This window comes from Polaribacter sp. Z014, from assembly GCF_023555435.1.
In the GTDB taxonomy this organism is placed as follows: Bacteria; Bacteroidota; Bacteroidia; order Flavobacteriales; family Flavobacteriaceae; genus Polaribacter.
In genome coordinates this window covers 1-57,671 of the sequence record NZ_JALCZP010000002.1, presented here as the reverse complement: position 1 = coordinate 57,671, position 57,671 = coordinate 1, and the positions used below count along the sequence as shown (strand labels likewise).

Genomic DNA, 57,671 nt, shown 5'->3' with positions numbered 1-57,671 from the left:
AAATAAGGATGCACAACTTTTGTCTCTTTTTGATTAAAGATAGACAACAAATTTACTCCATCTAATTCGTCTTTTTTAGAAGCTTTAATTCCTGCCGCAGCCAAACTTGTTGGCAAAATATCTAACGAAGAAATCATTTCGTTACGAACTTGTCCTGCTTTAATCTTTTTTGGCCAACGCATTAAATACTGAACGTGGTAACCACCTTCCCATTGTTCACGTTTAAATCCATTCCAAGGCGCATTATTTCCTTTATACCAATAAGACAAACCACCGTTATCACTTAAAAAGTAAACTAACGTATTCTCTTCTAAGTTCTTTTCTTTTAAATAATCTAATAATTTACCAATACTGTCATCCAGTGCTGCCAACATTCCCAGCATATTATTATCCCCTTTTTTACCGGTATCAAACTTATCACTATATTCTTTTGGAACTTGATTAGGCCCATGAACAGCATTGTATGCCAAGTACATAAAGAAAGGATTCTCCTTTGTATCTTCTATAAAATTGATGGCTTCATTGGTAAATTGAAACGTTAAATAGTCGTGTTTTTTAACTTTTTTCTTCCCGTCAAATAAAATTGGAGAATTAAAATAATCCGTTTGAGCACTATTAAAACCATAGTATTTATCAAATCCGCGATCTATTGGGTGCTGCCCTGGCAACTTCACACCAATATGCCATTTTCCAATGGCCGCCGTAGTATATCCTGCTTTTTTAAAATAAGTTCCCATTACCTTTTCCGAAGCTGGCACTCCAGGTCCTCTTTGGCTATCAAAATTCGCATAAGAACCAAAACGTTGCTGGTAACGCCCGGTAAGCAATCCTGAGCGCGAAGGTCCACAGACCGATGCAGTAACGTAAGCATTGGTAAACTGCGCACCTTCTTTAGCTATTCTATCAATATTTGGTGTTTTTATGCGATCTGGATCTTGTCCGTAAGTTCCCGTGGTAGCATAGCCCAAATCATCAGCTACAATTACTATAATATTAGGTTTTTTATTTTGTGCTAAAGCAGAATGCCCAATTAGTATAAGGCAACCCGCAATTAAATTGAAAATTATTTTTGATTTCTTCATTATCTGTTTTTATTTAAAAATCACTAAAATTTAAAAAAATTCTCCTCAACTATTTAATCGTTTTTAACTCCTCATAATACTTATTATCCCAAGCAATTGGTGGAGTCATATCTTTAAACCAAACATTAAACTCTTTCGTTAATTTACGAACTAAATTTTCGTTTTTATCAGCAAGATCTTTCGACTCCGTTGGATCATTTTTCAAATTAAATAATAAAGGTTTCCCTTTTTTCTCCATCATTTGAACCAATTTCCAATCTCCACTTCTAACTGCCCAAGCAGGCGGGGAATTATCTGGTTTATACGGTAATTTTAACTTTTTCCCTTTATTTCCTTGAATTACATCTAAATGAGAACCTGCCCAAAAAAGAGTTGAATTCACTTCATTCTTTGTATCACTCTTAAAAATAGGTAAAATATTTACGCCGTCTAAATTAGCGTTTTTTGGTTCTTTAATTCCAGCCGCAGCCAAACTTGTAGTTAACACATCTAAAGATGAAACCAATTCTTCTCTAGTTTGTCCTGCTTTAATTTTTGCAGGCCAACGTATCATAAATTGTACGTGAGTTCCTCCTTCCCATTGTTCTCGTTTAAATCCTCTCCAAGGATCATTACTTCCTTTCCACCAAGATGGTAAACCGCCATTATCACTTAAAAAATAAACCAATGTATTTTCTTCTAAATCTTGTGATTTTAAATAATTTAAGACACGGCCAACACTATCATCTAAAGCACTTACCATTGCTGCTTGTTTACTCATACCATTAGGATATTTGCTAAACTTTTTAATATAATCTTCTGGCGCTTGGTTTGGACCGTGAACGGCATTATATGCCAAATACATAAAGAATGGTTTTTCTTTATCCTTCTTCTTAGCATTGTCTATAAAATCGATTGCTTCGTCTGTAAATTGAAACGTTAAATATTTATGTTTTTTAACTTTTGTTTTTCCATCGAACAAAATTGGCGAATTAAAATAATCTGTCTGAGCACTGTTAAACCCGTAATATTTGTCGAAACCTCTATCTAAAGGATGCTGTCCTGGTAATTTAACACCAATATGCCATTTACCAATTGCAGCCGTCGTATAACCTGCGTCTTTAAAATAACGTCCCATGGTTACTTCACTTGCCGGAACTCCAGGTCCGCGTTGGGTATCAAAATTGGCATAAATCCCAAAACGTTGTTGGTAACGCCCTGTTAACAAGGCAGAACGCGATGGTCCACAAACATTTGCCGTTACATAAGCATCTGTAAATTTGGCTCCTTCCTTTGCTATTCTATCGATGTTAGGCGTTTTAACTTGATTAATTTTCCCGTACACATTGGTAGTTGAATAACCAAGATCATCGGCAACGATAACAAGAATATTTGGTCTTTTATCTTGTGAAAAACCAATATTAATAAATCCTAAAACAGCAATAAAAACAACTTGTAACTTCTTAAACTTCATCATTATTTTATTTCTTATTAACAATAACTGTAATGTTTTACTTCAGTTTAATTAATGCTCTATTCACCTTTATATTTCTAGTGGTAACATTTTTAACGTTATCCAAAATAACGGGAGCTCTCATATCCTTTTTATTTGTTCTTATAGAAATATTCTCAAGATTCAAACCATTCATATGACGCGCATAAATTCCGAAAACAGGCAAGGATCCAACGGTAAAGAATTCTGGCCATCTCTTCATGTTTTCCAACGTATATTCTTTTACTTTTTCCTGTTTTGCATCCTCCTTAGAGACTCCACCCGAAACAATAAAATCTACATTGGTAATGGAGATATCTTCTATTTCATGCCCAGGAATTCCTGTTAAGAAAAATGCGGAATGTCTATCTCCTTTTGAATTATCTACAATAATATTATCAAATTTCATATTGTGCATTCTTTTTAGCGGCTCGTATGTACCTATTGGTGTATCTACACTAGCCGTTTGTTGGCAAAAAGTCATAAAAATTGGTCTAGGCACATTTTCCATCACTAAATTAGAAAAGGTCATATTACTCATTTCGCCACCTTCCATTTGTTGAATTTTTAAACCCGAATCTTGAATATCTTTAAAAGTACAATTAGACACGGTTACATATTCTATATTTCCTCTAGACAAAAGTCCAATTCGCATTCCTCCCCATTTGGTTGTAAAATTACAATTGGTTACCGTAATATTTCTACATGGTTTATTAGGAAGTGATGCTTGTAAACAAATACTATCGTCACTATTATCAAAACTGGAATTACTTACACGTACATCTTGACAACCATCAAAATCTAATCCGTCTCCATTAAAATTTGCTCTACTGATTATCGTTATGCCATCAATAGTAATGTTATTGCAATACAACCAAACAGAAGTCCACGAAGCTGGGTTTATCAAATGAATATCTCGCATAGAAATATCAGAACAATCTTTAAAACGAAGTAACATTGGACGTTGATACAATTTTCCTTTTACTTTTTTCTTCGGAAAATATTCTAAATGCCCATTTCCATCTATTGTTCCATGCCCTTCAATCGCAAAAGAAGTAGCATTTTCAGCATATATTAAACAAAGATCTTTAGTTGTTTCTCTTGCGTACATAACTTTATGCACGCCTTCTTTGGCATAATCTTCCTGATACTTACTTCCCTGTAAAACAGTACCATTATCAATATGTAAAGTCACGTTGCTTTTCATAAATATAGTTCCGATGACATAGATTCCTCCACCATCTACCATTACGGTTCCTCCACCATTTTTTGTACAGTCATCAATGGCTTTTTGCACCGCTACTGTATTTATGGTTTTTCCGTCATTAACAGCACCATATTTAGAGATATTAAATTCTCTTGCTTGCAATATGATTGTAAAAAAAAGACAAACTATAATTCCTAAATTTCTTTTCAATTTTTGCATCCTTTCTATTTCTTTTTTGCTATTATTCTGTCCACTTTTGTTCCTAAAGGGACTTTCGTAACTCCTAATATCTTTCTAGCATTCAAAATTTCATCACCTGTTTTCTTTTGCCACTCAGAAAGAATATTTTTAGAGTTTTCAACTATCTTTTGATAATTCGTATCCTCTGCTAAGTTTTTTATTTGATCAACATCTCTTTCTAAATCATACAATTCAATAGCTGTTCTTTTTTCTGAAGCATAATAGATCTCTTGTAAAGAAGATAATTTATTTTCCTTTTGAAGTTGAACCATACTTTTAAAAGAAAGTGTTCTTTTCGCATACCCATTTCCATTGAATGGTATTTCTGGAAAATAATGATAAATAAACTGATATTCCTTTGAAATCACTGAACGAGAAGCATCAAAAGTTCCGTCCATACCATCTTTGGTAGCAAACAAATAGTTTCGTTTTTGTAAATCGCTTCCTAATAAATTTAAACCTTCCATCGTTTTTGGAACGTTTGTTTTTGCCGCTGTTAAACACGTTGGAGCAATATCTATAATACTAGCCAATTCAGAATTTAATGTTTTAGATTTTATTTTTCCAGGCCAACGAATAATCATAGGAATCTTAATTCCTGTAGTCCACAATTGTTGTTTGTGTCTAGACAACGTTGCACCATGATCGGAAGCCAAAATAACCAACGTATTTTTATCTAAACCTTCGTTTTTTAAAGCTTTTAAAAATTTACCAACTTCAAAATCTACATGAGAAACTGCATCCATGCTAGCTGTTAAAACGGATCGCACTTCTTTGGTATCTGCGTAATGCGGCGGAATTTTAACTTGGGTAGAATCGATTGAAACTCCGTTTTCCTTTGCCCATTTTCTACCAGGAATAAATCCATGTTTTTTGCCGGTTTCTATATTAGCATAGGCGAAAAAAGGTTGGTTTTTACTTTTTTTATCCCAAACACCTCCTTTAAAATAAGTTGCTATGTTTTTGGGGTTGATGATCTTTAAATGTTCAAAAACTTCTTTCCCACTTTCTTGATTATTTTCAGGTTTCCCTCTATCAAAATTTAAATCCGTTTTTGCTGTAGCACCATAAATCTTATTATACATTAGATCTCCATCACTTTTAAAATTTACCGTAAAATAACCAGCATCTTTCATCAATTCAGTCAAAATATAATAGTCTTTTGGTAATTTATCAATATAGGAGCTTCTATGATGTGGTGCTCCAATAGTAGAAGCATAACACCCTGTAAATAACGTTGTATGACTAGGGCTACAGACTGTTGCTGCGGCATAAGAACGCGTAAACAACATCCCTTCCGAGGCCAATTTATCAATGTTTGGTGTTCTAACTAAATCATTTCCATAACAGCCAAAATTTGGATCTAAATCATCTAGAAAAAGAATTAAAATATTAGGAGGCTGAACTTTCTTTTTGTTTTCTTTTTTCTTTAGATGGATTGTTTCGTTAATAGATTCGGATACTTCGATATTGTATTCTTTTGCACTCATGCTAAGAGTACAAAAGAAAAAACTCAACACCATTATTTTAAATTTTAACATTTTATTTTAAACTATTTTGTTTTTGGAAACACCGTCATTCTTAAATAAGTAGTACCTAAAGGAACGAGAGTTATTACCTTTTCTTGTTTGTCTAAAGTCAATTCTTTAGGAAAACTCGGTGCGTGATGCGTTCCTTCAATGCTCCAATTCATTACTTTTTTGGCAGGTATTTCTATTTTTACCGGGGTATTTTCAAGATCCCAAGGATACTTAGTTTCATCTGCATTTATTTGTATGAATTTAGCATCACTAATATCTTTTACGTTTAAGGCATAGTTCCAATCTGATGTTGGATACATTAATTTATTAGGGAAATTAATCAGTTTTGGATTTCCAATAAAAGGAAATTTTATGCTTTTATTTTCTACATTCAATGAATACACTAAAGGACCTCTTTCAACTGCTACGCCTTCGTTTTCTGTACCCCAAGTTGTTAATTTCATTTCCATAGGAAGATGTAATTCAATTTGGTCGCCATTTGAAAAATTACGTTGTATTTTTGCCATGCCTTGTTCTATAACAAATTTTTTCAATGTTTTTCCATTCACTTTAATTTCAGGTTTTGTACACCAAGCAGGAATACGCATACCGAAAGAAAAATTGGTTTTTTGATTCATATTAAACGTAAAGCGGATGTTTTCATCAAATGGGTAGTTGGTTTTTTGTTGAATTTTAATTTCTTCGTGATTCTTTTTGAAAGTGAAATCTGAAGCTCCATATAGTGCCGCAGTTACACCAGAATTATCCGCATTTTCTAACCACATTCTACCAACATAAACAGGCATCAATCGATGGATGTTTCCTGTACAACATTCAGTATCATGACCTGTACGGTAACACATACGACCTAAGGCCATGCCTCCCCAATCTTTATCCATATTAAACTGGCTGGTTTCTTCGGCAGCAACGGGTTGGTTTGGGGCTGAATAATATTGATGTGCTTTAAAATTTTTGTCTAAAGCTCCTAATCCTGCATTAAAAATAGCGCGTTCAATAAGATCTCCCCAATGCCCATCATTGGTTGCCATGAGTAAATAACCAAGACTCCAAGAAAGGTCTATGATATCGCAGGTTTCATGAGCCATATTTATTGATTTCCCCGACAAATGTTCAACAGAGCTTTGTACTCCATCCACTAAAAAATGATGCTTTTCTAATTTGTTAATAGCATTGATAGTTGCATCGAGGTATTTTTGTTCTCCAGTATATAGGTATAAAATAGCGGGAAGTTTTGCTTGTTCAACAAATCCAACACCATGACCTTCAGGTTTTTTGTTAGAAAGCATTCTGTCTAACATTTTTGATGAGAGTTCGTTATCAATTTCATTTATTTTGTATTCACCTCCCAAGCTCGTGTTTTTAATATTATGTATACTATTTTTTGCTAATTCAAGTAATTTTTCATTACCTGTTTTATTATACAACCATAAAATTGGCTCTATGCTCATTAATCCACGACCTTCATTAAATAAACGAGGGCTATCAAGAAAATGTTTTGACATTTTAGAAATTATATCTTTGTTGTGAGTGACATCATAATCAGCCATCATTCCTCGGAAATACACTACTCTTGCCCAATCATCTGCTTTAGGCTGCCCTAAAATTCCTGTTTCATCAACGTTATTAAGCGTATAGCTAATGTTTTTTTGAGCGTAATCAATTAATTTTTTATCACCAATTAAATACCCACAACGTAATGAGCCATCTAAATAATAAGCCGTTTGTTCGTATGGCCAAAGGTCTTTTCCAACATGTCCAACAGGAATGTGAATGTCTTCCATCCACATATTTGTATTATAAGGATATCCAGAAACAGAGGGGCTTCCAGACAATCCATCAGCTTGTCTTTGCAAGAACTCTTTAATCCAGCCCTGTGGTTTAATAGAAGTTAGAGCGACTTCTTTAGTTTTTCCATAGTAATTTTGTGCATGTATGCTTTGAGAAATAAAACATAGCAACAATAGTTTTACTGCGTATTTTAGAATCATTTTTGTCATGTTTTAGCTTATCGTTATTTTAAATTAGGAAGATATCCTTTGTTCATCTTTGCTATTAACGGCAATAATTTTCGGATTTTGAACTGCTATATTTACGGTTTCGTTAGGATCTTTATCATGATCAAACAACATTAATTCTTGTTTCTTACCATCATTAAAAACAGCCAATCTATAACGGTCTGTTCTCATACTAATTTGATCTCTCCAATAACTAAGCACAGCCTCTCTTGTAGACTTTTTAGGGTTCTTAAGTATGCTTGCAAAACTTTTACCATCTAAGTTTTCAGGTTTTGTAATGTTTGCTAAATCACAAATTGTGGGATAAATATCAACAGAAGCAATTAAACTTTTTGTTTCCTTTCCTGCCTTTTTCATTTTAGGAGTTTTTACAATCATAGTGCTTTTCAAAGCATTTTCAAACATACTGTGCTTGCCCCAAATAGTCTGATCTCCTAGATGCCAACCATGATCTCCCCAAACAACAACAACAATGGTATTTTTATCTAATTTTAATTTCTTTAATCGATCTAAAACTTTACCAACTTGTGCATCCACATAAGAAACAGAAGCAAAGTTTCCATGAATAACCTTTCTTGCATAATCATCAGAAATACGAACTCCTGCTCCACCTTGTTCTGGCGAATAATAATTTCCAAAAAACTCACTGCTATCATGTAAAAATTCTTTAGCAACTCCTTTTGGAACTTCTGGATTTGGAGATAACGGAATGTCTTCTCTTTTATATAAATCCCAATATTTTTTTGGTGCCGAAAATGGTAAATGAGGTCTTAAAAAACCAACAGCCATAAAAAATGGTTTTTCTGAAACTGCTCTTTTTTCTAATTCTTTAATAGCTAATTGCGCTAACCTTCCATCCGGATACGCCTCATCTTCTACTTCTAACATCTCAAAAGGAGGCGTTGTTTTTTTATTTCTTTTTTGTCCGTTGGCATACATTTGATACCCATATTTATTATTTACAAAGGCGTCCCAACTATTTGGTAGTTCTAATTTATTTTTTCTTTTGCCACTGATACTGTGACTTATTTTCCCCATACCAACCGTGTAATAACCGTTTCTTTTTAAATGATGAATAAAAGTTTCTGGATATTCGTTCTCTGGTTTTCCTGCTAATATTTTCCCTAAATGATGATGATCAATTTCTGCTTTCGATTTTAAATTCTTACCAGTTAACATTACAGCTCTCGAGGGTCCACAAGTAGGAACTTGCGCAAAATGATTTGTAAACAATCGCCCTTCAGAAGCTAAAGCATCTAAATTTGGCGTAATCATATGATTTAAACCATAAGCGTTTAATTGCGGACGTAAATCATCAATCACAATAAATAAAATATTGGGTTGTTTTTGCTGAGCGCTCATTGCAGTTACACTCACTAAAAATATCGCCACTATTATTTTTATAATTTTCATATTTTATTGTTTTTAATTTACTTCCAACGAAGTTGTTCTTAACCTAATACGTTCTTGTATTTCATATAATTTTAAATAATCTGGTCCTAGTTTTTTACAATACTTTTCGATTGCTTTACTCTTTTTATCCCAAACATCATACAAGTTTTTCAATTCAGGAATTAACATTCCCTTTTCTCTACCAATGCCAACCACAGCAAAATAAGACATTGGCAATTTATCCATTCCCATAAATGTTTTTAATTTCACTTTATTAGATGCTAGTTTTTCAACAATAGATACACCTACTTGTTTTCTCTTTGACATTAGTTTTTTGTAGTCGTTATCCTTTTCTAATTTATCAATGATTACTTTTTGTTCCTTAGTATAATATTGCTGATAATATTCGTGAGATTTCAATCCAGTATAGCGATCCGTTTCATCAATCCATTTTCTATAAACAATATCCAAGGAGTCCACTAAATTTGGATACTGATTTGCTAAGTTTTCGGTTTCTGTTCCGTCTTTCTTCAAATCATATAACTCCCACGGATAATCGTATAAATGAAGAATAGCTCCATCGCCACCGTCAGAAACTATTTTCAAATCTCCTGCGATTAACATTCTACTTCCTTGAAAATAACCTTTAAAATTATCTCTTTTTACTTCTTTTCCTTCTTTAATTGCAGGAACTAAACTCCTACCCGAAAGCGGCTTAACTTTCCAAGATGTTTTTAAGTTTCCTTCTTGCGGAACAGTCCAAATATCTCCTTCAGGATATGTAGCATTAGCCAATTCTAAAAAAGTGGGCATCAAGTCTGTTATATTTCCTTTTTGATTAGATATACTTCCTTTTGCTAAATTTCCGTTTGGCCAATTCACAATAAACGGAGTTACTTGCCCTCCATTAAAAGTAGAACGTTTGTAACTTTTAAAAGGCGTATTGGAAGCATTAGCCCACTCAATACCTAATTTTGCTTGAGAATCTTTTTCTCCTGGTTTATTCTTTTGATTTTTACCATCCCACATATGTCCTTCTGCATTACCTCCATTGTCAGATAAGAAGATAACAATTGTATTCTCTTTTTTTCCAATCGCATCCAATTTATCCAATAACTTCCCAATATTTTGATCCATTCTATCTACCATAGCAGCATAGGTTGCCATGGTTAAATCTGCAATATCCTTATTTTCATATGCTTCCCAAGCAGAAACTTTTTCGTCTCGCTCAGATAGTTTCCAATGTTTAGGTATAATTCCTAATTCCCTTTGACGCTTAAATCTATCTGCTCTAATTTTGTCCCATCCTTTCAAATATTTACCACGGTATTTAGCAATATCTTCTGGCCAAGCTTGTAAAGGAAAATGTGGTGCATTGTAAGCTACATATAAAAAAAACGGATCCTTACTGTTTTTTTGCTCTTCTAAGTAATCTATCCCTCTATTGGTGAATTCATCTGTGGTATAAAAATTCTCTTTAGGAACAAACGAATCTAACCTTTTATCATCTTCCCAAAATGATCTATTCTTTTTAGGTTTGAAATAATTAAATGCTCCAGCGGTAATACCAAAATAGTTATCAAAACCTCTTTTAGCTGGATTTTCTAACCCGTGCCATTTTCCTGTCATTAATGTTTTATAACCTGCTTTTCTCAGCATTTCTGAGATGGTTACGCCATTTACCATTTGATCAGGTGGGCCAACGCAACCTGTTTCAATAGGATACAAACCTGTTAATAAAGAAGCTCTAGATGGCGCACATTTAGAACCGTTTATAAAATGCCTAAACCGTATTCCTTCATTTGCCAATTTATCTAAATTTGGTGTTTCTATTTCACCTCCATAACATCCTAAATCTGAATAACCCAAATCATCTGCAAATAGTACTACAATATTTGGTCTTGAATCTTGTGCTACTGCCTTTTGTAATTGCAATGAAAAAAGCAATCCACAGCAAATAATAATTTTTAAATTATTTTTCATCATCTTAATTAATGCTTTTTCTTCTTTTAATTACCTCTAGATTTTGGTTGCATTGGTTCCTTTCCGATACCTGGTAACTCTTCAGAATTGATACCAATTTCAATAATTTTATACTATAATTCTGCCTTCAATTTTACCATTGTTTTTTTGTACTAGGATTTCTCTGCAACATTGTGCAATTGCAATGGATCTTTCTTTCAATCAAACAATTCATCCGCATGGTCTTTTACTTTTACTTTTACGTATGTGTATCTATCGGTTCTAATCCCATAATGAAATGGAGCGGACCAATAATTATAAAACTGAGCTGTCCTCCAATCTTTAGGTGTTTTTTTACCCTCTAACATAGGAATCAGACTCTTCCTTTGTATCAATTTTCATATTTCAACTCCAACTAAACAAATAGGATATAAATGTTATGTAAATTTAGTAGAACCCTATAATTAACAGATTAACATATAGTCTTGTTTGTACGCTATATGTTCTTTATAGTAATTATAAGGCGTTAAAGGACACTCTTTCTAACAATATCCATAGAAATAGATAGAAAAGGTAAACTGTATATTTTCAGAATAAATTATTCTAATTTAAACACTGTTACGTGTTCATTCATTGCAAACACAAGCATCATCAAAGAAAAACTATATGTAGAATATCCCTTTTTCCCAACCTGCCAATTCTGAAGAAAGGTTTGTTTTAACAAATCATTACAACACAGATAAATCACTCTTTTATAAACTTACCAACCCTTACTTTCTGACTAGAAAAATCAAATATTTTATACACATATAATCCACTTGTTAATGTAGAAATATCAAACTGTCTAAGTTCTGTATCTTTACGATTGAACACACGATTTCCTCCAAATGAATAAATCTCCAAACTTATTTTTCCATCAACACCAGCTATTGTAAAAGTATCTTTAACCGGATTTGGATACACATTTATCGCTTCTGCTATATGAACTTTCTTAATACTTAAAGGTGTCTGTGTTTCATTCGGGTCAATAGCAACTGACCAACCACTACCGCGTGTTGATATATAGTATTTCCCTGGAGTGTAATTGTCAATCGCAATATCATTAACCCTATCTGACTGTCCACTTCCTTTATTAACTTTTATCCAACTTGAGCCTCCGTTTTTAGATAAGTAAATACCAGAGTTTAATGTGCTTATAGTATTGTTTGCTAAAGTAGATAGTAAAATCACATCCGGATTCCAATGCGCCGTTTCAATACGGTTGACCCAAGGAAAATCAAAAACCATTGTCCAAGTCAACATATTATCATTGCTAACCCACAAACCTCCTTCAGTTGCATTTCTATGACCAGAAGTAATATAAACTTTCCCATCGTTAGAAAAATGAATATCATTGATACCATATGTTCCGGCAATAGCTGAAGCAGAAGTAACCTCAACCCAATTTACTCCTCCATCTATAGATTTATACAACCCTCCATTTGTTTTTTGAACTGTTGCATATAAAATTTGTGTATCGTTTGGATCAAAAGCAATCATCGTGACATCTAAAGATGCTGGTAAACCGTTATTGGTTTCTGCCCAAGTCAACCCTCCATCTGTAGATTTATGAACACCAAAACCCGTAACTGTATTTCCTGTAAATTCTAAATCTTTAGTTAATCTAGGCACATTAAAATACATATTATCAGGATTCTCCTTATCTATCATTAAATTCAGTTGATGAACAGCCTGATCTCCATTACTTGCCTTTTCCCAAGGTTCAATAGCTACTGCATATGATTCCCAAGAAACTCCATTGTCTATAGATTTAAACAACTCTCCTCTTCCGTGTTGTCTAGAAAACATGGAATAATGAATATTCGTATCTGTTGGATGAATCGCATAACAACTCACAGATTGCTCCTTGCCAGGCACTACGTAAATAGGTTTTGCTGCTTGTGCTCCTTCTCGAATAGCATCTCCCCCCTCTTGAGTAATCCATAAACCATTTTCTCCTGCAGAACAAAAAACTTTATTAGGAACTCCCAAATGCTGATAAAGACCATGACCAGGTACATTACTGTTTCCAGCTCCAACAAATACACCTGTATCTGTTCCTACTTCTTGATCATCAATATCTACCCAAGTATCTCCTCCGTCATAAGACATTAAAGATATTTTAGCTAATTGTGTATGTAAAACAGAACCATCCGCATTGAATCGAACAAAATTACAACCCTTAGGATCATAAGTTGCTCGTTCTATCCAATCCGTTAAATATTGTAACGTAACATTAACACCTAATGGAGTACCTCTATTTTGCCAATATGATATGTGATCTCCTGTACTCCAATTAGAACCAATTCTAAAGGTGACATACCAAGTATTTCCTCCGTCTTTACTTCTAAATAAAGAACCTGGTTTCATGTTAATTTCCGAAGCATTAGAATATTCATTTGCTAAATAAATATTATTGACATCATTAGGATCCACTTCTATTTGATTAAATCGATTTAAGATATTTGAAGGAATAACAGGATAAGTTACATTGGCTTGCTCTTCTGTAATCCCAAAAAAGTGTGCTATATTTCTGTAATATTGTTTACTAACCTGAAAATCGCTACATAAAACATTCATGTCGACAGATAAATTTCCGTTAATATTTGTCCATGTTTCTCCATTATCGACACTTTTAAAAACACCACCAGATAAATTTTTAACAGAGTTACCATCGGCTTGCCATTCTACATTTACCAAAAGAAATAGTGTAACAGCATCGGTATCTTTATCGTGATGCATTACAAATGAACGCATCACATCATGATCTAATCCATTTGATTTTTGTACCCAAGTTTCACCGCTATCTATACTTTTGTAAAATCCATAATTAGTGCTTACATAAATAATATTAGTAGAAATAGGATCTACAATAATGGACTCAACCTCAGCATTTGCATGCAATCCGTTATTTTTTAATACCCATGTTTCTCCTTTATCTATACTTTTCCAAATTTTTGCCTGACTGTTTGCATCAATATAAGTACCGTGTGGCTCCGCCTGAGAAAAACTCAACTGACCCATATTACGCATTTGACCTGCTCCAACATACCAAATATTATCATCCTTAGGGTCTACTTTTACACAAGCCAAATAAGCTTCATCAAACACAGATTGACTTGCCAATTGCCTTTGCCAAGTTTTTCCTTTATCAAATGTTTGGAAAATTCCTTTATTGCGCTCTCCTGTGCAAAAACCATAATCTGGTGACTGATGTGAAAAATCAACCGACATTGTATCTTCTGGTCCTCTTAGTCCTGATTTATAACCTGCTTCATCTTCATTTAAAATAGTTTGGTACGTCAAGCCTTTATCTGTACTTCGATACGAGTTTCCCATATTGGGGCCAATAAATAAGGTATTCGGATCTGTAGGATGCCAATGAGCCGACTTATTATTTCCACTCATCCCCGGCCCAAATTGTTGCCAAACAATACTTTCATCTGAAGCAACATTTTTTGTTTTTAAATCTTCATAAAACCCAGAGGAATCGACTACTTTTTCTATTAAAAAATCATCAAAATAGACTTCTCCCAATCCACTAGTGGAAGGACGAATAGAAAACAAAACAAAGCCGTCTGAAGCATTTTCCTCTACAATTAATTCTATACTATGTTTTTTCCAAACAGTACTTGACAATGAAATAGTAGACTGAGACAATCGACTTCCATCATTTTTTAAAGCTTTAAAAATTACAGAGGTTATTTCTCCTGGAGTCACCGACTTATAATAAAACGAGATTTGATATTTCTCACCGTTCTCCCAATTAATCGTCTTTGTTGTATTTAAATTTCCTTTTTGAGAAAGATTATCAAAAACCATCTGAAATCCATAATCCTCATTATTCTTAGCCACAGAATTACGCTCAAAAGTCGGTAAATCGCCAGAATTTAGTGCATCCCATTCATTGGCTACTTCAACTTCAAAACCACTACTAAAAAGCACTTCATTTTGAGCATTACCCAAAAACGAAACCACACAAAGCAGTATACTATTTATAAAAAACTTAACCATTATAATTAATTTAAATATTTATATACAAATAATCACAACACTAAAAATCACTTTTAGTATATATCTTTAATTCGCTTGGACACTCCAATACATTACTCACTTTTTTCTTGTACTTCTTACGAACTCTGAAATCAATTTTTTGATTACATTTTTCAATATTCTCAGAGAAATAAGCTGTGTAAACTCCTTTGTCTGTAATCCAAGAAGATGATTTTTCATTAAAAGAGGCTAAATCCTCAGCATCAAAACTCATTGTTACTATTTCTTTTGCGCCAGGCTCTAATATCTTTGTTTTTCCAAATGCTTTCAATTCCTTATTCGGTTTTTCTATATCACCAGCTGCTGCTTTTATATAAAGTTGAACAATTTCTTTACCTGCTACTTTTCCTGTATTCGTAATTTCTATTTTGGCTTCCCAAGAATCTCCTACTTTTTTAATACTTGGATTTCCATATTCAAATGTTGTGTACGACAACCCAAAACCAAAAGGATATGACACCATTTTATTTGCAGTATTAAAATATCGATATCCTACCCAAATGTCTTCTTCATAATTTGTGTACTGATAATTTTTAATTTTCTTATTATTTCTTTCTACCTTCTTCTTTGAAGTAGTAACTGGTTCAGAAGTACCACCAGCTTCTATAATAACTGGAGCCACATAGTACTCGGGATCGATAATCGGAAAATTTTTGGATGAAAGATGATCTGAATAATCATTTGCCAAGGTCATTGGCAATTTACCCGAAGGATTAGATTTCCCAGATAAAACATCAGTAATAGCATAACCCACTTCCTGTCCCGGAGTAAAAGCCATTATTATACCATCTGCTAAATGTTTCCAATTTGCTGTTTCTACGGCTCCTGTAACATTCAATACAACAATTACTTTTTTCCCTTTTGGACGGCATACTTTTGACGTAAAACTAATCAGCCTAAGTTCTTCTTCATTTAATTTATAAAGAGCCAAACCTCTATCTGTAGCTTCTATTGACGTTCTAGATATTGTAATGACTACCGCGTCACTTTTCTTTAATTCTTTTTTTAGTTTACTATCTGAAATCTGTAATTCTCTTGGCGGCTCTATTTTTCCACTACCATTTTTTGTCGCTCCTCCACTACGCTTCGGTCTTCTTTCATTTTCTACAACAAAATGTTCTTTATATAAGTTATCTAATGTTTTATTCAAAACATAACCTTCACTTTCCAAAGCCTCATCTAACTCAACAACATGTTTTGCAAATACAAAACCAGAACCATTTCCACCTCCAACTAATTCGTAACTAGAAGCTCCTAACAATGCTATTTTATGAATCTTCTTAGAAAAAGGCAAAGCCTTATTTTCGTTTTTTAAAAGCACCATACATTCTCCCGAAATATCACGTATAAATTGAGCATGCTTTGTAATATCTAAATCCCCTGAAGATTTTATTTTTTTATATGCTGGTGTTTTCATTTTAAACTCTAACAATTTTCTAACGTTATAGTCTAAATCTTCCATAGACAACTCACCACTATTCACAACTTCAATAAGTTCAGCTCTTTGATCTTTATACCCTGGCATCAATAAATTACATCCTGCTTGCATTTGTAAAACAGTATTCCTTTTTTTAGTCCAATCGCTTACAACCAAACCTTCATAACCCCAATCTTTTCTCAACACATCAATTAACAACGCTTTACTTTCTTGAGTTAATTCGCCATTTAAAGCATTATAAGAAGCCATAACGGTCATTGGATTCGATTCGTCAATCGCAATTTTAAATCCTTTTAGATAAATTTCTCTTAGAGCTCTTTGACTCATTCTAGAGTCATTTTTTGTTCTAAAAGTCTCTTGATTATTTGCTGCAAAATGCTTGATAGAAGCTCCAATACCAACCGTTTCAATACCTCTTACTGATGCTCCTGCCAATTTTCCACTCAATAAAGGATCTTCAGAGTAGTATTCAAAATTCCTTCCACATAATGGATTTCTATGAATATTTAAACCTGGTGCCAATAATACATCACGATCATTTAAAACAAAAGCTTCTTTCCCCATAGCAGCACCAACTTGCTCTGCCAACTCTAGATTCCAAGAACATGCTATATTGGTTCCAGATGGAAACCAAGAAGTATAAAACTCTCTTACTCCCTTGCGGTTTGGCTTTGACTTTACACCTGCCGGTCCATCACAAACTTTAGTCTTAGGAATTCCAAAACGAGGAATTCCTCTATTTCCAACAACAAGATCTGCTTTTTCCTCTACAGTCATTTCTTTTATAACTTGCTCAATCGTTGTTTTCGTTAACTGAATTGATTGCGAGCTTAAAACCTGTGATACAAGCGCTAATACAATAAATATTCTAGCTATTCTCATGTAAATTATTTTTGAATTCTTGATAAAACCCCTATCATTCCTAAAAACAATAAGGGCTTTGCAAACACTATTTCTTTTTTGCTACTTCTTTTGGATCTACAGCTTTATAATATCCCGCTCCATACGTAGAACAGTAATAAACACCTCTTTTAGTATAATCTATCTCCAAATCATTCAATCTATCTGATTGAATATTTCCCATATTTATTTTTGTCCACGTAACCCCTTTATTTAAAGACCTATAAACTCCTGGATTTAAAATACCACTTGCTTTACGTGAAGGAATAGAAACTAACAAAACACTCGAATCATACTCTGCTACTCTTATGTTATTTGTAAAACGGTATGGAAAAACTTGTTTCCATTTGTTTGCTTTATCTGACGACCAAACTCCACCTTCATTCGTTTTACCTTTCCATGTTCCTCCAGAAACATACATCGTTTTATCGGGAGAAAAGTAAAAATCATTTACACTATACATTCCTTTAGGAGAATCAGCCTTTTCCCAAGTATCACTTCCATCTTTCAACATAAAAAGACCTCCTTTGTTTTGTTTTGTTCCATTTACCGCAACATAAACAACTCCTTTATTATTTGGATCTAATTCTAATTTTTGAACATTTCCTTTCAGAGGCAGTCCCTTATTTATAATTTCAAAGTTATTTCCACCATCTAAAGATCTATACACTCCAAATTCTTTAAATGTTCCAGCTGAATTCTTACCATCATCATTTATTCTGTCTTTAGCAATCACCAAATAAAAACGATTTGGATAATCCGGATCAATTCTTAAGTGATTCATTTTAATGCTTATATGAACTGAATTCCCTAATTCTTTTGGATCAAACAAAGTTGCTTTAGGAACCCAATTTTTTCCATGATCAATAGACGTCATCATTTTCCCTGCAAAAGCTTCTCTATAATGAAGGGTATATAAAATATTTGTATCCTTTGGATCGACAGCCATTGAACTTGTAGAACATTCTACCGCGCTTTCCTCATTAGGTATCTTCATTTTATAAACAGCCAAAGCTCCGGGACGAACATTACCTCCATCATTCGTTGTTCTTAAAACTGAATTCTCTCCTGAACATAAATAGAAAGAATCTTTTATGCGTTTATCTTGTACTATTTCTTCTCCTGGAAGATTGCTATTACCAGCACCTACCCAGTTATCTCCATCTTTAGTTGTTCTTTGTTCGTCATTTTCTTGCCATGTATCTCCGTTATCATTTGATACACAAACAACTTTTGCTACTTGATACATAATTGTACTTCCATCGGCATTGAATTCTACACAGGCTCCTGCTTTTCTATCATAAGCATCTCTTTTTTCCCATTCTTTTTGTGCAATCCAACTTACATTATGAGAAGTAGGATTATTTCTAGTTTCCCATTTTTTCTTGTCTGATCCTTCCCAGTTTTTACCGTTACGCAAAGTTACATTCCAGTTTTCGCCACCGTTATCAGACCTCCAAAGCATTCCTCCATAAAAAGTAAACTGTGATTTGTAATTATTAACTACTAAAATATGATTGACATTTTTTGGGTTTACACGAATCATACTTACAGAGTGTAACATCTCTTCTGGCAACTCAGGATATTTTTTTCTAGCTTCTTTTTCTGATATTCCAAACCAAGGTGCTAATGCATATTTGTAATATGATTTTTTAATAAGACTACTGCTTAACATATCCTTTTTTAGAGGCATGTTGTTATTCATTCTTTCCCAACTATTTCCTTCGTCTGTACTTTTAAATATCCCTCCGTTGTATTTAATGCTCTTTCCATTTGGAATAAACTTCACCAAATCAATAGCAAACAAAGTAACTTTTTTAGTTTTTACATCGTAATGCATATCCATAGATCTGATAATATTATTATCTAAACCAGAATCGGTAATTAGTTTCCATTTTTTTCCTCCGTTTTCACTTTTATAAAAGCCATAAGTTGTTCCAGCAAATACAACTTTAGAATTACCTGGGTGTACAAATATTTTGGTAATTTGATTTGCTGAGTTTATTCCCTTCGGAGAAATATCACACCAAGTAGTTCCTTTATCTGTACTCTTCCAAATTCTCGCATCATGCTTGTACTTCTTCATGGAAGCAACCCTCTTTTTTAACGATTTAGAACTTATTTTAGAAGAGCTATATCCGTGAGGAGCTTCATGTGAGAAAAAGTAATTATTACAACTTCTTACATCTCCCGTTCCTGCATACCAAATAGTATCATCGTTAGGGTCTACTTCAAAAGTATTGATATGATTATCTTTAAATTGCTTAGCCACTTTATCATTTCGTACCCAATCCTTACCTCTATTGTAAGTAAAATAAATAAAATTTGCGTCTTCCATTCCACAAATTCCAAAATCAGGGTCTTGGTGAGAGAACTCAGGAGAATATATTTCTACGGGACCTCTACCTCGTGAACTATATCCTGGCCCATCAGCATCCATAATTCCCATATACGTATTTCCTTTATCATAAGAAGCATATGAATTTCCCATATTAGGCCCTTGGAAAACTACATTTGGATCTGTTGGATGCCAGTAAATAAAATAGTTATTCCCTGATCCTCCTGGGCCAAACTGTTCCCAAACAACAGATTTATCTGAATGAATTTTTTTAGTATCCATATTAGAAAAATCAACTTTATTCTGTGAAATTAAAGTCCCCATCGAAAGACTACATAATAGTAATAGTAAATATTTTGTTCTCATAATTGTTTCTTTCTGCCTCATTATCTTAAATATTCTGTATTCTTTTCAAAAACCCAATTATTAATTCCCTTCAATAATAGGAATTCCTAGCACATCAGGAGAAGGAATATCAATCGGTCTCGCTCCAGGATTAAGAGCTGGTGGCATTTCATTTCTAAAACCTATATACGCATTATATAATTCTTTAAGTTTTAAAGGTTCTTTCTTTACCAAATTTGTTGTTTCTCCAATATCATTTTTCAAATTGAATAGATATGGCTTGTTATCTTCTAACATGAGTTTCCAATCTCCTATTCGCACTGCGCCCATTCTATTGGCATACCAGAACAAGGCTTTATGCGGGTCTTCCTGATAATCACCTCTTAACCAAGGAAGTAAATTTACTCCATCTAAACGCGTTTCACTCGGTACTTTTACATCAGCTGCTGCACATAAGGTTGGGTAAATATCTAAAGTACTTACTGATTTTTCAAATACTTCATTTTGTGGCAATTGTGATGGCCAACTAATAATATAAGGAACTCTAATTCCGGCTTCTCTAAAAATGCCTTTATAGCCAGACAATCCTGCTCGTTGCCCCATTAAATGGTATGGCGAATCTTTTGGCCACCAATCTTTAAGAGAAAGGTGCACTACATTCGCTGGTCCATTATCACTTAAAAAAACCACAATTGTGTTTTCTCTTAAATTTTCTTTCTCTAAATAATCTAATATTTTACCAACATTTTCATCAATAGAAATTGACATTGCGGCATACAACTTCATCATTTCAGATTTAATATGCTTCACCTTTGGTAAATGAGATTTTTTTGCATGAAAAGGAGAATGCACCGCATTAAAAGCTAAATAGAAAAAGAATGGTTTTTCTTTATTTTCATCCATAAACTCTATACACTGTCTACCGACACGATCTGTTAAATACTCATCACCTTCTCTTTCTGGACCCCACATTCTAGGAATCCATCCTTTTTTAGGTTTTGATTTTTTTCCATCCAAATCATCTACACCAGCATATTTACCTGTAGCATCTGGAAAATAATGTGCGCCAGTTGTAGTAATTGAATAATTATGGTCAAACTTAGTATTTGGATACCCCTGCATATGATATTTACCGGCCATTGCAGTAACATAACCTGCTGCAGAAAAGGCTTCGTTAATTTGCTTTTGAGAATCTGGAACTACTTGTGGACTTGATCCATCACCTAGCTTACGACTATCATGATTCCATTGAAACCCCAACCTTTGTTGATACATGCCCAATATTAAACCATGCCGACTTGGCCCACATACTGGCGCTGTTACATAACCATCGGTCATTCTAACTCCTGTTTTTACCAAACGATCTATATTTGGCGTATCCCATAATTTATTACCGTAACTGGCTAAATCGCCGTAGCCCATATCATCTACATTGATGATAATTACATTTGGCTTTTGTACAAATCCTTTTTTCCTTTTTTGAGCAAAATTTATTTGAATCCCTAATAAGAAAACAAATACTAACGAACTTACTTGTATATTTTTTTTCATGATAATAAATAATTAGAACTAATAAAAATGACATCTGATTGTTCTTCTTTTTCAAACTGAAGTACAATTTAATCATTTTACTAAAACGATTATTTTATATTCAGAAAAAATGTTTCGGAAACGATACCAATGCATCAATTTCTTTCGGAAACGTTTCCGCCGTAGTTATTTTTTTTTCAAAAGAACAACTACGGCGGAAGCAGCAAAAACTTAATAAGAAATCTGTTACCTGACTATTTTGACAAGTACATTACATAAAAACACAATCTTTAATCTGTATAATAATCCCAAAAATCAACGGGATACTCATTACGCTCTTTGTAATCATTTAACTCAATTGATTTTTCTCGCATTTCTTTTCTCATGTTATCCAAAGTTTCTTTATACTCAGGTAAAAAAGCCAAGTTTGTAGTTTCCCAAGGATCTTTTTTAAAATTAAAAAGCAGCGTAGTTCTAGATCCTGATATAAATTCTACCTTAGAATGTTTATCTATATCTGGTGCTCTTACAAATTCAATTAATTTATACTCGCCTTTTCTATATGCTCTTTGATGTTGTCTATATGCATGATACGTATAATCTCTTACTTGTTCCTTTTTTCCATCGATAACAGGCTTCAAACTTTTACCGGTTACAGATTCAGGAATTTTTACATTCGCAACATCACAAATAGTTGGGTAAATATCATGGATATAACTAAATGCATCTATTCTTCTTCCTTTTCCCTTTATTTTTCCTGATATAATAAAAGGAACATGAATTCCATCTTCATCATACACATTTTGTTTCCCCATTAATCCATGGTTACCAACTGCCAATCCGCTATCTCCAGACAATACAATAATTGTATTTTCATATTGACCAGATTTTTTTAAAGATGTAATTACGCGCCCTATTTGAGCATCTAAATGCGTAATAATTGCATAATAATCTGACAATTCTTTACGAGCAATTGCAGGTGTTCTTGGCCACGCAGCTAACGATTCATCTCTGGTAGTCATGTGTCCGTTATCAAACGGATGTTGTTCCATATAAGATGGAGTCAATTTCATCTTTTCCTCAGGATACATGTCCTTATATTTTTTAGGTGCCTGACGAGGATCATGTGGCGCATGAAAAGCCAAATACATAAAAAATGGTTTTTCTTTTTTATTTTTTTCTATGTAATCAATCGCATTGTTTGCATAAATTTCAGAAGTATGTGGTCCATCTTTTTCAGTATTAATAGGGCCTTTAATTTCTCCTTTTTTAACACCTCTTTTTACAATATTTCCTTTTTTATCATAGATATAAATTATAGCATTCTCTTTGGTGTATTTTCCATCTGCTCGCCAATCCCACAGAGGCATACGGTAATGGTCGGTTAAATAAATACCCCTACTCATAATGGTAGCACCACTGTTAAACATTCTCCCTAAAGACTTATTGTCTTGATGCCATTTACCAATTACATGAGAATTATAACCTGCATTTAAAAAAGCTTCACCAATAGCTACTTGTTCCGTTGGAATTACACGCCCAATACCTTTTAAATCAAACAATCTTCTACCCGTAAGTAGTTGAGCTCTACTTGGCATGCAAGTACCACCATTGTACGACCCCATTAAATACGTATTTGTAAAAATAAGACCCTCATTAGCCAATTTATCTATATTGGGCGTTTTTACATCTTGCCCTCCTAAAGCATGGACTCCTGTATATCTATGATCATCTGTATAAATTAATAATACATTTGGTTTACTTTGTTTTTTCTTTTGAGCTTGTATTTGTAGTGTAACAAATAAAATGCACAAAATAATTTTTATTGATTTCATATTTTACTTTTTCTGCCTTTGGCGTTTAATTATTTACTTTTTAACATCTAAAAAACATAAGCAAATAAAATTGTTTACAACCAACTTTTTTCAACTTACAATTCCTTTAACTTAAAGATGCTACAAATAAAACACTAGAGTGATTAAAAAAAAGGTAAAAAAACCGGGTAAAAAAAGGGGTAAAATGAATTAATTTACTTCTAAACCCTATTATATTTTACAATCTTCAAAAGAAATAGAAAATTCTTCATTTAAAGTTTCTTTGTAATACTTTACAAAAGATTTATAGTGACTTAACGCCAATTGTTTTTCGTTTAATTTTTGTAATGCAGTAATTCTATATTTTAAAGCCGATTCAGACAAAGGGTCTATGCTTAACCAAAGCCTTGCCGATTTTCTTAATCCCCACCAATTTTTATGTTCTACATCATAGAGACATTGCAGTTTTAATTTCTCTAAATTCTGCTCGTTAAATTGCAATATAAGATTATCAAAATTTTTAGTTTTTAAAATTTTATTCAGTTGTAAATTTTTAAAAGGATATTCTAAAACCGTATGTATTGCAGCTGTATTATAAAAAACACTATCAATAAATAACGCATCAGAAATTTCAAAAACCCATTTTCTGTCTTTATAATTTAATAAAATTCCATCGAAAGATTTTAATAATTTTCTTAAACGATGCATGTTTGTCCCTCTATTATTTTTTTGTTGAGAAATTGTATCTGTTTCCCATAAAATATCAGACAAATCCGTTGAATTAATATTTCTTTCTAAAAATCTAGGAAACAACAAAATCAAACTAAACAATCTAACTAAAGTGGGTGTAAATTCTTGTGAAATATCCTTTCCGTTTTTATCTAAAGCCTTAAAATTATCAAATAAGAATATTGCATTCTTCTCAGGGAATTCTTTTGAAATTACTTTACCTATAATTTCAATTTTTTCTTTCTTCTTTTTTCTAAGAACAAACCAAACCAGTAATAATACTATCAGCACAATTAAAATAGGAAACACCATATAAACACCACTACTTTTTTGAGATTTATAAAGTAATTTATCTACCTCTAATTTATCTTCATATACCGATTTAATTTCCTCTTTAGAAAGCACTTTACTCCAAATAGCAAATTGACTCATTTGTCCTTCAAATGCATTGCCCCAAAGACTATTACCAATAACTAAATCGGAATCTTCCCCTGTATTATCACCAATTTTTTTACGATCTACAAGAACTCCATTAATATAATAATTAATTTGATGATTGTAATTAACCGTTATCGCCAAATGAAACCATTTGTTGAGTTTTAGTTTAGGATGTTTGCTAATAACTTTAAACATATTAGGAACCGTAAACCACAAACTATTTACTTTAGACATGTATCTAAAAGAAAAATCTTGATTACCAGCAATTCCCATAATTTCTTTTCTATTGATGGGATTTACCCATGCAGCTATGGTAATTTGATTGCCAAACTTTAAATTTTTGAATTTTAAAGCTGAAAATTCTGAACTAAAATTTGCTACTAGTCCTCTAACAGAATCTTTTATAAAATTGACTTCTATATTTTCTTCTAAAATATTAGATTTAGAAGAATGATCTTTAAAATCTCCTTTAAATGGTAAGTATATTTGAAGTTTATGATAAAGATTAGACTGAAGTAAAGTGGCTCTATAATCTTCTTTAAAATCTGATTTAGAAAGCACTCGGTTCCATATTTTTAATCGATCAATGCTTCCTTCTGGTTTTGCTCCATAGCGATCATTACCCAAAAATAAATTGCTTTTTTCACCTTTCCACCAATCGGGAGAAATACGATCGTTTAACACGGGGTCTCCGTTGTAATATATGGTTAAATTACCTTTTTTTGATAACGTAAAACCAAGGTGCTGCCAAACATCATTACTCAATACCCCAACAGTATTGATATTCTTTTTTAAATAATGGTTGAACTGAATTTGACGATTGGATAAATATCTAAAATAAAAAACGTTATTTTCTGCTATAAGTGTTCCGGAGTGCATTTCTAGTTGTTTTGGCAAGAACCAAAAACTAACAGATATATCAGATTCACTTTTATTCTCTATTGAAAACGTATTTTCAATATTATTATCAAAATCTACTACTTGACCTCTTACAGGGTCGCTTTCATTTAGCTTTAAATTAGACTCAACTTGCTGACATAAAGAATGTAAATCGCCAGAAAAAAAAGGCAATGTAGATGACGATTGCCCAAATAATTTTAGGGGAGCTATTATTATAAAAAATAAAACGACTACAAACCTCATTTACAATTAAAAATTCTATTATTTTTTTGTTAAAAATAACACTTTTCAAGTAAATTAATAAGTCTTTTCTTACCTACTTAAAATAAAAACGCTGATACTCCTTAAAAAGAAGTATCAGCATTTTGTAAATATTTTAACTCAGAGCGTTTTTACTCATTTACATGTATTTTAATTACTTCTTTTCTAGCATCTTCTCCACGAACCGTAAACGAAATATCTTTTGTTTCTAAGTTCTCTATATGTCTTGCAAACAAACCGTACGCAGGAGTAGCACCTAATTTTGTAAATTCTGGATATTCCTCTTCATTTTCTGGAACTACTCTTTTAGCGTCTTCTATAGTACCGCCACCTGGCAAGTCTACTTTTACATTTTCTATAGAAATTTTTCCTAATTTATGATTTGGTGTTCCTGAGAAATAAAATCCTGTAGCAGGATTTAATCGTAATTTATCATTGTCCGTTACTTTGGCAGTAATATTTCTAATAACAACATTATTAATTGACCCTACTGGTTTTCTTGGGGCATTTCTATATACCAATCTGCGTTCACACAAGCGAATAAAAATAGGCATCTCAACATTTTCCATTTTAATATTTTCAATTAAAATATTCTCAACGTTTGCTCCATCTGCACTTAATATTTTGATTCCTCCTCCTCTGGTATCATGAACAAAACAGTCTCTTACCGTAATATTCTTCATATCTCCCATCGATTCTGTTCCAAACTTTATGGCACCCCAGTAACTTTTAATTTTACAATCATAAACCTCTATATCTGTTGTTGGTTCTGGTGAGGTAGATTTAAAACAAATAGCATCATCTCCAGAATCAATCGTACAGTTTTTAATAACTCCATGCGTACTTGAGTCGATATCAATTGCATCATTGTTTCTATTTGCATGACTGTGAATATCTATTCCATCAACTACAAAATTATCACATTGCAAAAGGTGCAAAGTCCAAGCTGCAGGTTGACGTAAATGAATGTCTTTTAATTTTACGTTTTTAGAACGCACCATTCTTACTAAGAAAGGTCTGTTTGAAACACGAATTTTTTTACTTACATAGTTATTTACTTTTGAAACTAACCCCGTTAAGTCAGGTTCTACCAATGTAATCCCCAATTTCTTTACCGTCTTTTTAATGTTATTAGGAGTAAACATTTCTCCTTGCCCATTAATGGTTCCTTTACCAGTAATAGAAACATTTTCTTCATCTATAGCACCAATAAAACACTGTCCTCTATATTGTCCCGTTGCATCAATAAATGGTTCCACTGCCGGAAAATCATTCGGATTCACACTAGCCATAAGCACCGTGTTTTCTGTAATATTTAAGTTCACATTACTTTTTAAAATTATGGTTCCAGAAACAAATACACCACCATCAATAGTAACAATTCCTCCGCCTTCTTTGGCACAAGCATCTATGGCAGACTGAATTGCTTTTGTATTTATGGTTGTATTGTCATCTTTTGCACCAAATTCTTTCACGTTCCAAACGGTCTGTTTTTGACAAGAAAAAAATAGTATTGCAATAAAAATGGTGCTAAATAATTTTAATTTTTTCATAATTATTTGTTTAAATATTCTAATCTTCTTAAAACTTGTGGTTCCTCTAAAACTTTTGATTTTAGCTTAGATTGATCAATATTAAATGAGTAATTCGCTTTGCAATCTTCCATTAAAACAATAGAATTTAAAATTAACAATGCTTCTGCTCCATCATTAGAAGCGTACAAAGATTGTGTCATTACTTCAGTTGGGTTTTCGGCTTTTGTTAACCCTAAAAATTCTGCAGCTCTCACTCTGTTAATTAATTCTGAATCACTCTTAGAAATAGACTTAATAACTGAGTTGAATTCTTTCGCTTCATCTCCAAAAGCACTGCAAGAAATTACACTCCAATATCTTACCCAAGGATCTTTAGACTGTAACCCTTTCTGAAGTTTCGATTTCGCTTTATCAAAAGTTAACAACATTAAATTAGCCGTTTCAATATATTTTTTAATATCCTTTTTATGTTTCTGTCCAAATGCAACCGGATTCTTAAATGCATTGTTTATCAAATAAAATTCTGGATAAAAAGACAAATCTGGCATGCCACAAACACGTTTGTTTAAGTTCTTTCTTAAACTTTTTAATACAGATTGATATTCTGCTTTAGTTGCCAAATTATTCAATTCATAAGGATCTACTTCTACATTATACAACTCTTCTGGTTGTTTCGGTTCAAAGAATTTAGATTGGTCTTTATTCAATTTCCCTTCTTTGTATAACGTATTCCACTGCTGATATCCTAATTGTTTATAGCGATAATTATTCATTAAACCATCAAAATTAAACGGCTCGTAATTTCTTGCATACTTGTATTTTCCTTTTCTAACAGCTCTAACCATATCGTATTTTTCATCCATACGATTTGTGTAACTGAAAGTTTCATCTCTTTTATCTAAATCTCTTTTTGAAACTCCCTTTCCTAAAAATGGTTTTCCATCTATTCCTTTTGGCATTTTAATTCCTGCTAAGTTTAAAACCGTAGCACCAAAATCAACAAAACTTACAAAACCATCATTTCTAGTACCTGCTTTTACAGAAACTAAATCTTTATATTTTGATGGAATATGAACCACTAAAGGTACGTGCAATCCCATTTCATTAATATATCCTTTACTTCCTGGTAAAACACCTCCGTGATCTCCGTAGTAAAAAATAAAAGTATCATCGAACAAACCATCTTTTTTTAAGTTGTCAATAACCTCGCCAACCTGAGCATCCATTTCCTGGATTTTATCGTGATAACGCGCAACAGAATATCTAAATAAAGCTGTCTGCGGATGATTGGGTTGCACAAACACTTTTGATTGATCTGTTTTTGTACCAGCTTTTACATCTTCTTCTGTAAAATGCATCTGTCCTTCATGCGTAGTACCAATATTGTAGACATGATAAAAAGGTTGATTGGGTTTTCTATCTCTCCAAGTTGCTTTTTTAGATGAATCATCCCAAACATTAGCGCCTGTAATAATGTTATAATCTTCTTTTGCATTATTTGTAGTGTAATAACCAGCTTTTTTTAAATAGGCCGGAAACATTTCTACACCGTTTGGCATCGGTACTTTTACCATCTTTCTATGGTAATGAGTTCCTAACCTTGGTCCGTAAGAAGACGCAATTAATGTAGACCTTGCAGCACTACAAACAGGCGTATTTGAAAAAGCGTGATTAAAAACAACTCCAGTTTCCGCTAGTTTTTCAATATTAGGAGTTGCTGCTCCTGTTTTATCATATAATTTTAAATAATGCTTAGAATTATCTTCAGAAACAATCCATACAATATTTGGTCTTTCAATTTTCTGTGCATTTATCTTTACACTATAAGAAAACTGCAGTAAAGCGATTAAAATTAGAAACTTAAATTTCATTTAAAAGTATTTTTAATTAATTTATTCAAAAAAAAGACTTACTTTTTAAGTAAGTCTTTTTTTAATTTAGTCTACATGAGCGTCTACCGCTCCACCAATTTGATTTTCTTTATAGCCTTCTAATGTTATTTTATATACATGTGCATATTTAGTAGGAAGATTATTTGGAGCTTCAATAACCACACCTCTTTCATCTCGTACCCATTCAACTTTTTCATTGCTACCTAATAATTCAATTTTTTCAATTTTAGAATTTAAAGCACCAAGATCTGTACTTAAAGCTTTTAATACCGTAACTACTTTAGGAGCATCCATTACAGTTGCGTATAAAAGTTTGTCTCCTTTTTTTACATAACGGATATCTGTATTCTTATAAACAATTTTTATTTTTTCTACTTTATGTCCTCCTTCTGGCAAACGAGTTGGACCTTCACCAAAAACAGTCCAAGGACGTGTACCGTAAATAGATTCTCCGTTTACTTGCAACCAAGCACCCATTTCTTCTAATAAATAAGCCATTTCTTTAGGAATAGAACCATCTGGATTTGGAGGAACATTTAATAACATACATCCATTTTTAGCAACAATATCAACTAAAATATCTACTAATTCGTTTGGTGTTTTGTATTTAGCACCTGGTCTAAAAAACCATTGTCCTGGAGAAGTATCTGTTAACCAAACATCTTTTGTCGGTTGGTTTGGACGCCCTCTTTCGTAATCTTTAATTGCTGTAGAAGCCGGAAAAGTAGATTCTTTATAAGCTACAGCTACATCTTTACCCCATTTTTGTCCTGCATTGTAATAATATGCTAAGAATTTTTGACGAGATTCTTCTGTCATATTTTCTAGCCACCAATCAAACCAAATTAAATCTGGTTGATATACATCTATATATTCTTTTAATTTTGCCCACCATTCTTTGTAAAAACGTTTGTCTGGAGTTTTAGAGTCTAATGAATGAGGACTTGTATATAAGTCATAATCTTTAGGGTTGATGTTTCCATGCGCATGAGCTGGCGCATAATATTGCCAAGTAAATGCATGATGAAAAGAAGCCATAAACTTCATTCCGTTTGCTTCAATTTCTTTTTTTAATGCTGCAGATGGATCTATACCACCATAATTCATAGAATTCCAACGCGTAGATTTAGCATCCCACATTGCAAAATTGTCATGATGCATAGCAACAGGCCCCGCAAACTTTGCTCCTGATAATTTAAATAATCTTGCCCATTCTTTAGCATCAAAACCGGTTGGTTTAAATTCTTCAATAATTTCTATATATCCTTTTTCTTTAGGATCTCCGTATTTCTTTTTATGAAGTAAATAATTAGACGATGGTTTTCCGTTTTTTGTTGGTACAATTTTACCATCCGTATACATTTTCATACCATGCCAACCTGCATAATGTTGTTTAGGGTCTGCACCTACAAAGGCGTTAGAAACTGGTCCCCAATGTGCATAAATTCCAAATTTTGCATCTTGAAACCATTCAGGTTCTTGATTCACCTTCTCTAATGATTTCCAATTTTCTTTAAATTTCTTCTTTTTCTGCGCTTGCATATTTGTAGGGACTAACACTTGCAGTGCTAAAGCCAAAAAAGCAAGTTTGTGGAACTTATTAATTTGCATATTTCTTATTTTTAATTTAATATAGATGTTTACTTCTTATGATGAGCCTTCTTAGCTTTCTCTATTGCTTGTTGTTTTAAAACTTCTTCATAATTACCTGTTAAATATTGCTGCTTAGATTTGGCATTAGCCTTTCTATCAAATAGCACTTTATATTTTGGGTAATCATTTGTTTTAATGGTGTTTTTAACAAGATGTTTGTATCGTTTATCATACAATTTTCTCATTTTTTTAAGTTGCTTGTTATATGTTGGATTGTTCGCCAAATTGGTCATCTCCAATCGATCTTTTCCAATATGAAACAATTCTTCAGTTGGCAACATTCTATGATCTGAGTATTGCCAGTAAATGTATTTCCAATCTTTTGTAACCACCGTCATTTCTTGAATTTCATCATTACCCCACATGTTAGTAAGCGTAATAGATTTTCTTCTAAATTTCTTTGGTTTATCAATAAGCTTTTCCAAATTTTTACCATCCATATTTTTAGGAACAGAAACACCTGCTAAACTTAAAATGGTAGGTGCTAAATCTATATTAGCTGTTACCTCTTCTCTTTTAAGACCGCTTTCTTTTTTAGATTTTCTTGGGTCATAAATAATTAATGGCGATTTAGATGCTTCTTCATAAGGCAATACTTTCCCTGCTAAATTATGAGCTCCACAACTATAACCATTATCACTTGTAAATATAATTATGGTGTTTTCTGCAACGCCTAATTCTTCTAAAGATTTACGAATCATTCCCAAAGAATAATCTACACCATGAATTAATTGATTGTATTTTGTAATAGCTGTTTGATACGACTCTTCTGAATCTCGCCAAAAATTATAGGCATTATATTGTCTGCCAGATTTTGCTTGCGCAGATAAGTGTGTAGCATTTTCAGCACCATAATTATCTGGTTTTTTATACTTTTTGTTCTTATAAACATAATCAAAATACTTATCTGGTGTAAAAGGTAAATGTGGTGCCTTAAAACTTATAGACATACAAAATGGTTTTCCAGATTTTTTAGCCGTTTTTATAAAATCATGAGCCCAAGCACCATAAGCTCTCGTACTATGAGGATATTTTTCAGCGTACTGCGCAATGGTAGGATTTTTAGCTGTTTTATAATTAGTTTGTCCTGGTCCGCCACCCCAAACATCAAAAGCATCCGAAGGAATAACATCATACGTGTTTTCGTCCCAACTTTCCCCATCAGAAACAGCAAAACCAAACTTACCAGCAAAACCTGTAAAATAACCCGCTTCTTTTAATAGTACAGGATATGATTTCTGAAATTTTTCTGGTTTTAAAGGTCCATGCATAAAATTGCATCCCGTTTTATATTCATACATACCCGTCATAATAATTGCACGACTGGCCATACAAATTGCAGTAGTATTGTAATGATTTTTAAACAACACGCCTTCATCAGCCAAATTATCCATATTAGGCGTTAAAACTTGACTATTTCCATAACAGCCAGTTGCAATACTTGTTTGATCATCTGAAAGTAAAAAAACGATATTAGGTCTAGTTTCCTGACTATATCCAAAGGAAATATAACAAAGACTTAATATGGTTATTACAAACTTTAATTTATTCATTTTGAATGTTATTTAATTCTTTTAACGTACATATAAAAAGCAGAAAAGGTAAGCTCTTTATTGTCTTGAAAATTTGCTTCGAAATGTTGTCTTCCACTATGAAGATGTGCATTAAAAACTACACTTTTCTTTGACCTATCTACGTCTTTTTCTAAATGCAACCCTTCAATATCTAAAACAGCTTTTTCTATATTTAAGTTGATGCTTTTTGGTTTAACAACGTACCAAGGAGTTGTTTCTCCTAATTGTTCGATAGAGTCTTCAAAAGATAAGTTAGATTCTTTAGGCCATCTAGAAATTTCAATTTCATATTCTCCTTCTTCTTGAATATCTAACAACCAGTAAGCTTTTGTTAAAGCTGGCTTTTTACCTGAATAAGGATCTCTTACATAACTTTGATTCCAAGCAAGAGGTTCATCAGAATGTAAATCATGAGCAGTTATAACAGTTTCTTCGTTTAGTTTTTTTCCTATTTTATAAGCTTCAAAATAAGCAAAATCATCAGAAATATGTTTCCACCATCTTTCATAAGCTTGTCTCATTTCTGCAACTTTAGCAGGGTGTTTAGCAGCAATATCATGTTTTTGACCTACATCTCCAGAAATATTGTACAATTCTTTTCCATCAATCAAACGCCATTCATCATCCATCACAGAAGATTTAAACCATTTTTTTGGTTTTTGTTGTCTATTGGTATCTACAACACCATATCTATGAGACCATGTAGATCCATTTTCTTCGAATAAAGGTTTTAAACTTAAACCATCATACTCAGATTCAGCTGGTTTTTCTAATCCGCATAAATCAATTAAAGTAGGTAACAAATCATAATTCATTGTCAATTTATCTACATCTAATCCTTTTTTAATATCTCCATCTTTCCAACGAATAAAAAGCGGAACTCTATGACCACCATCGTATTGAGAAGACTTTCCTCCTCGCATACCTGCATTAAAACCTTGTACAACTCCTTTATTAACTCTATACCCAGTTGCAGTTCCATTATCAGTCATAAAAATTAAAATAGTATTGTCTTTTAAACCTAACTTTTTTAACTTTTTATCTAATTTTTCTATGTTGTCATCTATGTTGGTAATCATACCATAATATGCTTTTTGAGTCTCACTAATGCTGGTCTCATCTTTATACATATCATAATATTTCTGCGGAACGTTCATTGGCCCATGAGGCGCATTTAAGGATAGATACACAAAAAATGGTTTATCTTTATTTTTATCTATATAGTCAATTGCTTCATCAAAAAACACATCTGTACAATAGCCTTCAAATTTTTCTGGTTTTCCGTTTCTAAAATACGTGTCATCAAAATAATCATTTTGCCAATAATCTGGTGTTTGACCAATACCACCTCCTCCATGAGAAACTACTTCTTCAAACCCCCTATTTTGAGGTAAATATGGATATGCATCACCTAAATGCCATTTACCAAACATGGCTGTTTTGTAATTATTTTGTCTAAATACTTCTGGCATTGCCACATATTTTTCTCTTAAAATATTACAACCACCAACGGTATGCCATACCCCTGCTTTGTTACCATCTACTCCAGACATAATACCAGACCTACTTGGGGCACAAGTAGAACCTGTATGAAAATTTGTTAAACGAGTACTTTCTCTATGTAATTTGTCTAATTGAGGTGTTTTTATCACCTTATTTCCATGTGCGGCTATATCTCCATAACCTTGATCATCTGTTAAAATAAATATAACATTTGGTTTTTTACTTTTTTGAGCTTTTATACCAAAAGACATCAAAGTAAATGCAACTAATAATAATAATAAATTCCGTTTGTTTACCATTCTTTTTTTGTTAACTAAATTATTTACTAAAAAAAATATAAACTTAAATAAATTACGCTTTTTGAATAATTTATTTAAATTTTACATTTGTGAGTGTAAACTTCAGAAAAAACAGCATAACTTAAGGCTATAAACTATCTAAAAAATAGAATATATCACCTAATTAGTATTTAAATGAACTGTCACCCCCATTACACAACTCAACAAAACAACTATATATCAAACAATTAGTCTTTAAGGCATGTTTCTTTTTAAAAAACTAAAATTAGATTTCTTAAATCTAATTTAGCTTAGGTCTTTTTTTTCACTAATTTTGTCTTATTGTTTATTATAAATAATTAAAATTTTTACCTCTTAAATTCATATAAGTATATGCTAAAATTTTTCATGAAAAATAAATTTAAATTTACGTTACTTATCATAGCTACCTTCGTTTTTTTTATAGAAGAAACGCAAGCTCAAGACAATATTTATTTTGAACATATTACTACACAAGATGGTTTGTCTCAAAATGATGTAAATTCTATTTATCAAGATAAACAAGGCTATATGTGGTTTGGTACACATGACGGCCTTAATAAATATGATGGGTATAATTTTACTACTTATAATCTTAATCAACAAAATCCTAAAAGTATTAATAGTAACTTAATCTTTACCATTACTGGTGATGACAATAATAACTTATGGATAGGAACATCGGGCAGCGGACTTAATTTTTTTAATAGATCTCTAGAAGAGTTTACACATTTTAAACATGACGAAAACAATATAAACAGTATTGCTAGTAATACCGTTAGATATGTTTTTAAAGACTCAAAAAACAGATTATGGATTTGCACCTACAATGGTTTAGACCTCCTTGATTTAAATGAATCTTTAAGTTCCATAAAATTTAAGCACATTACAATTGCCTCTAGCGAAACTTCTGTAAAAGTAAAAAAACTGAAATCTCTTACTATTTTTGAAGACAGTAACAACAATGTATGGGTTGGTACAGATGAAGGTTTATTTAAGTTAATTGAAGATGAAAACGGAAAAACTTCTCATTTTGAAAAAATAAAAGTAAAATTAAATAACATTAAAAGTATTAAAGAGGATAAAGGCAGGTTATTTTTTGGTGCTAATAGTGGTCTCTATGTCTTAGATTTAAAAAACCCTTCATATGAACCACATTTAATATGGAGAAAAGACTATAAATATTCCATTAACCATATTCTGTTTGTAAATAATCAATTATGGGCAGGAAGTGCAAGTGGATTAATTCTATTTGATAATTCTGGCACTCAAAGAAATCCTAAATTTAGTAAAATCATTACGTATAAAGCGAGTCAAAAAAATGGTATCAGTAAAAATACAATAACATCATTATTTAAAGATAGAACAGGTATTGTTTGGGTAGGTACAAACGGAGGAGGAATAAATAAATTTTATCCTGGAAAAAAACAATTTAAACATGTAAAAAATACTCCAGACCCAAAGAGTTTAAGTTACGATAAAGTAAGAGCAATTTATGAAGATAGTAACGGTTCTCTTTGGGTTGGTACCGAAGGTGGTAGTCTAAACATGTTACCAAAACAAGCCGATAAAAACAACTATTATGGTTTTATAAAATTTCCAAAAATAAATAATGTTTTTACTATTGATGAACTAAAAAGAGGAGATAAAAAAATACTTTTGTTAGGAGAAGGCTCTAATGGTACCAATCTTCAACAATTAGATATTACAGACCCCGATAACATAAAAAAAATAGAATTTAATGATTTCAGCAAAATAAAAGGCAGTATTTTTTCCATATTAGAAGATAGTGACAAAAATATTTGGATTGGTACTTATAATAATGGCATAAATCGTTCTTTATACAACTCACAAACCAAAAGCTATAAAAACGACGTATTAACTTTTGATTATAAAGACTCCTTAAGCGTTCCTAGTCATCTCATTAGAAATATTCTTGAAGATAAAAAAGGAAATATTTGGTTTGGTACAGGAGACGGATTATGTGTTTTATCTAAAACAGAAAAAACAAAAGATAAACCTAAATTTACAATCTATAAAAGTAACGCTGATGATATAAATAGTATTAGCCATAACTATATTTTAGAACTCTTTGAAAGTGAAAAAGGAGATTTATGGATTGGTACTTTTGGCGGTGGATTCAACAAATACGTACCTGCAACAGATAGTACTAAGGTGAAATTTATATCCTATAAAACAGAAAACGGTTTACCAAACAATGTTGTTAAAGGAATTCTCGAAGATGATGACCACGACCTTTGGATATCTACCAACAAAGGTCTTTCTAAATTTAATGAAAATTCTGAAACTTTCATGAATTATGATGTGAATGATGGTTTACAGGATGATGAATTTCAAGAACTTGCAAGGTGTAAACGTAAAAATGGACAATTATTATTTGGTGGCGTAAATGGTTTTAATGTTTTTGAACCAAAAGATATTAAGAACGATACTTTTGAAGCAGAAACAGTAGTCACCAACCTTTTAATAGCAAACAAACCTATTAAAATTGGCGAAAAAGTGAATGGTAGAGTACTGTTAAAAAATCCTTTATGTAACAAATCTACAATTGATTTAAACCATAATGAAAACAGTTTATCTTTTGAGTTTGCTGCATTCCATTATGGAGCTCCTGAAAAAAACGAATTCGCTTATAAACTAGAAGGTTTCAATAAAGATTGGGTGTATACAGATTCTAAAAAAAGATTTGCAACCTATACAAATCTTTCACCAGGTAATTACACATTAAAAGTAAAAGCATCTAACAATGATAAACTTTGGGACTCTACTCCTTTTGAATTAAATTTAAAAATAGCTCCACCTTTTTGGTTAACAAAGTTCGCTTACTTTTTGTACCTTTTATTAATTATAGGCATTTTACTTTTATACAGAAGATATACTATTATTAGTACATCAAAAAAACACAGTTTAGAATTAGAACATGTAGAAAAAGAAAAAACAGATGAACTACAACGAATAAAATTAGAATTCTTTACAAATATAACGCATGAGTTTACAACCCCTTTAACCTTAATAAAAGGACCTTTAAACTTTTTACAAAAAGAAGGAGACAACATTGATAAAGATATTGTTAAAGAACAATACAAGTTAATGCAAAAAAATACAGATTACTTACTTAGACTTATCTCTCAATTACTAGATTTCAGAAAAATGAATCAAGGTCAAATGAGATTGGTGATGAGAAACAGTAATATTGTTCAGTTTATAAAAGAAGTTAGTGAACCTTTTCAGTTCTTAGCACAAAAAAATCTAATAGAATTTACTATAGAATCTACTGATAATCAATTACAATCTTGGTTTGACCATGATACTTTAGAAAAAATAATAAATAATTTACTTTCAAATGCTTTTAAATTTACACCAGATAAAGGTTCAATAACAATTAATATATCAAGAGATAATAAAAGTAATGTAACTTTTAAAAACCCTACTAAGACTTCTAAGTTTGTATATATTCAGGTAAAAGATTCTGGAACAGGAATGGATGAAACTAAAATAGAAAGTATTTTTGAACGTTTCTTTTCTGAAAAAAATAAAGAAAAGAAAGACTCTAAAGGAATGGGTATTGGTTTGGCTTTTGTTAAAGATATTACAGAACTTCACCAAGGTGAAATTAGAGTAATAAGCAAGCACAATGAAGGCACCAATTTTATAGTGAGACTTCCTATAGAGAAAAAAGCGTATCTTAATATTCCAGAAATTACATGTAAAGAAACCTCTGAAAGCGATTTTTACTTACGTTCTTCAGAATCAGATTCTCTTGCAATTAGTATTAATGATGAAATTGAAGATCAACAGTTAAATGAAAAATCAAAATCTGACTTACCCGTTTTACTAGTTGTAGATGATAATGAAGATATTAGAACCTTTATTAAGCTTGCTCTTGGAAAAAAATATAAAATTTATACGGCTGAAAACGGAGAAGAAGGATTAAAATTGGCAGGAAAAATAATTCCGAAAATAATTATTTCTGATATTATGATGCCGGTTATGGATGGTATTGAATTTTGTAATAAAATAAAAACAAAAAAGGAAACCAGTCATATTCCTGTTGTTTTATTAACAGCAAAATTATCTAAAGAAAATGAAAAAATAGGTTTAAGAACAGGTGCAGATGCTTATATTAGAAAACCTTTTGATGTAGAAATTCTGGACTTAAAACTAAATAATATTTTAAACTATAGAGAAGAACTAAGAAGTAAGTTTAACCTAGAAATTACTTTACAACCAAAAGAAATTACGGTTACCTCTGTAGATGAACGCTTTTTACAACAAGCAATGGAAGTTGTAGAAAAACACATGACAAATACAGATTTTAATGTTGAAATGCTAATTAAAGAAATGGGCTATAGCAGAACCAACTTATATACTAAGTTTAAAGAGATTACAGGCCTTTCATCTAGTGAATTTATTAGAAGTATTAGATTAAAAAGAGCCGTACAACTTTTTGAACAAAGTGATCTTTCTGTAAAAGAAATTATGTACATGACAGGTTTTAACACCGCTTCTTACTTTGCAAAATGTTTTAAAAAACAATTTGGTGTTATCCCAAGTGAATATGTAAAACAAAAAAATAAATAAGAATAAGAAAATATTGACTACCTGAGAAATTTCAGTTTTAGAAAAAATATTCTAGTTTAAAAAGTATCCGATAAAAACTTAAAGCATCTTACTTTAAGGTTTTATCATGTACTATGCTCTTTTTTATAAAATGAAGGAGTCCTCTTTGTAAATTTTTTAAATTGTCTATGAAAAAAAGGAACAGATTCATAGCCACAAGCAAAACAAATTTCACGTACAGACCAATCGGTGTCCATTAACATTCTTTTGGCCATATTTATTTTATATTGATTTAAAAAAGTAAAAAAAGGTCTTCCCATTATTTTACTAAAGAAACGAGAAAAAGACTGTTCAGACATGTTAACTAAATCTGCTAATTCTTTTAGTTGTATTTTTTTATGATAATGGCTTTCTACATAATCGTGTACTTTTCTAATGCGAGAACTATATTCTGTAGGCAAATCATCTATAAACCTTTTTTCTGATAGTTCACGATATTCAAAATTAGATAGCAATACCAATATATTCTGAAGTTTTAAATACAATTCCGTTCCTTCTAAAGTCAATAATTCTTTTAAAAGTGAAAACATTTCATTTGCATTTTCTTTTGTAAAAAGGATTCCTTTAGAGGCTGCTTTTAGCATTTTAAAAACATTTTCCATTTCCGGTACTCTTGCATAAATCCCTGTATTCCATTGAATCACTATAGATGAACATGTTGAGTTTTTTACCGAATTATTTTTCCAACAATGCGGCACATTTGTTCTTACTAAAACCAACTCCCCCGCTTCAAACGGACCAACATAATCTCCAATAAATTTGGTTCCAGTACTTTTTTCTATAAAAGTAAGTTCATGCTGAGGATGAAAATGCCAAGGTGCCTCAAACCGATCTCCCGCATACCTAAAAGCAATAATGGATTTCTGATTATTTAAAGGTACTTTTTCAAATTTTGGCTGCATAAGTCTCTATTATATTCCAAATATATTCAACAATTACCAAAATACAACATAATAGGGTACTTTATTGCGTAAATAAGGGAATATTTCATTTTAGAAATAAACAATCTTTGACAACTTTAAAATGTCAATTTAAATATATGAAAGCAAGCGAATTTCCAGATGCATTTAAAAATGCAAGACAAAAAGAAGGAATTGGTAAAATGGACGATCAAAATGATCCAGTAACCATGGTTTTACGTCACAAAGAAGTACGTAAATGTGCACACCAATGGCAAAACTTTCAATCTGGAGGAGATGAAATTGGTAGAATTGTAATTCCGTCTGAAGTAGCTATTAGAGACACCAGACAGATTCCTTTTGAAGTAGATCCACCAAAACATAAATCTTTTAGAGATATTTTAGATCCTTGGTTTAAAAGACCTTTACAGGAAGAGTATTCTGCAAAAATAAAAACAATTATTGATGAAATAGTTGAGGAATCTTTAAATCCTGATGAAGTAGAAGTTGTTGCTGATTTTGCCTTAAAACTGCAATCTAGAGCTTTAACCCTATTATTAAACATTCCGTATTCTGAAGCCGAATTATGGATTTCTTGGGGAACGCACGTTTTTAGAAGTGATGATTCTGATTTAGACGCAGACAAAGCCAATATCTTGTATGATTATATTGACAAACAAATAGATTTGGCTATTGAAACACCAAGTGAAAGTTTGTATTCTGTACTTTTAAATTCTGAAGTTGATGGTAAAAAAATGACCAAAGAAGAAGTAAAAGGGGTATTGATATTAACTTTTGCAGGCGGTAGAGATACCGTAATTAACGCCGTAACCAACTCTATCGCTTACTTTTCTGAGCATCCAAAATCTTTGGCAGCAATAAAGGAAAATCCAGCAATGATTAACAATGCAGTAGAAGAATTGATTCGTTATTTTTCTCCATTAACACAAATGGGACGTGTGGTAACAAAGGATGTACAGGTTTGCGAACATGCTGTAAAAGCAGATACTCGAATTTCTTTAAACTGGGCTTCTGCAAACAGAGACGAAAATGTTTTTGAAAACCCTAACGAAGTGGTTTTAGATAGAAAAGTGAATCCGCATGTTAGTTTTGGATTTGGTACACACAACTGTTTAGGTGCTACGCATGCACGTCAAATATTAAGAATATTGTTGGCTACTTTATCTCAAAAAGTAACCTCAATAGACGTTTTAGAAACAAAAGAAAACATAGAACATCTAGGAGAATTCAACCGTAAGGTTGGTTTTGATGCTCTTAAAGTTAAATTTAATACATAAAAAAGATGGCAAAAATAACATTTATAACAAGCGACAACGAATCAATAACTGTAGAAGGAACTTCTGGTTCTGTAATGGAATTGGCTGTAAACAATAACATTAAAGGAATTGATGGTGATTGTGGTGGCGTTTGCTCTTGCGCAACGTGTCATGTACATGTAGAACCTGAATTTGTGTCAAAAACAGGACAAGCAGAAGAAATGGAAAATGATATGTTAGAGTTTGATGATTTAACCAACGAATACAGCAGACTTTCTTGCCAAATTCAGGTGAGCGAAGCATTAGACGGTGTTGTTTTTAAAGTTGCTAAATAAATTTTGATGTTAGATTCAGTAAATAAAGTTTGTGTTGTAATTGGTGCAAGTCATGCAGGTGTAAATTTTGCTTTCAATTTAAGAAAAGAAGGTTGGCAAGGAGAAATTGTTTTGTTTGATTCAGACCCAAATACGCCTTATCACAGACCACCTTTATCAAAATCTTATATTATTGATGGTGATTTAAATAGCAATCTTTTAAAACCGTTAGAGACTTATCAAAAGGAAAATATCACTTTAAAGCTAGGTGTAAAAGTAACGGCTATCAATAGAGATGATAAAACAATTTCTATTGAAAATGAAGGTGCTCAAAAATATGATAAATTAATCATTGCAACGGGTGCAAGACCTTTTATTCCTCCTATTTCTGGAATTGAAAGTGCTACTAATTTATTTCCGATGAGAACTGCGGATGATGCTATGGCTATTAAAAGTGCTATTGATACATCCGAAGAAAAAAAGGTTGTAATTATTGGTGGTGGTTATATTGGTTTAGAAACTGCAGCTTCCTTAAAAAAAATAGGCGCAAATGTAACCGTATTAGAAAGGGAAGAACGTGTTTTAGCAAGAGTTACTGCGCCAGTTATGTCAGATTTTTTTATGGAACTCCATCAACAAAACAACGTAGAAATTCTAACCAATAAGAATGTTACTTCGATAAAAACAGAAAATGATTTAAATACTGTTTTTTGTGATGATGCAACTTCCTTTGATGCTGATATTATCATTGTAGGTGTTGGTATTCGAGTAAATACGGAGCTTGCTCAAAATGCTGATTTAGACATTGAACAAGGAATTAAAGTAAACGAATTCGCCCAAACTAATGATGAAAACATCTATTCAATTGGCGATTGTACTTTTCATTACAATCCACATTATAAAAGGTATTTACGTTTAGAATCTGTACAAAATGCAGTAGACCAAAGTAAAGTTGCAGCAGCTTCAATTTGTGGTAAAGAAATTATTTATGATACTATTCCTTGGTTTTGGTCAGATCAATATGATGTAAAATTACAAATGGTTGGTTTATCTAACGGCTACAATGATGTTTTAATCAGAAAAGAAGCAACAGAAAATACTAGTTTTTCTGTTTGGTATTTTAAAGATGATGAGTTATTAGCTGTAGATGCCATTAACAACGGGAAAGCCTTTGTATTGGGAACGAGGTTTATCAAAGGAAAACAAAAAATAGACAAAACAAAATTAGTGGATGTTTCAATACCTATGAAACCAACTACTTTTTTATAAAATAAAACAATACACATTTTGAATTAAAATGGTTTACTAAATGTCAGTTCGAGTGATTCCTATTTTTTGAGGAATCGTATCGAGAACTAGTTTAAAAGCTAAAAACGGAATCTAATTGAACGCATTTTATCAAAATGAAAAACAAATTAAAATAAAACTATGAGCATACAATCTAAATCTGCAATTGCTACAGGAGATGGAAATTTTATTATTGATACCATCACAATTGCAGATCCAAAGAGTGATGAAATTATTGTAAAAATTAAAGCTGCTGGTTTGTGTCATACAGATCATGATTCTTTAACTTGGGGAAAACCAATTATTTTAGGTCATGAAGGTGCAGGAATTATAGCGGAAATTGGTGCAGATGTTACGAATTTTAAAGTTGGTGATAAAGTTATTTTAAACTGGGCAACTCCTTGTATGAAATGTTTTCAATGTCAAGAAGGCAATCAACATATTTGTGAAAATAATTCGCCCGTAACCGCTGGAGGAAATGGATTTACTCCTGGTCACGCGCATTTAGAAGGGTCAAAATGGAACAATCAACCTATAGAGCGTTCTTTTAATATTGGTACTCTTGCAGAATATGCTTTGGTAAAAGAATCTGCTTGTGTAAAATTAGAAAGTAAAATGCCAATGCCATCCGCAAGTATTATTAGTTGTGGAGTAATGACAGGTTACGGTTCTGCTGTAAATACGGCGAAAGTTACTGCGGGAAGTTCTGCCGTAATTTTAGGAACTGGAGGTGTAGGTTTAAACGTAATTCAAGGTGCTAGAATATCTGGAGCAGCAAAAATAATTGCAATTGATATTAATGCAGAACGTTTAGAAATGGCTAAACAATTTGGAGCAACGCATACTATTTTAGCAGATAAAAATGATGTTGGATTGATGAAAGCATCAGAAGAAGTTAAGAAATTAACAGAAGGAAGAGGAGCTGATTATGCTTTTGAGTGTACTGCTATTCCTGCTTTAGGCGCTGCGCCATTGGCAATGATTAGAAATGCAGGAACTGCTGTTCAAGTTAGTGGTATTGAAGAAACTATATCAATAGATATGAATCTTTTTGAATGGGATAAAATTTACATCAACCCATTATATGGAAAATGTAGACCACAAATAGATTTCCCAAAATTGGTAAATTTATATGATAAAGGTGATTTATTATTAGATGAAATGATTACCAGAACCTATCCTTTAGAAGATTTACAACAGGCTTTTGATGATATGTTAGCGGGTAAAAATGCAAAAGGAGTTATTGTTTTTGATTAATTAATATAATATTCTTAATTTTTATGAAATACAGAATTCAAGCTTTAGTGTTAATTAGTTTTTTAATTTTTATAACAAATTTTAGCGCGCAAATAAAAGCAACCGAAGGAAAAAAGTGGACCGTTATTAAAAATCTTTCTGATGAATTTAATGGAAAAAAACTAGATAAAAGGAAATGGATTGCAGATCCTGAAGGACATCCCGATTTTGGTTGGATTGGAAGGCCTCCTGCCCTATTTAAAGAAAGTTCGATTACACTTAATAAAGGAAAATTAGAAATTGAAGTTGGTAAATTAGATAAAACTTTTACAAGTTATAAATACAGTACGCCTTCAGTTTATAATTATTATGGAGGTATTATTAGAGCATTAAAATCAATCTCTTATGGTCATTATTTTGAAGCCAAATTTAAAATGAATAAAACAGAAATGGGTGGTGGTTTCTGGCTGATGTCTAAAAATATTTGTGATTTTAAACATGAAATAGATATTACAGAATCTGTCGGTTCTATTTCTCCTTTAGCTGAAGAATGGGGCAAAAAATGGGACAAAATAATGCACTCAAATACCATTCATAGGAAAACCAATTGTAATGAAGCAATTCGTAGTCAAGCCGTTGTTTATCCTGAGGTTAAAAATTCAGATAAATATTACACGTATGGTTGTTGGTGGAAAAGTCCAACCGAATTGTTGTTCTATTTAGACGGGAAACACGTTTATACTGTAAATCCACCAGTCAATTTTAACCAAGAATTATTTCTTCATTTTTCCATCGAAAAATATGATTGGAATCCTATTCCGGAAGATGGAGGGAAAGTAGCAAGTGCATCAAAAGACGACAGAACAACTTATATCGATTACATCAGAACTTATAAATTAGAAGATAAAAATTAAATTTATTCCAATTATTATGAATAGAAAAACATCAATTTTAATTATTGTTTTTAGTAGCATTTTTAGTTTAATATCTGCTCAAGAAACCGAATTATTAAAAAATTGGAAATTCACCAATTACGATTATGGTGCAGCTTTTCAAAAAGATTTTGATGATGCTGATTGGGAAAACGTAACAGTTCCTCATGATTGGGCAGTGCAACAAGATTTTAATTTTGCGCATGATGTGCAATTAACAACTGTAATACAAGATGGTGAAACCAAGCCAAGATATAGAACTGGTAGGTCTGGTGCGTTGCCTTATGTTGGCATTGGTTGGTACAGAACAAATTATAACATTACGGAATCAGAATTAGAAGAAAAAGTTCAGATTCTTTTTGACGGCGCAATGAGCAACGCAAAAGTGTATGTAAATGGCCAATATGTTGGTGAACGTCCTTTTGGTTATATTTCTTTTCATTTTGATATTACAAAATTTCTAAAATCCGGAGATAATACAATAGCAGTTCGATTAGAAAATTTTAATAGTCAATCTCGCTGGTATCCTGGAGCTGGTTTGTATAGAAAAGTATCCGTAATTAAAACTAATAAAACGCACGTTAAAACCTGGGGGACTTTTGTAACGACTCCTGTTATTGCAAAAAGACATGCTGAGGTACATGCAGATATTGAAGTTTTAGGAAGTGGAAATTATACAATGATTAATGAAATCATTTCTCCTGACGGAAAACAAATCGAAAGAAAATCAAAAAAAATCACCATTCAGAAAAACACTAAAATCTCTGAAAACTTTAAAGTTTCTAAACCAAAACTTTGGGATTTAGATACGCCAAATTTATATCAACTTAAAACATCAATTTTAAAGAATGATAAAGTTGTTAATACCTACACAACACCTTTTGGAATAAGAAGCATTCGTTTTGAAGTAGATGGTTTTTATTTAAACGATAAAAAAATAAGGTTTAAAGGTGTTAATATGCATCATGATTTAGGTCCTGTTGGTGCCGCTTTTCATAAAGAATTATTTGTACGTCAGATGAAAAAGATGAAAGAAATGGGTGTAAACGCAATTCGTTTTTCTCACAATCCTCCTGCTCCAGAAGCTTTAGATATTTGTGATGAAATGGGACTTTTAGCCATTGATGAAGCTTTTGACGAATGGCAAATTGGTAAAGTAATGAATGGGTATTCTAAACATTTTGACAAATGGGCTAAAACAGACTTAACAGATATGATTTTGCGTGATAGAAATCACCCAAGTATTATAATGTGGAGTATTGGTAATGAAATTATGGAGCAATATAAACACGATCCAAATAATATAACCGATTACTTAAATAAAATTGTAAAAACTTTAGATACAACGCGTGCTACAACTGCTGGTTTTAACTCAGCTTCTGGTTCTTTAAAAAGCGGAATGGCCGAAATAGTTGATGTTGCAGCCTTTAATTATAAACCTGGTATTTATAATCAAATAAGAAAAGAATATCCGAATTTAAAATTTTTCGCAAGTGAAACCGGTGGATCTGTTAGTGTTAGAAACAGCTATAAATTCCCAGTAGTTTTTGATACCATTCATACGAAAAGAGGAAACTCTTTAAATACAAATACTTATAAAGATGGTTATCCTGGTAACTATGAAACTACCAATGTTTCTTGGGGATATCCTGCTTATAAAGAGTTTGCTGCACAAGACAAAAACACAAGTGTTTATGGCGAATTTGTTTGGACGGGTTATGATTATTTAGGAGAACCTTCTCCTTATCACGAAGTAAAAGCTAGAAGTTCTTATTTTGCGCCAGTTGATTTTATTGGTTTAGAAAAAGATAAATTCTACCTATATCAAACACAATGGAAAAAGGATAAAGATGTACTACACTTTTTTCCTCATTGGACTTTACCTGAAATGAAAGGTAAAGAAATTCCAGTTGTATGTTATACTTCTTATGAAAAAGCTGAATTATTTGTGAATGGAAAAAGCTATGGAATTCAAACTAAAAAACCATTAAAAAATCATGAGTACGAAAGTAATTCTATAGACAAATCTGCTTCTGGAGGTGGTAATTGGGATTTATTTAAAGCCTATGCTATTGTTTGGGATGCTGTAGTTTATGAACCTGGAGAAGCTAAAATTGTAGCTTATAATAAAAAAGGAAAGAAAGTTGCTGAAGTGACACGAGTTACTGCCGGTGAGCCTCATCATATAGAAATAAAACCAGAATTAAAAACCATTAAAAACGGAGAAGTTGGTGTTTATATAATTTCTGTTTTAGATAAAAACGGCAATTTATGTGTAAATTACAATGAGAACATGCACATACAAGTTGATGGAGCCGCTACATTTTTAGCATCAGGAAATGGAGATCCAACCAATTTGCAAAACTTATCGAAACCCGAAAGAAAATTCTTTAACGGACAAGCAGCTATTTTTGTGAAATCGAAAGAAAAAGGAACTATTAAAGTTGCCATTAAATCGAAGAAATTACAAGGAACCAGCAATTCATTAATTATAAATTAAAAATTTATATGGCATCAAGCTTTAAAACTGTAGAACTTTCAGATTCTAGTTTCGAATCTCAAGGACTAAGATTTTTAACCGTAAAAACGCCTAATTTAAAAGGTAGAGGAGATATTTGTTTGTATGTACCACAAGTGGATAATCTGGATGATTTACCAATTTATATCTTATTACATGGCGTTTATGGAAGTGCTTGGATTTGGGCGCTAAAAGGAGGCGCTCATAAAACCGCTGAAAGATTAATGCAAAACGGAACTATAAAACCCGCTATAATTGCAATGCCTTCAGACGGACTTTGGGAAGATAGTTCTGCTTATTTTTCTCATCATCAAAAACAGTTTGATAATTGGATTGTGAATGATGTTATTATGGCTATTAAAGAAAATATTCCTGAAGCAAAGAATTCTAACTCAACCTGTATTGGCGGTTTGTCTATGGGAGGTTATGGCGCTTTATCTTTAGGCGGAAGATTTCCTGAGAAATTTAAAGCTATTTCTGGTCATAGTTCTATTACCAAATTAGAACAAATGCAACTTTTTACAGATGATCCTTTAGATGAGTATTTAAAAGAAAGTAAAACTCCTAATATAATAGACATTCTAAAAGATAATAAAAACAGCTTACCTCCTATTCGTTTTGATTGTGGGGTTAGTGACTGTCTATTTCCAGCTAATAAATTACTACATGAGGAACTTTTAACAGCTAATATTCCACATATATTTGAAGAATTCAAAGGAAGTCATGAATGGCCTTATTGGGTGAAAAACTTAGAAAAAACCTTGCTTTTTTTTAATAAAAACCGATAATACTTTATAGAACCACTACTAATTAACAAACTCCATTAAACCAAATTTATCTGGTTGATGAACGTCTTTTGAAATATCATAAATAGGAAAAATTGTAGAAGTAATTCTACGTTCTCCCTCTGCTTCGTTTCTTTCTTGTCTAATTGCTAAAAACCGCCATTTATTTCCCTCTTGTACGGGCTCAAATTTACTTAAAAAACCAAAAGTAGTTAACGGGATTTTTAATTCCATAGTCCATCCCTTATCTATATCACTATTATTATTTACAGTACCATTATATACCACTTCAACTTGATGATCTGGATTAAACGTTTTAAGAGCCGTATTAGTTCCTTGATAATAATCATTAAAATAAAGCAGATCATTTACTGCTTTAAATAAATTAATTTCAAAGCAAAAATGCGTATCTAAGCTTTCTGAAGTAGGAATAATAAATATTTCTGCACAATCATCAAAATAAGGTGCACCATCTCTTTCTGTCTCTCTAGCATTTAAATATTTATCTTCCAATTCATAAAAAAGGTATAGGTTATTTTCATCCCATAACATTCTAAGTGTTGTTTTTTGTTTATCACTGGGCTTCTCATCATTATAAGTAAAATCAAATGTTCTGCTTTCCGTTTTAGACCAAATAGCTTCATCCATTTTTCCATCAATAATTATTGGCTCATTTGTTTTAGAAACTTTAAATATGGGCGGCTCTGGTATTGCTTTTTGACATCTAGTTATAACCACGAAAATCATTATAAACAAACAAAAAATGATACCATAAGCTTTAAAGTTTTTCATAATAGATATTTTAGTTTTTAATATTTATTTGAAATGCAATAACGTACTAATTGTTAACTTTTAACATCATCAATCATCTTTTTAACACCACCTATTATCTAATCCGTTTTCATCATCAATTAATTGTAATTTATCCACTCTCAAAAAAAATGAATTATTTAGATTTAAACAAGAAGGAATAAAACAGTTAATTCAGAAAAAGAACATCAGTTGTTTTACAAAGACATTTTGTTTTCCTTAAGATTATATTTAATTAGTTTATTTGAATAACTAATCATTAAAAAAAAACTTTAAACAAACTACTATCTTTATCTTATAAATAATTCCAAAACAAGACAACTAAAAATGAAAAAACCAATTATAAAAACTACACTACTTACAATATTTTTTTTCAGTTTAATTATTAGCTGTAAAGTAAAAAAACAATACAACACTTTTTCTAAAAAGACAGAAAACACCATTTTAATTTTCTCAAAAACAAATGGATACAGACACAAATCTATTACAGAAGGGATTACAGCCATCAAAAAATTAGGACAAGAAAATGGATGGAAAACAGATACTACAGAAGATTCTTTACAATTTAATTATCAGAATTTAAAAAAATATAAAACACTTGTTTTTTTAAACACTACAGGTAATGTCTTAAATAATCAACAAGAAAAAGATTTTGAAAAATACATAAATGAAGGCGGTGGTTTTGTTGGTATTCATGCTGCTACCGACACTGAATACGATTGGCCTTTTTATGAACAAATGATTGGAGCACAATTTAAATCGCATCCAAAACAACAAAAAGCTACGCTAAAAGTTAATAAAGAAAGTAACCATGCTGCAATAGCGCATTACAATGATACATTTGAAGTATTTGATGAATGGTACAATTTTAAAAAACCTGCTGCAAAACATGTCAATGTATTATTAGAATTGGATGAAACGTCTTATTCAGGTAAAAGGATGGGGACAAAACATGCTATTTCTTGGTATCATCATTTTCAAGGTGGTCGTATTTTTTATACCGGAATGGGACACACCAAAGAAGCATATACAAATACCGATTTTCTACAACATTTAAAAGAAGGAATTTTATGGACTATAAAAGAAAAGAATGTTGCTATTGATAAAAATGGCGAAGATTTATTAGATTCAAACTTGTCTAAATGGGATGTTTGGATAGGAGCTGTTCATCCTTCGGTGGATATCAATTTTGAAAAATCTAAAGATGTCACAAAAGGAAAACCAATGGGTTTAAATAATGATCCGTAAAAAGTGTTTTCTATCATCAAAGAAAATAACAAAAACGTTTTAAAAATTAGTGGTGAAATATACGGAGGGTTAACCTCTAAAAATGAATATGGTAATTATCATTTTACCACCCAATTTAAATGGGGAGAAAAAAAATGGGAACCTCGCATAAAAGGCAAAAGAGATAGCGGTATTTTATATCATGCTAAAGGAGTTCATGGAGCATTTTGGAACACTTGGATGGCTTCTTTAGAGTTTCAAATACAAGAAGGAGATTGTGGAGATTTTATTGCTTTGGGCGATGTCTATGGAGATGTACCTGCTGATAGAAAGTTAAACAAAAAAGGAAAACCCTTTTTTATATACAATCCTAAAGGAAAAGAAATTCCTTTAAAATACGCTACTGGTTTTGAATCTGGAAGATCAACTAAATCTTCTTTATATGAAAACCCTAATGGCGCATGGAATACCTTAGAAATTTACTGTTTAGATAATGAAAGTATTCATTTAGTAAATGGGCATGTTGTTAATAGAATAAAAAATACTCGTTACAACCTTGCTGGTAAAACTATACCTGTAACTAGAGGTAAAATTCAAATACAATCTGAAGCTGCAGAAGTGTATTATAAAAATATGAAGATAACACCTATTACAAAATTTCCTTCAAAGTTTTCTAAATTATAACATTAGAATAATTTGTAATACTTATAAAATAAAAATGAATACCTTATATTAAATAGCATGAATAATCTAAAAATTATCTTTTTCAGTATCACTTTAACTTTTCTATTAGCATGTAATACCACTCCAGAAAGTAATGAAATTAAAGGGGATGAATTAATTATGTCTAAAGTTGATAGTTTACTAAAATTAATGAGTCTTGAAGAAAAGGTAGGACAGCTTTCACAAAGATTTTCAGCAGGATTAGATAATAAATTATCTGATGATATTAAAAACGGACAAGTTGGATCTTTACTTAATGGCAGAAAAAATTTTTATACTGTAAAAGAAAGAAACAAGATTCAGAAAATAGCGATTGAAGAAACCAGGCTAGGAATTCCTATTATCTTTGGACATGATGTTATACATGGGTTTCGTACTATTTTTCCAATAAGTCTTGCGCAATCATGCACATGGTCTCCAAAATTAATTGAAAGAGCTAATTCCGTTGCAGCATCAGAAGCAGCAGCGAATGGAGTTGATTGGGCTTTTGCTCCTATGGTAGATGTTTCAAGAGATCCTCGTTGGGGACGTATTGCAGAGTCATATGGTGAAGATACTTACCTAAATGCTGTTTTTAGTAAAGCTGCTGTAAACGGTTTTCAGGGTACAGATGTTTCAAGCGAAGGCAAAGTAATTGCTTGTTTAAAGCATTTTGTTGGTTATGGTGCAGCAACCGGAGGTCGAGACTATCAATACACAGAAATATCCGACAGAACAATGCATGAAGTTTATTTACCTTCATTTGAAGCTGGTGTTAATGCTGGTGCTTTAACTGTAATGTCTGCTTTTAATGATATTAATGGAGTGCCCGCCACAGCAAATAAAAAATACATCCGAGAAACTTTAAAGGAAAAAATGAACTTTAATGGTTTTGTTGTTAGCGACTGGGATGCTGTAGAAGAACTGATAAAACACGGTATTGCTTCTGATAAAAGGGAAGCAGCACTTTTGGCTATCAATGCCGGAGTTGATATGGAAATGAAAACTCTTACATATCAAGAACTTACTGAGGAAGTTAAAGCCAACAATCTTTCAGAAAATATTATTGATGAGGCCGTTCGAAGAATCTTATTTGTCAAATATAAAAAAGGTTTATTTAAAAATCCTTATACCTCTCTTACTAATATAGATAAAGCAAATCCTACTTTAGAAAAAAGAAAATTAGCAAGACAGATTGCAAGTGAATCTATGGTATTGTTAAAAAATAAAGAAAATATATTACCCTTAAAAAACAAGAAGATTAATATTGCTGTTGTTGGTTTATTTGCCAATGAAACGAATGTTATGGGTTGGTGGCAATCTTTAGGAAAAAATGAAGAAGTAGTTACCCCCTATTCTGGATTAAAAAATAATGCCGATAGCTACATTACAATAACTAAAGAGGTAAATTCTAAAACAGATGTTATAATTGCCTGTGTTGGTGAAAGCTCAACTTTGTTTGGTGAAAATCATTCACGTACAAATATTAAATTACCTAACAATCAAGAAGCTTTTTTAAATAAACTAAAGAAAAAAGAAAAACCAATTATCACAGTAGTATTTAATGGTCGTCCTCTTGATTTAACAGGAGTTTTAGAATCTTCTGAGGCCGTATTAATTGGTTGGCATCCTGGTATTGAAACAGGTAATGCTTTAGCAGATTTAATTTATGGAAAAAGCAATCCGTCAGGTAAATTGACAACTAGTTTTCCAAAATCAGTAGGTCAAATACCTGTCTATTATAATCAGAGAAATAGCGGAAGACCTCATCAATCTAATTATAGAGATGAAACGTCTAAACCTTTATTTCCGTTTGGCTTTGGGCTAAGTTATTCTAACTTTGAATATGATAATTTGATAGTATCCAAAGAAAAATTAAACCGTAAAGACTCGCTCCTTATTTCTGCGAAAATTACAAATAATAGTAATGTTCAGGGAACAGAAATTGTGCAATTATATGTACAAGATATTGTGGGATCTACAACCAGACCCGTGAAAGAATTAAAAGGGTTCCGAAAGATTACGCTAGCTCCTAATGAATCGAAAGTGGTGAATTTCACATTAAAAACTAATGATTTAACAGTACTTAACGACGATTTTAACCCAATAATAGAACCTGGTAAATTTAATATTTGGATAAGTACCAATTCTGATAAAGGCTTGAAAGGTACATTTGAAATTGAGTAATAATATTTTTAGAGTAGCTAACTATATTTCGTCTAAACGTACCCAAAACTATTTAGAACACTTAAACCAATTTTTAGATTTCTTTGAAAACAGGATTAAATTATAAAAAATCTAATCTCTTCGTTTTTTTTAGGTGCTTATTCATGTATTTATTTGAATGGTTTTATAGATTTACAAATTTAACAATGAATTACAAGTTTAAAGGCATTTATAGACTTGACAAAAACTATACAAAACTAAACACAAGAATTATAAAGCACTGTAAACATAAAATTATATTAAAAACCTATAAATTCTTTTTTACTTAAAAAATGTTGCTCTATATTGGGCAGGTGTTTGCTTTGTAAATAACTTGAATTTTCTATGAAAAAAAGAAAGGTTTGGATAACCTGTTTCAAAAGCTATTTGTTCAACAGAAATTTCAGATTCTTTTAAAAATTCGCAAGCTTTACTAACCCTATATTCATTTAAATAAGAAGTAAAAGTTTTATTAAATGACCTCTTAAAAAATTTAGAAAACGAAACTGGAGTCATAAAAACCAAATCTCCTAATTGCGAAGCTTCTATTTTATTTTGATAATTTTCATCTACAAAATTGATAATATTTCTAATTCTATCTGAAACCAAAGAATTGACATTAAAACGTGCACCTAAACTTAATACCTCATATTTTTCTAAAGATAATTCATGAAGTAATTTTATAAATTCTATTAATCGAAGTGTTGTAGATGTTTCTTTCATAGAAATCATTTTTGCACCAATATCTTTTGCAATAATTTCATTGAATACTAATCCGTAGTTACTACTAATCAACATTTTTTTTATCAAAGAAAACTCATCTTTATCCATCCATCCATCTCCTAATACATCTTTTCTAAATTGAATTACAGTAGATTTAGCAAGTTCTTTTGTACTTCTATTTGTTTTCCAACAATGAGGTAAATTGGGCCCTAATAAGACTAATTCTCCTGGTTGATATGCTTGTATAGAATTCCCAACACTTCTTATCCCTCTGCTTTCAGTAATAAATGTTAGTTCCCATTCAGGATGATAATGCCAAGGAGTTCCAAACTCTAATTTTTCGAAAACTCGATAATGAAAAGATTGATTAGTAGTATTAGAAATGGGTTCAAAAACAGCTTTCAATATGTATATATTTTCGAATAAAAAAATTATTACATAAAATATACGGAAAAATAGTACACTTTACAACTAAATATGTATTTAATACCTCATCTAAATCAGTCGTAATTTTACTCTATAATTTAAAAGAGAATAACATGAAATTTGATGTAATAGTTTCTGGGATGATGGTTGTAGATATTTTAGCTGAGGTTCCTTTAAATGTAAATTTAGGATCAAAACACGAAGTTTCAAAAATAATTATTCAAGGGGGTGCTCCTGCAGGAAATGCTGCTTGTGTTATTGCTCAAAACAATTTAAAGACAGCGTTTTTAGGATATAAAGCAGACAATACTTTAAGTTTAATCGCTAGAGAAGAACTAAAAAGGTATAATGTTGACACCTCGTTATTAATTAACAATCCAGATTTTCAACCTGCAATTGCTGTTGTTGAAATAAATACTAAAAATGGAGATCGTACCGTTTATTACTCAACAAATAACTACAAACCACTTCTACCAAAAGATATTAATGAAGATTGGATTAAAAACAGTAAATTATTATTAGTAGATGGTTATGATGTTGTTGGAAATTTAGAACTTCTAAAAATTGCTAATAAACATAACATTCCCTCTGTTTTAGATATTGAAGCTGGAGATATTTCTGTATTAAAAAAAATGATTTCTTTAGGTAGTCATATTATTCTGCCACTAGAAGGAGCTCAAATGATTACTGAATTAGACTTACCAGAAGAATGCATCAATGCATTGAGTTTAATAACCAATGGACAATTAGTAATTACTGATGGTGCTAATGGAAGTTGGGCTTTAGAAAATGAAAGAATTATTCATCAAGCTGCTTTTCCTACTGAAGTTGTAGATACTACTGGTTGTGGAGATGCTTTTCATGGCGCTTATGCATCGGCTTTGTTAAAAGGAAAAAACTTAGCTAAACGATTGGAATATGCTTCTGCTTATGCATCTATAATTGCAACCCATTTTGGAGGGAGAAGTTATTTTCCGAGTACTAAAGAAGTGGAACAAATACTATTAAAAAAATAAAATTATGGCAACAGATGTCTTAGAAAAACCCGTATTAAAACCTAAAGATTTAAATTTAGACATACTACAACGTAAAGGTGTGGTAGCTGAAGAAATGGAGAAACTTATTTGTAAAGCTCCAGAAAAAAAAGATGTAAAAATAGGATTAATTGGAATTGGTTTTGAACTACATTTCGATTGGAAAAAAGCAAAAGAATCTTATACAGAAGCTACAGAACAAATTAAAAGTGTATTTGGTTCTAACAATCAATTATTAGCTTTAAAAGAACCTATTCAAACTAAAAAAGCTGTATTAGAAGCCTTAAATAATTTTAAGACCGAAGATATGAGTGGCTTAATTATTTACCAGGCTTCTTACATCTCTGGTGATTTGGCTTTAGCTATAGGAAATTGGTTACGAGAAAACAAAATGCCTTTATTAAGTTGGTCTCATGATGAAGTTACAGGAGGAAGATTAACCGCTAACAGATTATGTGGACAAAACTTTTTACTAAACATCTTAAATTCTCTAGAAGTAAAATATTCTTGGGTTTTTGACAGACCAAAATCTAAACAACTAGATCTTATTTTAGACAAATTTATTAGAGTAGTAAGTGCAAAAAAAAGAATGCAACATGCCACCATTTTAATGGTTGGAGGTATGAGAGTTCCTGGTTTTTATGACTGCGAATTAAATGAAATGTCTATTAGCAAACATCTAGGTTTGGCTGTTGATAGAGTAGATATTGAAACTGTTTGGAAACATGGAGAACAATTTAAAAACGAAGATGTAGATGCCATTGTACAAAAATTGATTAATTCTAAGCTTTGTAAGTACCAAGGTGTAAGCAAAAGAGAATTGTTTTTATCTGTTCGTTTTAGTTTAGCCATTGCAAATTATGCTCGAGAAGGAGATTATATTGGAATTGCACTAAAAAATTGGCCAGAATTATTTGATAATTATCAAATTGCAGGGGATGGAGCTGGAGCTTTAGTACAAGATTTAGGAATTCCTGTTGCAGATGAATCTGATATGGGAGCTTTAATAACCATGGTTACTATGAATGAAATTAGTAACGGAAATTCATTACCTACATTAACAGACATGTCTATTCTTAATGATAAAGAAAATAAATTAGGAATGTGGCATTGTGGCGGTTCTTCTACAAGATTGATGAGAAAAGGTACAAAGTTTGAAATTAGAAACCATAGTATTTTAGATAATTATGATGAGGAACAATCTTATGGAATGTTGCTAGAGTTTTTATTAGAAAAAGGAGACATCACAATTGCTAAATATCAATATCCTCACGCTTCTAGTATGCTTTCTTTTGAAGGTGAAATTATAGATTCTCCAATGCGATTTAGAGGTGCTTACGGAGAAGTATCTCCCAAAAATGAAAAAGCCTCAGCAATTGTTGGTACTATCTTAAGTAATGGATTAGATCACCATTGGATAATTGGAAGAGGTCATATACAAGAAGATCTAAAAGAATTTAATCATTGGGCAAACATAGAAAACCTGGAGTTTGTAAAACCTGGAACAACAGGTAGAAGTATTCAAAAAAAACTTAACTTTTAAAAATAAAACATGAAAAAACAAAATTTAATACAATTACAAAAGGACTATAGAGCTGCACAAAAATGTTTAATCGGGTTTAACGTAAACGACATTTACGATATGAAAGCTGTTGCTCTAGCTGCAGAAGAAGCAAATTGCCCAGTAATGGTAATGACCTATCCTCCGGTTGTAGAACTTAACTCTAGTTATTTATGCAAAAAAATGTTAGAAGGTATACAACCTTACACAAAACAACCTATTTATCTTCACTTAGATCATAGTGTTTCTGTAGATATGTGTAAAAAAGCAATTGATGATGGTTATGATTCTGTAATGATTGATGGTTCTCAAAAAAGCTTGAAAGAGAACATAGCTATGACCAAAGAAGTTACTAGATACGCAGAATCTTCAGGTGTTTTAGTAGAAGCTGAAATTGGTAAAATAATGGGAAGAGGTGTTGTTATTAAATCTGATGATGATTTCTTAGCAAGTGTTGCAGATGTAAAAGCAATTGTAGAAGAAGCAAACCCACATATTATGGCTGTAGGAATTGGTACCGCACACGGTTTTACTCCAACAACTCCAAAAATTCATTTTGATAGATTACTAGAAATAGCCGAAGCTATTCCAAACCCATTAGTATTACATGGCGGAACAGGAATCCCTGATTTAGACATTCAAAAGGCAATTACAATGGGAGTTGCAAAATTGAATGTAGGAACCATTGTTCATACCACTTATATGAAAGAATTATATAAAGAAATGGGCAAAGATCTTAACGCTGCATATCCTCCATTTTTAATGAAAGATGTAATTCCTAGAATTAAAGATGTAGTTTTAAATAGATTAGAAGCTGTTAATTTTAAAAGGGCACTGTCTCATAAAGTGTGTAAGTTTTAAAATCTCAGGTTAATTAATTAACCTGAGATTTTTTTATTAATTTTAAATTTTACATACTTATGAA

At 31.8% G+C, this 57,671-nt stretch carries 36 protein-coding genes (1 of these 36 running past the window's edge); 14 read left to right on the top strand and 22 right to left on the bottom strand.

The window, feature by feature from the left end; translation table 11 throughout:
• The 19 genes from MPF19_RS03780 to MPF19_RS03690 all read right to left on the bottom strand — a co-directional run.
• On the bottom strand, positions 1-1,082 hold the 5' portion of the coding sequence (locus tag MPF19_RS03780; protein ID WP_249986840.1) for a sulfatase family protein. 310 nt of this gene lie to the left of the window's left edge; 1,082 of the gene's 1,392 nt are visible here — the first part of the coding sequence; the start codon lies at positions 1,080-1,082; the stop codon falls past the left edge of the window.
• 49 nt (positions 1,083-1,131) lie between these two features.
• Complete coding sequence (locus MPF19_RS03775; RefSeq protein ID WP_249986839.1) at positions 1,132-2,538, bottom strand: sulfatase-like hydrolase/transferase; 1,407 nt, start codon at positions 2,536-2,538, stop codon at positions 1,132-1,134.
• A 34-nt stretch (positions 2,539-2,572) separates the two neighbouring features.
• The gene (locus tag MPF19_RS03770) at positions 2,573-3,979 is read right to left on the bottom strand and encodes a glycoside hydrolase family 28 protein (RefSeq protein ID WP_249986838.1); all 1,407 of its coding nucleotides are present in this window, start codon (positions 3,977-3,979) and stop codon (positions 2,573-2,575) included.
• A 5-nt stretch (positions 3,980-3,984) separates the two neighbouring features.
• A complete protein-coding gene (locus MPF19_RS03765) occupies positions 3,985-5,490 on the bottom strand; it encodes a sulfatase family protein (protein WP_249986837.1) in 1,506 nt (501 codons plus the stop codon).
• A 62-nt stretch (positions 5,491-5,552) separates the two neighbouring features.
• Entirely contained in the window at positions 5,553-7,529 is a 1,977-nt protein-coding gene (locus MPF19_RS03760) for a beta-L-arabinofuranosidase domain-containing protein (protein ID WP_249986836.1), read from the bottom strand.
• Between the two features lie 33 nt (positions 7,530-7,562).
• Complete coding sequence (locus MPF19_RS03755; protein ID WP_249986835.1) at positions 7,563-8,969, bottom strand: sulfatase; 1,407 nt, start codon at positions 8,967-8,969, stop codon at positions 7,563-7,565.
• Positions 8,970-8,981: 12 nt separating this feature from the next.
• The gene (locus tag MPF19_RS03750; RefSeq protein ID WP_249986834.1) at positions 8,982-10,934 is read right to left on the bottom strand and encodes an arylsulfatase; all 1,953 of its coding nucleotides are present in this window, start codon (positions 10,932-10,934) and stop codon (positions 8,982-8,984) included.
• A 194-nt stretch (positions 10,935-11,128) separates the two neighbouring features.
• A complete protein-coding gene (locus tag MPF19_RS03745; protein ID WP_249986833.1) occupies positions 11,129-11,305 on the bottom strand; it encodes a sulfatase/phosphatase domain-containing protein in 177 nt (58 codons plus the stop codon).
• Positions 11,306-11,654: 349 nt separating this feature from the next.
• Complete coding sequence (locus MPF19_RS03740) at positions 11,655-14,963, bottom strand: T9SS type A sorting domain-containing protein (protein ID WP_249986832.1); 3,309 nt, start codon at positions 14,961-14,963, stop codon at positions 11,655-11,657.
• Positions 14,964-15,003: 40 nt separating this feature from the next.
• Complete coding sequence (locus MPF19_RS03735) at positions 15,004-17,322, bottom strand: beta-glucosidase (protein ID WP_249986831.1); 2,319 nt, start codon at positions 17,320-17,322, stop codon at positions 15,004-15,006.
• Between the two features lie 67 nt (positions 17,323-17,389).
• Positions 17,390-20,044 carry a sialidase family protein gene (locus MPF19_RS03730; RefSeq protein WP_249986830.1) on the bottom strand — a complete coding sequence of 885 codons (2,655 nt, stop codon included), beginning with the start codon at positions 20,042-20,044 and terminating at the stop codon, positions 17,390-17,392.
• Positions 20,045-20,104: 60 nt separating this feature from the next.
• A complete protein-coding gene (locus MPF19_RS03725; protein WP_249986829.1) occupies positions 20,105-21,574 on the bottom strand; it encodes a sulfatase-like hydrolase/transferase in 1,470 nt (489 codons plus the stop codon).
• Positions 21,575-21,843: 269 nt separating this feature from the next.
• Positions 21,844-23,388, bottom strand: coding sequence for a sulfatase family protein (locus MPF19_RS03720; RefSeq protein WP_249986828.1), 1,545 nt, complete (start codon positions 23,386-23,388; stop codon positions 21,844-21,846).
• Positions 23,389-23,598: 210 nt separating this feature from the next.
• The gene (locus MPF19_RS03715; protein WP_249986827.1) at positions 23,599-25,677 is read right to left on the bottom strand and encodes a LamG domain-containing protein; all 2,079 of its coding nucleotides are present in this window, start codon (positions 25,675-25,677) and stop codon (positions 23,599-23,601) included.
• A 149-nt stretch (positions 25,678-25,826) separates the two neighbouring features.
• Positions 25,827-27,248: a glycoside hydrolase family 28 protein gene (locus tag MPF19_RS03710; protein WP_249986826.1), complete on the bottom strand. Its 1,422-nt coding sequence runs from the start codon at positions 27,246-27,248 to the stop codon at positions 25,827-25,829.
• 2 nt (positions 27,249-27,250) lie between these two features.
• On the bottom strand, positions 27,251-29,101 hold the full coding sequence (locus MPF19_RS03705) for a sulfatase family protein (protein ID WP_249986825.1): 1,851 nt from the start codon (positions 29,099-29,101) through the stop codon (positions 27,251-27,253).
• A 66-nt stretch (positions 29,102-29,167) separates the two neighbouring features.
• Complete coding sequence (locus tag MPF19_RS03700; protein WP_249986824.1) at positions 29,168-30,733, bottom strand: alpha-L-fucosidase; 1,566 nt, start codon at positions 30,731-30,733, stop codon at positions 29,168-29,170.
• Between the two features lie 29 nt (positions 30,734-30,762).
• Positions 30,763-32,328, bottom strand: a complete 1,566-nt coding sequence (locus MPF19_RS03695; protein WP_249986823.1) for a sulfatase family protein — start codon at positions 32,326-32,328, stop codon at positions 30,763-30,765.
• Positions 32,329-32,336: 8 nt separating this feature from the next.
• The gene (locus MPF19_RS03690; protein WP_249986822.1) at positions 32,337-34,151 is read right to left on the bottom strand and encodes an arylsulfatase; all 1,815 of its coding nucleotides are present in this window, start codon (positions 34,149-34,151) and stop codon (positions 32,337-32,339) included.
• 387 nt (positions 34,152-34,538) lie between these two features.
• Between MPF19_RS03690 and MPF19_RS03685 the strand changes: the two genes are divergently transcribed.
• A complete protein-coding gene (locus tag MPF19_RS03685) occupies positions 34,539-38,771 on the top strand; it encodes a hybrid sensor histidine kinase/response regulator transcription factor (RefSeq protein ID WP_249986821.1) in 4,233 nt (1,410 codons plus the stop codon).
• 104 nt (positions 38,772-38,875) lie between these two features.
• Here the strand turns inward: MPF19_RS03685 and MPF19_RS03680 are convergent, their stop codons facing one another.
• Complete coding sequence (locus tag MPF19_RS03680; RefSeq protein WP_203393134.1) at positions 38,876-39,712, bottom strand: AraC family transcriptional regulator; 837 nt, start codon at positions 39,710-39,712, stop codon at positions 38,876-38,878.
• A 137-nt stretch (positions 39,713-39,849) separates the two neighbouring features.
• Here MPF19_RS03680 and MPF19_RS03675 point away from each other — a divergent pair, with 137 nt between their 5' ends.
• The 7 genes from MPF19_RS03675 (at position 39,850) to MPF19_RS03645 (ending at position 48,061) form a co-directional block, all read left to right on the top strand.
• Positions 39,850-41,007 (top strand): cytochrome P450, encoded by a 1,158-nt coding sequence (locus tag MPF19_RS03675; RefSeq protein WP_249986820.1) that lies wholly within the window; start codon positions 39,850-39,852, stop codon positions 41,005-41,007.
• Positions 41,008-41,012: 5 nt separating this feature from the next.
• Positions 41,013-41,321 (top strand): 2Fe-2S iron-sulfur cluster-binding protein, encoded by a 309-nt coding sequence (locus MPF19_RS03670; RefSeq protein ID WP_203393136.1) that lies wholly within the window; start codon positions 41,013-41,015, stop codon positions 41,319-41,321.
• A 6-nt stretch (positions 41,322-41,327) separates the two neighbouring features.
• Positions 41,328-42,569 (top strand): NAD(P)/FAD-dependent oxidoreductase, encoded by a 1,242-nt coding sequence (locus MPF19_RS03665; RefSeq protein WP_249986819.1) that lies wholly within the window; start codon positions 41,328-41,330, stop codon positions 42,567-42,569.
• A gap of 159 nt (positions 42,570-42,728) precedes the next feature.
• Positions 42,729-43,844: a Zn-dependent alcohol dehydrogenase gene (locus MPF19_RS03660; protein WP_249986818.1), complete on the top strand. Its 1,116-nt coding sequence runs from the start codon at positions 42,729-42,731 to the stop codon at positions 43,842-43,844.
• A 23-nt stretch (positions 43,845-43,867) separates the two neighbouring features.
• Positions 43,868-44,737: a LamG domain-containing protein gene (locus tag MPF19_RS03655; RefSeq protein ID WP_249986817.1), complete on the top strand. Its 870-nt coding sequence runs from the start codon at positions 43,868-43,870 to the stop codon at positions 44,735-44,737.
• 16 nt (positions 44,738-44,753) lie between these two features.
• The gene (locus tag MPF19_RS03650; RefSeq protein WP_249986816.1) at positions 44,754-47,255 is read left to right on the top strand and encodes a glycoside hydrolase family 2 TIM barrel-domain containing protein; all 2,502 of its coding nucleotides are present in this window, start codon (positions 44,754-44,756) and stop codon (positions 47,253-47,255) included.
• Between the two features lie 8 nt (positions 47,256-47,263).
• The gene (locus MPF19_RS03645; protein WP_249986815.1) at positions 47,264-48,061 is read left to right on the top strand and encodes an alpha/beta hydrolase; all 798 of its coding nucleotides are present in this window, start codon (positions 47,264-47,266) and stop codon (positions 48,059-48,061) included.
• A gap of 18 nt (positions 48,062-48,079) precedes the next feature.
• Here MPF19_RS03645 and MPF19_RS03640 read toward each other — a convergent pair whose 3' ends face one another.
• On the bottom strand, positions 48,080-48,850 hold the full coding sequence (locus tag MPF19_RS03640) for a carbohydrate-binding family 9-like protein (protein WP_249986814.1): 771 nt from the start codon (positions 48,848-48,850) through the stop codon (positions 48,080-48,082).
• Positions 48,851-49,195: 345 nt separating this feature from the next.
• On the opposite strand from MPF19_RS03640, the gene MPF19_RS03635 reads away from it, so the two are divergent.
• Genes MPF19_RS03635 through MPF19_RS03625 form a run of 3 tightly spaced genes read left to right on the top strand, consistent with a single transcriptional unit; the run spans position 49,196 to position 52,984 of the window.
• Positions 49,196-50,116 carry a ThuA domain-containing protein gene (locus tag MPF19_RS03635; protein WP_249986813.1) on the top strand — a complete coding sequence of 307 codons (921 nt, stop codon included), beginning with the start codon at positions 49,196-49,198 and terminating at the stop codon, positions 50,114-50,116.
• Positions 50,117-50,119: 3 nt separating this feature from the next.
• Positions 50,120-50,779: a 3-keto-disaccharide hydrolase gene (locus MPF19_RS03630; RefSeq protein WP_249986812.1), complete on the top strand. Its 660-nt coding sequence runs from the start codon at positions 50,120-50,122 to the stop codon at positions 50,777-50,779.
• A 57-nt stretch (positions 50,780-50,836) separates the two neighbouring features.
• A complete protein-coding gene (locus MPF19_RS03625; RefSeq protein ID WP_249986811.1) occupies positions 50,837-52,984 on the top strand; it encodes a glycoside hydrolase family 3 N-terminal domain-containing protein in 2,148 nt (715 codons plus the stop codon).
• A gap of 300 nt (positions 52,985-53,284) precedes the next feature.
• Here the strand turns inward: MPF19_RS03625 and MPF19_RS03620 are convergent, their stop codons facing one another.
• Positions 53,285-54,130 carry an AraC family transcriptional regulator gene (locus tag MPF19_RS03620; protein WP_249986810.1) on the bottom strand — a complete coding sequence of 282 codons (846 nt, stop codon included), beginning with the start codon at positions 54,128-54,130 and terminating at the stop codon, positions 53,285-53,287.
• Between the two features lie 134 nt (positions 54,131-54,264).
• Between MPF19_RS03620 and MPF19_RS03615 the strand changes: the two genes are divergently transcribed.
• From MPF19_RS03615 to MPF19_RS03605, 3 genes are read left to right on the top strand one after another with little or no spacing between them, the layout of a single operon-like run.
• Positions 54,265-55,167 carry a carbohydrate kinase family protein gene (locus tag MPF19_RS03615; RefSeq protein ID WP_203393145.1) on the top strand — a complete coding sequence of 301 codons (903 nt, stop codon included), beginning with the start codon at positions 54,265-54,267 and terminating at the stop codon, positions 55,165-55,167.
• 4 nt (positions 55,168-55,171) lie between these two features.
• On the top strand, positions 55,172-56,728 hold the full coding sequence (locus tag MPF19_RS03610) for an L-fucose/L-arabinose isomerase family protein (protein WP_249986809.1): 1,557 nt from the start codon (positions 55,172-55,174) through the stop codon (positions 56,726-56,728).
• Between the two features lie 9 nt (positions 56,729-56,737).
• Positions 56,738-57,607 (top strand): class II fructose-bisphosphate aldolase, encoded by an 870-nt coding sequence (locus tag MPF19_RS03605; protein ID WP_249986808.1) that lies wholly within the window; start codon positions 56,738-56,740, stop codon positions 57,605-57,607.
• The last annotated feature ends 64 nt before the right edge of the window (positions 57,608-57,671 follow it).

Coding starts and splice junctions, on each gene's coding strand:
- MPF19_RS03775 (WP_249986839.1), bottom strand. CDS start 2,538: ATGATGAAGTTTAAGAAGTTACAAGTTGTTTTTATTGCTGTTTTAGGA.
- MPF19_RS03770 (WP_249986838.1), bottom strand. CDS start 3,979: ATGCAAAAATTGAAAAGAAATTTAGGAATTATAGTTTGTCTTTTTTTT.
- MPF19_RS03765 (WP_249986837.1), bottom strand. CDS start 5,490: ATGAGTGCAAAAGAATACAATATCGAAGTATCCGAATCTATTAACGAA.
- MPF19_RS03760 (WP_249986836.1), bottom strand. CDS start 7,529: ATGATTCTAAAATACGCAGTAAAACTATTGTTGCTATGTTTTATTTCT.
- MPF19_RS03755 (WP_249986835.1), bottom strand. CDS start 8,969: ATGAAAATTATAAAAATAATAGTGGCGATATTTTTAGTGAGTGTAACT.
- MPF19_RS03750 (WP_249986834.1), bottom strand. CDS start 10,934: ATGATGAAAAATAATTTAAAAATTATTATTTGCTGTGGATTGCTTTTT.
- MPF19_RS03740 (WP_249986832.1), bottom strand. CDS start 14,963: ATGGTTAAGTTTTTTATAAATAGTATACTGCTTTGTGTGGTTTCGTTT.
- MPF19_RS03735 (WP_249986831.1), bottom strand. CDS start 17,322: ATGAGAATAGCTAGAATATTTATTGTATTAGCGCTTGTATCACAGGTT.
- MPF19_RS03730 (WP_249986830.1), bottom strand. CDS start 20,044: ATGAGAACAAAATATTTACTATTACTATTATGTAGTCTTTCGATGGGG.
- MPF19_RS03725 (WP_249986829.1), bottom strand. CDS start 21,574: ATGAAAAAAAATATACAAGTAAGTTCGTTAGTATTTGTTTTCTTATTA.
- MPF19_RS03720 (WP_249986828.1), bottom strand. CDS start 23,388: ATGAAATCAATAAAAATTATTTTGTGCATTTTATTTGTTACACTACAA.
- MPF19_RS03715 (WP_249986827.1), bottom strand. CDS start 25,677: ATGAGGTTTGTAGTCGTTTTATTTTTTATAATAATAGCTCCCCTAAAA.
- MPF19_RS03710 (WP_249986826.1), bottom strand. CDS start 27,248: ATGAAAAAATTAAAATTATTTAGCACCATTTTTATTGCAATACTATTT.
- MPF19_RS03705 (WP_249986825.1), bottom strand. CDS start 29,101: ATGAAATTTAAGTTTCTAATTTTAATCGCTTTACTGCAGTTTTCTTAT.
- MPF19_RS03700 (WP_249986824.1), bottom strand. CDS start 30,733: ATGCAAATTAATAAGTTCCACAAACTTGCTTTTTTGGCTTTAGCACTG.
- MPF19_RS03695 (WP_249986823.1), bottom strand. CDS start 32,328: ATGAATAAATTAAAGTTTGTAATAACCATATTAAGTCTTTGTTATATT.
- MPF19_RS03690 (WP_249986822.1), bottom strand. CDS start 34,151: ATGGTAAACAAACGGAATTTATTATTATTATTAGTTGCATTTACTTTG.
- MPF19_RS03685 (WP_249986821.1), top strand. CDS start 34,539: ATGAAAAATAAATTTAAATTTACGTTACTTATCATAGCTACCTTCGTT.
- MPF19_RS03680 (WP_203393134.1), bottom strand. CDS start 39,712: ATGCAGCCAAAATTTGAAAAAGTACCTTTAAATAATCAGAAATCCATT.
- MPF19_RS03675 (WP_249986820.1), top strand. CDS start 39,850: ATGAAAGCAAGCGAATTTCCAGATGCATTTAAAAATGCAAGACAAAAA.
- MPF19_RS03670 (WP_203393136.1), top strand. CDS start 41,013: ATGGCAAAAATAACATTTATAACAAGCGACAACGAATCAATAACTGTA.
- MPF19_RS03665 (WP_249986819.1), top strand. CDS start 41,328: ATGTTAGATTCAGTAAATAAAGTTTGTGTTGTAATTGGTGCAAGTCAT.
- MPF19_RS03660 (WP_249986818.1), top strand. CDS start 42,729: ATGAGCATACAATCTAAATCTGCAATTGCTACAGGAGATGGAAATTTT.
- MPF19_RS03655 (WP_249986817.1), top strand. CDS start 43,868: ATGAAATACAGAATTCAAGCTTTAGTGTTAATTAGTTTTTTAATTTTT.
- MPF19_RS03650 (WP_249986816.1), top strand. CDS start 44,754: ATGAATAGAAAAACATCAATTTTAATTATTGTTTTTAGTAGCATTTTT.
- MPF19_RS03645 (WP_249986815.1), top strand. CDS start 47,264: ATGGCATCAAGCTTTAAAACTGTAGAACTTTCAGATTCTAGTTTCGAA.
- MPF19_RS03640 (WP_249986814.1), bottom strand. CDS start 48,850: ATGAAAAACTTTAAAGCTTATGGTATCATTTTTTGTTTGTTTATAATG.
- MPF19_RS03635 (WP_249986813.1), top strand. CDS start 49,196: ATGAAAAAACCAATTATAAAAACTACACTACTTACAATATTTTTTTTC.
- MPF19_RS03625 (WP_249986811.1), top strand. CDS start 50,837: ATGAATAATCTAAAAATTATCTTTTTCAGTATCACTTTAACTTTTCTA.
- MPF19_RS03615 (WP_203393145.1), top strand. CDS start 54,265: ATGAAATTTGATGTAATAGTTTCTGGGATGATGGTTGTAGATATTTTA.
- MPF19_RS03610 (WP_249986809.1), top strand. CDS start 55,172: ATGGCAACAGATGTCTTAGAAAAACCCGTATTAAAACCTAAAGATTTA.
- MPF19_RS03605 (WP_249986808.1), top strand. CDS start 56,738: ATGAAAAAACAAAATTTAATACAATTACAAAAGGACTATAGAGCTGCA.